This window comes from Vibrio pacinii DSM 19139, assembly GCF_000711795.1.
Classification (GTDB): domain Bacteria; phylum Pseudomonadota; class Gammaproteobacteria; order Enterobacterales; family Vibrionaceae; genus Vibrio; species Vibrio pacinii.
Genome location: NZ_JONH01000011.1, coordinates 57,672 through 115,342 on the forward strand (window position 1 = coordinate 57,672; position 57,671 = coordinate 115,342).

Below are 57,671 nucleotides of genomic sequence, written 5' to 3' on the forward strand. Positions count from 1 at the left end.
ATTATTCGTGAAACCGATCCTAATCATTTAGCGGCTTTGGATATCAGCTTTAACGATCCTCGCATTAAACCCCTGTTGTTTCGCTATCGTGCTCGCCACTACCCTTGGACATTGGATGAAGCAGAGCAACAACGCTGGGCGAACCACTGCCGTGACTACTTCGAAAGCCGTATTGAACAGTACATGCTGAATTTAGAAAACTTAGTTCACGAACATGAGAGTGACGCAAGTAAGATGGCTATTTTAAAATCCATCTACCAATATGTAGAAAAACGAGTATCCTAGATATTTCTTAGTACTAAGTCCTGCACCCTACTGCAAATCCTGACGACCGCAACGAAATCAATTATTAGGCGTTAGGTAATTGATAAATAAAAGCTTTGGCGCTAAATGTCAAAGCTTGTACCTGTTTAAATAACTGCTTATTTAACTTGGTAATAGACGTTGGACGATAATTTACTATGACCAAAACCGTGCTTCAGTACGCTGTTTCTATGGCGCTGATATTTTTATGCCTTGTTGCTGGCATCAATATTCAACACTTACTCGACACCGCTATCCCCGGCAGTATTATCGGTATGCTGATCTTATTTGGTCTGATGGCCAGTGGCTTAGTGCGACCTGACTGGGTAAGACCTAGCGCGACGCTATTTATTCGATATATGGTGCTGCTTTTTGTTCCTATCAGCGTAGGTTTGATGGAGCACTCTGATATGTTGTTAGCCAACGCTTGGCCAATTTTAGCCAGTGCCGTTGGTGGTACTTTGATTGTCTTGGTACTGTTGGGCTTAATGCTCGACCGGATATTGAAAGGAGGGCAGCAATAATGTGGCTACTTATTACTATTGTTGTCTTTTTTGCTTCACGTTGGTTATGCAAGCAATTCAAAAGCCCCTTCATGAATCCACTGTTGATTAGCCTTGGAGTCTTGATCCCAATACTGACCTATTTCAAGGTACCTTTTGAGACCTACTACTCGGACAACACTTGGATTAACTATCTACTGCAACCCGCTGTCGTGGCACTTGCTTTTCCCCTTTATGAACAACTCCCACAGATCCGTGCGAACTGGCGTATTATCATGTTGGCGTGTGGTGTTGGTAGTGTCATGTCGATGCTAAGCGCCAGTATGATTGCGGTCTATATGCAGGCTGATTTAAGCTTGATTGCCAGTTTACTCGGAAAATCGGTCACGACACCGATTGCAATGGAAGTCTCTAGCCACTTAGGTGGAGAACCTGCGATTGCGGCAATATTGGTGCTGATCGTCGGTCTATTTGGCGCGATCATGGCCTACCCAATCTACAACGTCTTAAATATTACTCACCCGATTGCCAGGGGATTAACCATGGGCACGGTCTCTCATGCTCTGGGAACCGCAACGTGCGCAGAGAAAGATCCTCAAGATGCCGCGTTCAGTTCTTTGGCGCTGGTGGTATGTGGTGTGATTACCTCAATACTTGCTCCATCTTTCTTCTCTTTAGCACTTTGGATTTCAGCTTAAGTCCGTTTGAGCCACCCTGCGTGGCTCGTTACGCTCAGTGATGTACTTTTGTAATCGTTATCATGTGTGAGCTCACTCTAATTATGCAACAAACACTCAAATTGCATTCATTGTTGTGATCTACATCTCTGCTTTAATCTTCTCGTTACATAAAATGAAATACCAGTATCGGGGTTTAAATCCAATTAAAGGTATAGACTCTAGATATCCATTATGCAGATTAAAGGATTCACTATGAGAAGCCGCATTGAACAGGCGCTATCTGAAGTGCCAAAAAACGTCGCTGATTTTCTATCACCTATTATTCTTGCTGACGATTTTGACGCGACCTTATCTTCAGAGCAATTTGAGCAACTACTGACAATATCTGGCTTAGAAGACGTTGATCTTCGTGTTGCATTATTGCCATTTGCGGCGGCTTATTCTTATGCCCCACTATCAAACTTTTATGTTGGCGCCATTGTTCGTGGCCTATCCGGCAAACTCTATTTTGGTGCCAATGTTGAATTTTTGGGCGTGCAGTTGGGTCAAACCGTGCATGCGGAACAATCAGCTATCAGCCACGCTTGGATGAAAGGCGAACAGGGTGTTAAAGACATCACGATTAACTTTAGCCCTTGTGGCCACTGCCGCCAATTCATGAACGAGCTATCGACCGCCGATCAGCTTGAAATACAACTGCCACAACGCGATGGTAAAAAGCTGCAAGCGTATTTACCTGAGTCATTTGGTCCGGCAGATCTCGGTATCAAATCCGCTCTGATGGCGCAGGTTGATCATGGTAAACACAGTGACGATCAAGACGAATTTATTCAGTTAGCGCTTGCTGCACTTAACCGTAGTCATGCGCCTTATACCCATAACTTAAGTGGCGTAGCGTTAAAAATGCGCGATGGCAAAGTATATCAAGGCGCATACGCTGAAAACGCCGCGTTCAACCCAAGTTTACCTCCGCTACAAGTGGCCTTAATTCAACTTTTTCTTGATCGTCAAACCCTTGAGGATATCGAGTCAGCGGCACTAGTAGAAGTTGCCGAAGGTACCATCAGCCACTTGGCAACCACCCAATCAACATTGGAAGCCCTTAATCCCGATATTCCAATGTCATACCTAGAAATTTAAGCGATCAGTTTTAACATCGAAGGCGCTCAAACGAGCGCCTTTGTCATATCATAAACAACATTCGTTTGTACCCAAAAAAACCAATTACAGCAAAAAGCAAACGTTTGCTTTTTGGTTGATATTCAGTATCATTCTCTTCAGTTTCTATTCCTTTAAGATGATAGGGTTAAAAATGTTTGGTACAGCAACAGCAAGTCAAGCTACACGTGTTTTACTATTGGGCTCGGGTGAATTGGGTAAAGAGGTCGCGATTGAGTGTCAACGTCTTGGCCTTGAAGTGATTGCTTGTGATCGTTATGAAAACGCCCCCGCTATGCAAGTTGCTCACCGTAGCTACACTCTTGATATGCTTGATGGTGACGCTCTGCAAGCCATCATTGATAATGAGCAACCAGACTATGTCGTGCCTGAAATCGAAGCCATCGCCACTGATAAACTGGTTGAACTGGAGGCGAAAGGTGTCAACATCGTCCCAACTGCGAAAGCGACCAAACTGACGATGAACCGTGAAGGCATTCGTCGCCTCGCGGCTGAAGAGCTCGGCCTTAATACATCGGCATATCGCTTTGCTGACAACTACCCAGAGTTTCGCGCCGCTGTCGAAACCGTAGGTATGCCTTGTGTGTGTAAACCCGTGATGAGTTCGTCAGGCAAAGGGCAAAGCGTAATCAAATGCACCGACGACATTGAAAAAGCATGGAATTATGCCCAACAAGGTGGCCGTACTGGTGCCGGACGCGTTATTGTTGAAGGCTTTATTGATTTTGACTACGAAATTACCCTACTGACTGTACGTGCCGTTGATGGCGTTCATTACTGTGCGCCGATTGGCCATCGTCAAGAAGATGGCGACTATCGTGAATCTTGGCAGCCACAAGTGATGTCTGATATCGCGCTCAGAGCCGCTCAAGATGCCGCAGGTAAAGTGGTTAATGCTTTGGGTGGATACGGAATTTTTGGCGTTGAGCTGTTTGTCAAAGGTGACAGCGTGATCTTTAATGAGGTCTCTCCGCGCCCACACGATACTGGCTTGGTTACTTTACTTTCTCAAGACAGTTCAGAGTTTGCGCTTCATGTTCGCGCGTTTACTGGTCTACCGATTTCGGCCATTACTCAGTATGGACCATCTGCATCAGCGGTTATTCTTGGCCAAGGTACTTCAAACAACATACAATTTGACGGCCTCGATAAAGCCCTAGCGGCGCCACAAACCCAGTTGCGTTTATTTGCCAAACCTGACATTGATGGTCGCCGCCGTTTAGGTGTCGCAATCACTCGCCGAGACACTGTTGAACAAGCCGTTGAAGATGCTGTCACTAGCGCCGCTCAGATTAAAATCATCTATTAATTGACCCAAAGACACGAAAAAGGCTTGGTTCGAGACCAAGCCTTTTTCTATCTATTCCACTTTGACCAACGACGACTAGTTACTTTCTAACAAATAGACTTCTTCAGCAAATCGAGACAGACCTTTGTTGGCAATTTTAGGGTGAGTTTCATTCGCCTCATCACGATAAAGCTTGGTTATTTTAAATTCAGGATACAATGCGTGAATTTCTTGCTCTGCCACTGAGAACGGTGGCCCTGCCATTTCGTGTTGCGGATAATCTAAACTAACCAGCAAAATACGCCCGCCAGGATTCAGTAATGACTTGATTCTATTGGCATAATCAACTCGCATCTCGGGTGGCAGCGCCACCAACGATGCTCGATCATAAACAATATCGACTGGTTTTATTGGCGCGGTAAACAAGTCTCCGGTGTAAATCGATAGTTCATCGAATTGAAACAGCTCATGCTGACCATTAATCGGCACCACCATCGGAGTATAAAAATGCTCTGCAAAAAAAGCTCGAACGGCAATATTACTCAGCTCGACACCTTGAACGTCGCCATGCTTGGCGGCAAGCCAAACTAAATCCTCCGATTTACCACATAAAGGGACAAAGACTTTATCCTGATAGTCCGGTTTTGTATTGGACCAATACTCTACCAATAAGGGATTGACATCGTCTAAATGAAAACCAAGTTGGTTCGCTGCCCACTTGTTGTGCCAAAATTCTGGGTCTCTCATCTTTTTTCTCGGTTACTGGCTTTAATCACACCTAGCCTAGCGGAATCTCATGCGTCTGGGTATCCCCGATTGCTTTTCTGTTATTCAGATTACGTTCATATAAATACGATATATTCAGTAACACATTGCTGTTGAACCTAAATTTTGGCCGTAACTCTAATTGAATGATAACAAAATGAGATAAGGCTCAAAGTTTTTAATCAAGGTTCAAAGTGAGGATTGGTAAAGCGAAATAAAAGCCCCATTTATTAATCAGAGATAAGTAGCGCAAGCGGTAGACCTTTGTTTGGCCCCTTTTAGCCCAGCCTACATATCTAAGGAGAGTGCATGAGTCTATTCTTGCGTACCACGGCGTTAATGCTTTTGATGCTCAGCCGAGCCCCTGCATTTGCCGCTATTCCGACGGCTCCCGATGAGCAACAAAATCATCCGACTAACCAAAACCAAGTCTGCTCACAAGCGTTCAAACATAACTTGAGCGGCCTGTATGGCATCCAGTCTATGCCTACCTTGCCTCTTCAGCCTTATAGTGATTTTGACATCCTTTATAGCAAAGCCCACCAGGCTCAAGCCGAACTAGAAACCTTGTGTAAAAGTACTGCTCTCTTGACTGATACCACCGCCTATTTTGCTGGCATCAAAGCTTCTCAGCGCGCCAAAGACAAGATTGCCCATGAATTGAACGGTCAAGTGGAACGCATCACTGACCTTGCTCGTGCCACGATTGTCGCTGATGATATCGAAAGTCTGATGTCTGTTTACGAAGTATTAAACCGCGAAACCACGGTAGTTAAAGCGAAAAACCGTTTTAAAAAACCCGCAGCCTCTGGCTATCGCGATTTAAATCTCCTAGTCAAATTACCTAAAACTGGTTTAATTGCAGAAATCCAACTCCACCTCAAAGCTATTGCTGATGTTAAAAGCGGCCCTGAACACGACATTTATGAGAACGTACAAAAAATTGAGCGCCAAGCCGCACGTGAAAACCGTGAATTGAATGACTTTGAAGTTGCACAAATTCGCTCAATGCGCCGTGAATCTGAAGCCCTGTACCAAAATGCTTGGCAGCCTTATATCACAACGCATCTCTCTGCCGCATAACGATTTTCTGTGCATACCTAAGCCTAGGTAGCTGGTTTTAATGAGCGGTCATTAATCTTTCAAACTATATTTATATCAAAAGGATAATCAAATAGTTTGGAGGATATAATGACCATCGACTGGCGCACAGCGATCTGCCTACTGGCTATCTTGCTGACCTATCAAACGAATGCCAATACCAACGACGGCTATGGACCATTGCAAAGCTATACTCAATCCCCTTTTCATACCAATAGCCTTTCTCCACAGTTGCGCTCTGGTTTTTCGATGCCTGTTGACCACAGTGAAGTTTACGCATCAGGTGTCGTGTCGAGTATCTGGGCAGTCACGGAGCAATATGAACTCGATTATTATCAAAATCAGCTCGCGATTGGAGGCAAATGGCAGTGGAACGAGCGCTGGCAGGTAGACCTTAATTACCGTTGGAATTACGCGGGCAATAACCATCTCGATCGATTAACAATTGCTTTTCATGATTGGGTTGGACTCGAACAAAACGGCCGGACGGAAGTTAACAATGATCGCTTCGTGATCAATATGCCCGAGTACGGAATTGAATTAGAAGGCTTTCGCAGCGAAACCCTAAGCCATGCCTTGACGGGTTACCTGCAATATCAAATTATGACTCATAGCAATCATGGGGTCTCGATAGGGGCTTCGCTTTACTACAATGACACAAACCACGGTATTTTCAGCTCATCGGACTTTGAACAAGCGTTGCAGATTAATTATGGTTATCAGCGCGAAAAACATGGCTTCGATACCAGTGTTGCCATCACTTTTCGCAACACACCAACGGTTTTTAAACAGATACCATATCGCAACAGCAACTGGTCTTTAGGCGCAAGTTACCGCTATCAATGGTTACCTAATCACGCCTTGATTGGCCAGTTTGCCGTTCATCAGGGAATCACCACTGACGAGAGTGAATTCTCTAAGCCATCAACCGAGTTCACTTTTGGCTATCGCTATCGATTAAAAAATTCAGCGGTTGAGATAACCGCGGTCGAAAACATGTTTAACGCCGACAATAGTACCGATATCGCATTCGGCGTCACATTTCGTTATCGTTTTGGTGCTGGTGAGTCTTAAATAAGCAAGGTTTAACCTCATTATCCTCAGCATCACGGTGAAGCGAAAACAACAGCCACTGATCGCCGTAGATACTTAATCAAAGGCTAACTTCTGCTAGGCAATGTATTAAACGTAAAAGGTTGTGACGTAGTCTCACGATTAAATCAGATTGCTTGCATTATCACGGTAAATGTATAACCATTTGTATAGTCAATTTAATATACGATAAGAAAATGAGCCAGTCGCCCCTATATCTGCAGATCAAACGCTATATTGCCGACCAAATCGACAGTGGCCTTTGGCCCGTCGGCCATCGAATTACCACCGAAATCGAGCTGACTAAACAGTTTAATGTCAGTCGTATGACCGTCAATAAGGCAATCCGCGATCTGGTAACAGAAGGACGGCTATTACGTAGGCCAAGATTGGGGACGTTTGTCTGTGCCCCAGATGATAAAGCAGAGTCACCGCTGCTCGATATTCGTAATATCGCTAAAGAAGTCGAACAACGCGGAAAGACTTACAGCAGTAAAGTCATCAAGCAAATTGCACTCACTGCCGATGATGCGGTGGCAATGAAGCTTGGCGTCATGCTTGGAAGCCATGTTTTTTATAGTGAGATAATACACTTTGAAGACAAACTTCCTATCCAGCTGGAAATGCGCTGGGTCAATGCCCATTACGCTCCAAATTATTTGGAGCAAGACTTCTCTCAAATGACACCCAATCAATATCTATCCGAGAACTGCCCATTAAGTGCAATTGAGCACACTGTCGAAGCAATAGTCGCTGGCGATGCTGTGCGCGTCGCTCTTAGGTTAGCCGTTAGTGAGCCGTGCCTATTACTCAATCGCCGCACATGGAGTGACGATAAACTCGTTAGTACTGCACTGCTTTATCATCCTGGTACACGTTACAAGTTAAGCTCTAAAGTACTGCTAAGTTGATACCCAGCAGAATAAACTAAAGTTAAAAAAGCGGTTCCACCACAGATACTACTCACTGATCACATTTTTGCAACATTACACTTGTACAAATTCTATCTCTGAAAGCATAATTGTATATACATTTAATTATGAGTAACAGTGATGAGTTCTATCAATGATCTAGTATTAACCAACGCATCTATGGTCACTATGGCGCCAGGTGCAAATGGTTACACGGTATCAGCACCGTGCAATATTGGCATTAAGCAAGGTCGTATTGATACTCTTAGCCAGGCTCCCATCAAGGCGCATTCCAGTTTTAACTGCCAAGGCAAATTGGTGACCCCCGGTTTTATTGATAGTCACACGCATCTGATTTTTGCTGGTAGCCGTGCCGATGAATTTGAGCAACGTCTCAACGGTGTCCCTTACCAACAAATTGCCCAACAAGGTGGCGGCATTCTTTCAACCGTCAGAGCCACTCGTGATGCCAGCGAAGCGCAATTAACCGAGCTTGCTCTACCTCGTCTTGATGGTCTAATCCGCACAGGCGTTACCTCCGTTGAAGTTAAATCGGGATATGGCCTAACCCTTGATGATGAAATAAAGATGTTGCGCGCCGCCAAAGCGCTTGAAGCCCATCGAAAAATTCGCGTCACTACGACACTATTAGCCGCACATGCTTTACCCCCTGAGTTTACAGGTCGCGGCGATGCTTACATTGACTACGTCTGTCAGACGATCATTCCATTGGTTGCCGAGGAAAAGCTCGCGACCAGTGTTGATGTTTTTTGTGAGTCGATCGGGTTTAACCTTAAGCAAACCGAAAAGGTGTTCCAAGCGGCGATAGAACATGGTTTAAAAGTCAAAGGTCACACCGAACAACTGTCAAACTTAGGTGGCAGCGCATTAACGGCGCAATACTCGGGGTTATCAGTTGATCACATCGAATATCTTGATCAATCTGGCGTCGAAGCATTAGCAAACTCGAGTACCGTGGCTACATTGCTTCCGGGTGCATTTTACTTCCTCAAAGAGAAGCAACAACCACCGATAGAACTGCTGCGCCAGTACCAAGTACCTATGGCGATCGCAACCGATTTGAATCCAGGCACCTCGCCGTTTGCCGATTTAACCATGATGATGAATATGGGGTGTACTCTGTTCGGTCTGACCCCGGAAGAGGCACTTCGCGGCGTTACCTGTCATGCTGCTCAGGCTTTAGGTTATGGTAACTCTCGTGGTCAAATTCAGCCTAAATTTGATGCTGATTTGGCGATTTGGGAAGTCTCACATCCGGCTGAATTCAGCTATTTCCAAGGTGCGCCACGATTATCGGCGCGCTTAGTTGCAGGAGAGTTAGATTATGTCTAAGCCAGTCAAGACTCACCAAGATTTCCATTGGCAAGGGCGCCACGACGCTGAAGATGGTGCCCATGGCAAACGCGTGCATCATGTAGTCAAGAAAATGCAAGTGGAGCAGATTCCATCACACAGCAACGCCGTAAGCCTACTTGGTTTTTGCAGTGATGCTGGCGTCGCGCGCAATAAAGGTCGTATTGGGGCCAAGCACGCACCTGACTTAATCCGCCGCGCTCTGGCCAATATGGCTTGGCATCAACCACACTCACTGATCGATCTGGGTAATGTTATTTGTGACGATGATTTGCTCGAACAAAGTCAAACCGAGTGTGCTGAGGTTATTGCCCTTGCGCTAAAATCGACGCCTGTGATTACGCTTGGTGGCGGGCATGAAGTGGCTTGGGCATCGTTCTTAGGCTTAGCCAAATACTTTGAGTCACTCAATGTCGCCAAGCCACCTAAAATCGGCATCATCAATTTTGATGCGCATTTTGATTTACGCGCATTTGAAAGCCAACAAGCCGAAGTGAAACCCAGCTCTGGTACACCGTTCAATCAAATTCAACACTACTGTGCACAGCGCCAATGGCCTTTCCATTACGCCTGTCTAGGGGTAAGCCGAGCGAGTAATACTGAAGCCCTTTTCACTCGAGCCGACGAACTGGGCGTTTGGTATATCGAAGACAAAGATCTTGCTCATCACAACCATATTTATCATTTGACTCAATTGCAGCACTTTCTCGATAACTGTGACTACCTCTATCTCACCATCGACCTCGATGTGTTCCCAGCAGCCACAGCGCCGGGCGTCAGTGCTCCAGCCGCGCGAGGGGTCAGCATCGATATGATCACACCGTTTATGGAGCGAATTTTACATTACAAACACAAATTAGTGATCGCCGACATCGCCGAATACAACCCTACTTACGATGTCGACAGTCAAACCGCCCGCCTTGCTGCAAGGTTGTGTTGGGATATCGCCAACGCTTTTTCAGAACAATAACACCTAGGCCAGAAACAACGAGGAACAAGAGTAACCTCTACCCCTCGTTTAGCCTAGATACCGTCAATCACAAGGAGTATTACCATGACACAGCGCCAAGTTGAAGAGATGCGCCTCGATACAAGTCGAACCATTCGTGCCCCTCACGGCACAGCATTGAGAGCGAAATCTTGGCTGACAGAAGCCCCTCTGCGAATGCTGATGAACAATCTAGACCCAGATGTGGCTGAACATCCGCATGCACTGGTTGTCTATGGTGGTATCGGCCGCGCGGCGCGTAACTGGGAATGTTACGACAAAATTGTTGAGGTACTTGAACGTCTTGAAGATGACCAAACCCTAGTGGTGCAATCAGGTAAACCTGTGGGCGTCTTCCCAACGCATAAAAACGCTCCTCGTGTACTGATCGCTAACTCTAACCTTGTGCCACACTGGGCAAACTGGGAGCACTTTAATGAGCTCGATAAGCAAGGTCTGATGATGTACGGCCAAATGACTGCGGGTAGTTGGATTTACATCGGCTCACAAGGCATTGTGCAAGGTACCTATGAAACCTTCGTCTCCGTTGCCAAGAAGCATTTTGATGGCAATGCCAACGGTCGTTGGGTGCTTACTGGCGGACTTGGTGGTATGGGTGGCGCGCAACCACTCGCAGCAACAATGGCGGGTTTTTCGATGATCGCTGTTGAGTGTGACGAGTCACGTATCGATTACCGTCTCAGAACTGGTTACGTCGATAAAAAAGCCACCAGCCTCGATGAAGCGCTATCAATGGTTTACGAATCAGACACTCCAATATCGGTTGGTTTGCTTGGCAATGCTGGTGATGTGTTCCCAGAACTGGTTGAACGAAATATCACGCCAGATGTAGTGACAGACCAAACCTCAGCGCACGATCCACTCAATGGTTACCTACCAATTGGCTGGTCAATGCAACATGCGGCGCAATTACGCTTAACAGACGAAGCGGCGGTAGTTAATGCGGCCAAAGAGTCAATGGCGATTCAGGTTCGCGCCATGTTAGAGCTACAAGCTCGCGGCGCGGCAACACTGGATTACGGCAATAATATTCGTCAAATGGCTCTAGAAAAGGGCGTGGAAAATGCTTTCGACTTCCCAGGCTTTGTTCCCGCTTATATCCGCCCACTATTTTGTGAAGGCATTGGGCCGTTTCGCTGGGCAGCACTGTCAGGCGATCCTGAAGACATTTACAAAACAGACCAAAAAGTTAAAGAGTTGATCCCAGATAACCCGCACTTGCACAACTGGCTCGACATGGCGCGCGAGCGGATTCAATTCCAAGGCCTGCCTGCACGTATCTGTTGGGTTGGGCTCAAAGATCGTGAGCGTTTAGGTCAAGCCTTTAACGAGATGGTCAAAAATGGTGAATTGAAAGCACCCATTGTGATCGGTCGTGACCACTTAGACTCTGGCTCCGTTGCTAGCCCTAACCGAGAAACAGAAGGTATGATGGATGGTTCTGATGCCGTATCAGATTGGCCACTGCTTAACGCCCTATTAAACACTGCTGGCGGTGCCACTTGGGTTTCATTGCACCACGGCGGCGGCGTTGGTATGGGCTTTTCACAACACTCAGGAATGGTCATTTGTTGTGATGGTAGTGACGATGCGTCAGAGCGTATTGCTCGCGTATTACACAATGACCCAGCCACTGGTGTTATGCGTCATGCTGATGCGGGCTACGATATTGCAAAACGCTGCGCCGCCGAACAAGGCCTAGACTTACCGATGTTAAACGAAGAACTGCGCAAGCTTAAATAAGGATTATTTAGATGTTAAACCTCACTCTTAAGCCAGGCCAATTGAGCCTACCGGTATTGCGTCAGATTAGTCGCTCACCGCTCAAGCTCTCTCTTGATCCTAGCGCGATACCTGCGATTGATGAGAGCACTCAAGTTGTTGAACAAGTCATTGCCGAAGATCGCACTGTGTACGGCATCAATACAGGCTTTGGCCTACTGGCGAATACACGAATTGCACCTGAAGATCTTGAAACGCTGCAAAGAAGCATCGTGCTTTCTCATGCAGCCGGTATCGGTAAGTTTATGTCCGATGAAACCGTGCGTTTAATGATGGTACTTAAAATCAATAGCTTATCACGCGGCTATTCTGGTATTCGTCTAAAAGTCATTCAAGCGCTGATCGATCTGGTCAACGCGCAAGTTTACCCGTGTGTGCCACAAAAAGGCTCAGTAGGCGCATCAGGCGACTTAGCCCCACTGGCACATATGAGCACTGTTCTGTTAGGTGAAGGCCAAGCGCGTCACAATGGCGAGATAATCTCTGGCCAAGAGGCACTCAAAATCGCGGGACTAGAACCCATCACTCTCGCGCCAAAAGAAGGCTTAGCACTACTCAACGGCACACAAGCCTCAACGGCGTTTGCGCTTGAAGGTCTGTTTGCCGCAGAAGATCTCTTTGCCTCTGCCACGGTGTGTGGCGCAATGTCTGTAGAGGCCGCACTCGGCAGTCGCCGTCCATTCGATCCACGGATTCACCGCGTGCGCGGTCATCGTGGTCAAATGGATGCAGCAACGGCTTATCGCCACCTGCTCGATACCAGCAGCGAAATCGGCGACTCACACACTGGCTGTGAAAAAGTACAAGATCCATACTCGCTACGTTGTCAGCCTCAGGTAATGGGCGCATGTTTGCAGCAAATTCGTAACTCTGCAGAAATCCTGCAAGTTGAAGCCAACTCGGTATCAGACAACCCATTGGTATTTGCTGAAGATGGTGACATCATCTCTGGGGGCAACTTCCACGCTGAACCAGTGGCAATGGCGGCGGATAATTTAGCGTTAGCCATTGCTGAAATCGGCAGCTTATCTGAGCGTCGTATGGCGCTGCTGATTGATAGCGCACTGTCGAAACTGCCTCCTTTCCTTGTTGACAACGGTGGCGTTAACTCAGGCTTTATGATTGCCCAAGTCACCTCGGCGGCGCTTGCCAGTGAAAACAAAACCTTGGCCCACCCAGCGTCAGTAGATAGTTTGCCAACCTCGGCCAATCAAGAAGACCATGTATCTATGGCAACATTTGCTGGTCGCCGTTTGCGTTATATGGCAGAAAATACCCGTGGAATTTTGGCCGTGGAATACTTGTCCGCCGCGCAAGGTATAGATTTTCGCGCACCGAACAAGTCATCGCAACGCATTGAAGAGGCTAAGCAGATTCTGCGTGAAAAAGTCACGTTCTACGACAAGGATCGATATTTTGCGCCTGATATCGAAGCGGCCAACTCACTGCTAGAGCTTGCCGTTCATAACCATTTGATGCCAGAAGCGCTACTGCCTAGTGTTGTTGTGGATTAGTAACAAGCAATAATTGATGTCTAAGAAAGTGTTAACGCCGCTCGCTTATAAGTGAGCGGCGTTAATTTTTTTTAATACGATGTCTATATAACCTATCCAAATATTATTTATAGCCTATATCACTTCATTAAAAAATTTATTAATAAAACCTAAATTAACAAAGATTAATTTTACCTTCATTAATTTAGTCTTAACTTATTTAGTCATTGCCTATCTATTAACCCTCATCGTTATTATTTAACTTAACAACACATCAACACCTCATAATTAACATAAAATCCAGTGGGAAATATAAATATCGATAAATATTAAATAGTGATCTTGGTTTAATATTTATTTAAATATCATTATACAAAACTGAATTTAAATTAGTGTAATTACTCTATTTTTAAGTCTGTAGTTTGTAAGGTGATAACTATCCCCTCTTCCATTCTTGATTGAATGTAATCTCAACGTTCCCCACACCTTAATAATAGTAAAACACTTATATAACAACAACTAATATTTCATTAGCTTTATCAAGCATAGAAAAATGAGCTTTAAAAAACCGTCTAGAATAGTGATAAATCTAGCAACTAGATCATTAATCAAACAAATACATGCATCGATATCAAGTTTCTTAGAGCGAGAATAATTATAAAAACTGAACCATAATCACGTTATGTGTATTGATTTAAGAATATTAATTCAAAAATATTGCTTATAAACTTCTTCACAAAAATATAATTATCATGTTAGAAAATATTACAAACACAATGATTAACAAGATAAATTAATCCTGAATAGCATTTATGACTTATTAGGGAAAACAAAAAATCAGTACAAAACTAACAAATACATACATTGTTGAATAAAAAATAACCATTATTAAGGAACTCAACATGCCAAATAAATCTACAGTCATTCTTAGGGCACTGACTCTGTTACCTTCACTGCTTGCTGGTCACGCTTTTTCTGATATTCAGTTGTTGGGTAGTGAAAGTGAAATCTCACAGTTAGTCGCAGAGCACTATCAGCAACCAGTGCGTGTCTATGACGGAATCTTAACAGCAAGAGATGCGCTGTACATCAATGTAGGCTCAGCATCTAGCCAAGACATTGACATCGCGAAGTCGCACGTCGTTAAAGGAGAAATAGTCATCGTCGACCTTAGGCTGCTCGCAAGCGACGAAGACAAAATAGAGCAAAGCCAAAAAATAACCGGACTTGGAAGCGATGCACCTGTTGTTATCACTGGCATTTATCAAGGAGATAACATCATTAATTCAATCGTTGCCGATGTTCGAAACGAAAACGGCGACTCAATCACGAATTCAGCAGCTGAGCTGGAAAGCCTCAATCAATCATTGGTTCACGCTCTTGATCGCCTAAATTTTGGAGGTGAGTAATATGAAAACGTCTACCATTTTTACCCTTTCGCTACTCGCTGTTTCTGTCAATGCTATCGCCGAAGATTATGTGCCGATCGTTGAAAAAGTCTATTATATCACCAGCTCGAAACTAACATGTAATCTATACAAGAGTGCTGACTTTGAGACTAAGCGGGACTGGTGTGATGCAGGCGCGTCAGTAGACATTCGTGTCAATGTAACACAGATGCGCTCAGTACAATCTTCGACATCACAAGGTTTCACCGCTGATGCAAAAATCGTTCGTTTTACTGTCGATGCAAACAAACCGGGCACAGGTTTTCACTTAGTTGACACTCTCCAACAGGGTCATAGCTGGTTCCAAAGCTGGGCTAACCGTCGTACTTATATTGGTCCTTTTGCTAGCAGTTATGACTTGTGGGTCAAGCCTGTCTCTGGTTATATACCCAAAAAAGTCAGCGACTTTCCCCATAACGAAAACAAAAACTACCAGCATCGCGATACACACGGCTACTCAATTGGCATCAATGGCTCAGTTGGGGCGGAAGTTGGTAAAGATGGCCCTAAAGCCAGTGCAGAAGTGAGTGGCTCATTTAGCTACAAAAATGAAAAAACATTAGTCTTTGATACCAAAGACTATCGCGTTAATAACCGCTCCTCATTAAGCGACTTTCAAGTTTCCTTTGAGCGTGAATTTGATCAGTGTGATGAATTGCGCCGCCAAGAATTAGGCTGTTATTTCACGTCAGCACACTGGGGTAGTGGCTGGGTATTTGATAAATCAAAGTTCAACCCTATTTCATACGCTAACTTCAAGCCAAACTACGATGTCATCTACGAAGCACCTGTTTCTCAAGCAGATACAACGGATTTCGAAATCGGTGCTAAGTTTGTCGCCAAAGCTCGTTATGGAGAAGTATTACCCTCCGCATTTTTTTCAGCCTATGGGCCTAAGGCTTGGGCATCTACTGGATGGTCAATTCCTCGCAGAGTTCGCATAGATTGGAGTCACCCTTTGTTTGAAGCTGAAGCTCATGTCACTTTACAATCACTAAGCAACAATGACTTATGCTTGGATGTATACGGCAGCAAAACGGAAGAAGGCAGTCCAGTGGATGGTTGGAGTTGCCACGGTGACTGGAATCAGATTTGGGGTCTAGATAATAATGAACGTTATCGCAGTCGCATCGCACCAGATCGTTGCCTAACAGTGTCCTCAAATAGAACGATAACCGTGGAATCCTGTAGCTCGAACCTTGCTCAGAAATGGTTCTGGGAAGGCGATAAACTTATCAGCCGCTATGTAGATGGAACGAATCAACGTTACGTTCTAAATATTATAGATGGCCGTAATGTTGGGGTCACCCCAGAGGCGGAAGCCACTCAAGCAAGGTGGAAACCAACTCTGCAACAAATCAAACTGTAAGTTTGGTCAATTCTATACGGAAGGCAAGACCTTCCGTTTTCATATCCAACGTCTTACCCGCTGTTTGTAATCAATATATTGCGCACCAAAAATGGCTTCAAGCGCCCGTTCTTCTGGGAGGATTTGAAAGCGGTTCATATAGAGGATAAAGCTAAAGCTAAAGACGATTGAAAGTAGGTTTTGTTGCCAGTAGCCAAAACCAAACAACAACAGAAATAGACCGAGATACATCGGGTTGCGTGTGTACGCAAAAATACCGCTTTCGACCATAGCTGAAGCACCGTCTACTTTGACTGGATTCACCGTGGTTTGCGCACGACGAAACTGATATACCCCTGCAATGCCAATCACGCCTGAAACGATAAAGCACAGTAAAAAAACCATACCATTCAATGGCAAGTTAAGGTGGAACACCAAAAACTCTCGATTGATAAAGTTCATCGCAACGATAAACAGAACAAACAGTGCCACTGGCGGTATTTTTGTTTCAAGCTTGCCCATTTAACGACCTTAGTTGCCATAGTATTACTAAAAAATAGCTCAACCGAATCGGTTGAGCTATTTAAATTAGAGTATTTGCAATAGCGCCTGAAGAGGGTGTTTAGTTTTAACCTCTTCAAAACGTTTCACTTGGCTGCGACACGAATACCCCGTGATTAAGCAACGCTCTTTGTCCAAGGGTTCAAGTTTAGGCTTCCAACTGAGTCCGTAGATGTCTTTCGACATTTGCAGTTTATCGACTTCGTGACCAAATGTGCCCGCCATTCCACAACAACCAACCGCAACCGTATTCAATCGCGCACCAAAGTGGCTAAAAATAGTGCCCCACTCTTTCTCGGCATTTGGCATTTTGGTCTTTTCAGTACAGTGGGCAAACAGATACCAAGGTTGCTCATCCGCACACTCGCGCACCTCATACTCATGCAGTTTTGGCTCTAACCATTCATGCACCGTCAATACTTGGAAATCGCCGCGCTTGCCACCAAGCACCTCTTGATACTCATCGCGGTAACAAAGCACTAATGCAGGATCTACCCCAACCAGCGGAATGCCTATATCAGCAACCTGCTGAAGAAACGCCGCGGTATTGGCAGCACTCGAGGCAAATTGCTGCAGGAAACCTTTGATGTGTTGCGCCTTACCATTAGGCTTAAATGGCAACAATACCGGCGTTTTACCCAGTTTGGTGATCAAAGCTGCAAAATCAGCGACCACCTGAGCATCATAGTAGCTAGTGAATGGGTCTTGAACAATCACCACATGATTGGCTTTGTCTTGCTTAGACAGTGCAGCCAGCTGCTGTAAATCAAACTTTTTGAGCCCAGAGACCTGCTGTTTAAGCGTAGGAACCGACAACAACGGCGAGTCGACATAACCTACGGTTTTCGCCGTTAGATCTTGCACCCATTGCTGCTTTAACGCTCCGTTAACCAGTTTTGGTGCTTTAGCAAGTACTGGCAACATGGTTTCAATATTGGCGACCAAATAGTCTTTAACTGGTCGTTGATAACGCGAGTAGTAAAGGTTGAGAAAGCGCGAGCGGAAACTTGGCACATCAACCTTAATCGGACATTGGCTCGCACACGCTTTACAGGCTAAACAGCCATTCATCGCTTCATACACTTCGTGCGAGAAATCATACTCATGACGTTTATTGATAGTATTGCGCACACGATCAATCATCGACTTAATCGAACTACTGTTCTCAAGCGCCTGTTTTTCTAGATCAAGAACATCAATCCCTTGCTCCGTCAACTGGCGTAACCATTCACGTACTAACCCTGCTCGACCTTTCGGTGAGTGGCGACGGTCAGCAGTCACTTTCATCGAAGGACACATTGGCGATGAGGTGTCGTAGTTAAAGCACAAGCCGTTACCATTACATTCCATCGCCTGTTTGAAACTATCACGCACCTCAACATCAATCTGACGATCAAAGTAACCACGTTTGGTGTCTGTCACTTTAACCAACTCTTCATTGCTATTGAGTGGTGTACAGATTTTACCCGGGTTCATTTTATTGTGCGGATCGAAAGCGGCTTTGACCCGGCGTAGTTCAGTAAAGAGCTCTTGACCAAAAAACTCTGGCCCATACTCAGAACGATAGCCTTTACCATGCTCACCCCACATCAAGCCGCCATATTTGGCAACCAGCTTCACCACTTCATCAGAGATTTGATGCATCAATGCTTCTTGTTGTGGATCGCACAAATCGAGAGCCGGACGCACATGCAGTACCCCTGCATCCACGTGACCAAACATACCGTAATTAAGTGACTTCGCATCAAGCAGCTCTCGGAATTCAGCAATAAAATCTGCTAAATTTTCTGGTGGCACACAAGTGTCTTCGGCGAACGCGACAGGTTTAGCACGCCCTTTCGCCGCGCCAAGTAAACCAACTGCTTTTTTGCGCATATTATAAATACGGCCAATGCTTGCCAATTCACTGCAAACTTGATAGCCGATGATACCGGCCTGATTGTCAGCCAGCATCACATCAAGACGCTGGCATAAATCGCTGACTTGCTGATTCACCTCTTGCTCATCTTGGCCGGCAAATTCAACCATATTGATGCCTTGCATCTCTTTGCCAGGAACATCAGTTAACAAGTCGCTTACGGTGTGCCAAACGATATCTTGTTTAGCAAGATTGAGTACTTTCGAATCAATTGTTTCCACTGACAAAGCTTGCGCTTCAACCATTAATGGTGCGTTGCGCAACGCTGAATCAAAACTGTTGTATTTGATGTTAACCAAAGTTCGCGCTTTAGGAATCGGCGTTAAGTTAAGTGTAGCTTCTGTAATGAAGGCTAACGATCCTTCAGCGCCGCACAGCACGCGGGTCAAATCAAAACGATCACTTTCACTATTCAGAGCGTTTTTTAAGTCATAGCCTGTCAAAAAGCGGTTCAACGGCGGAAATTTTTGCTCAATTTGAGCGCGCTTTTCACGACACACTTGCTCGGTGGTATGGTAGGCATCAAACGCATACTCGCCTTCGGTTGGCATGCCATGGGAAAGATCCGACTCTAAACAAGAACCATCGGCAAACACCGCTTGCAGAGACAACACATGGTCAGAGGTTTTTCCGTACTTCAGTGACCCTTGTCCTGACGCATCCGTGTTAATCATGCCACCCAGTGTCGCGCGGTTACTGGTTGATAGGTCAGGCGAAAAAAAATAGCCAAAAGGACGCACCGCATCATTAAGTTGGTCTTTGATGATGCCCGTTTGCACACGAACCCAACCTTGTTCTTGGTTGATTTCTAATACCTTATTCATGTGACGAGACAAATCAACCACGATACCTTTGGTCAGTGACTGACCGTTAGTTCCGGTACCACCGCCACGTGGTGAAAAGGTTACACGCTCATAGTGAGACTGCGTCGAGAGCTTACCGATTAACGCCACATCGCGAGTCGATTTCGGATGTACCACTGCTTGTGGAAGCTGTTGATAGACACTATTGTCAGTGGCAACGGCCAGTCGGCTAGAATATTGGCTTTCAATATCACCACTAAAGCCGGCATTTTTGAGTTCTTCCAGAAAGGTAAGAACGATCGGATCAACATCCGATTGAGAATGTAGTCTTGGTAACATTTGCTTCCTGCCCCTACGACGCTGATCCTATCAGCACTGGGTTCGTGTGGTTTAAACTATTATTTGAATCAAGTCACTGTACAACATTTAAAAGGGTGATCAAAACAGAAATGTAATGTCACAATGGCAATACTCGCATTTTTTTCCCACACTTATAACTATCTCTATTGTTTGTAAGTATCTCTATGAGCGAATCACCAATGAAAAGAAATAAAGTAGTCACCACAGAAGATATTCTTTTAAAGTTATGCCAGTCTGTTTCTGGTGTGCTCACTTCGGCCACCAGTTCGAACGTTACTTACTCTGCTATGGTGCAGAAAATTACTAAAACCAGCCTTAAGCCGGACTTCGGCTGTTTTGTGCTGTTCGATGGTGGGTTTTCGGGTCTTGTTGTCATTAACTTCACTTCAAAAGCCGCATTAGAGGTATACACCAATTACATGCGTAATATGGGTATGCCTGAAGATGAACTTGCGGTATCGCATACCTCAGACGAAGTTGCTGACGTGTTGGGTGAACTGATGAACCAACTGGTGGGTCACTTTACCAACCAAATACGCAAAGATCTGCAAACGCATATCACCCAGAACCAACCCAAAATGCTCTCTTTGAATAAACAGGTCAATTTGTCAGTTGATACCAATTTAGACCGCCCGCAAGCACGTCGCGTAACCTTCTCTACTGAGAAAGGCCATATCTTCTACCTTGAGCTTGCCATGGACAAAACTGAATTCATTCAACTTGAAGAGTTTGACATTGCCGAAGATGAGTGTCCTGATGATATCCTCGAGCAAGCTCAGCAAAAGATGAAGCAAAAACAAAAACCACCAGCGGCGAAACAAGATAACTCGGACGATCTTTTTGACGAGCTGGGTATTTAATCCTTAAAGTTCAACTATATCGATGCGATAAAGGCTAGCGTAACTTTCGTTAGCCTTTACTGTTTACTAAAAATACCGTTTAAAACACATATCCGATTTCCGTTTTTGCTCTGAAAACGGTAAAATGTGCGACTTTGTCAATTTAGTGAGATTTGATGCGGTCGATGGATAAACAAAAAGCCCTCAAAAAAATTGCGAAATGTCTAGAACTCGGTAATTCAGCCAACATTAACGAAGCGGCCAACGCGATTAAAATGGCCCATAGCTTAATGATTAAATATGGTCTGGATAAAGACGATATCGAGTTCATTAAGATGGGAAAAACCCAGTCGACTCACTTACTCCCTGCCAACGTGAGCTCCACTCTGCTGCGCATTATTCGTGGTATTAATACTAAGTTTGGCGTTGAGGCCGTATTGCTCAACCATAAAGGGCTTAAACGCGTTGAATATATCGGTGAAGCAGATCGCGCCATCTTTGCCGCGTTTGCCTTTGACATTATTTACCGTGAAATGAACGAACAAACTGGTCGGTTCCGTAATAGTTTTGCTGGCACTGGCACACCAACGACTGAAGTTACTCGCCGAGTTAATTCATTTCTCTCGGGTTGGGTTGAAGGTGCTATCGAAAAACTACCGATTATTAGCCCTGACGACGAATCCGCCAAAAAAATCGACGATTATATCGATAAAGAATTTCAGAACATCGATCGTGAAACCTTTAAGCAACAGCTTAGAGAGGCGATGAAAAACCTCACTGACGATTATGAAGTTGGTTTTAAAAAAGGGCGTACGGTTTCAGTTAACCGCCCTATTAATGGTGCACAAGCGCCAAAAATGCTGAGATAGTACAAACTTTATTCATCAAACGTTAATCTATTGTCAATTAATCTATTCATCAATTGACAATAGATATAGCATCCGCTTTATTCAGGGAACACATTGATCAAACTCGGTATTGGTCAAACTAAAATGCTACATGGAGATGTTAACGTGAAAAAAATTACGCTTGCACTAGCAGTCGCTATCGCCCTTTCTGGTTGTCAGGCAACACAACGCCAAAACGCGACAACAGGTGAGACAGAAACCAATTCTGCCGCTCAAGGAGCTTTACTGGGTGCCATTGCAGGCGCGGCAGTAGGCCTTGCAACAGGTGATGATGCAAAAGAGCGTCGTCAACATGCATTGATCGGTGCTGCGGGTGGTGCAGCTGTCGGTGGCGGTGTTGGCTACTACTTTGACCAACAAGAAGCGGCTCTGCGTAAAGAACTCCTCGATTCAGGCGTTCAAGTAGAGCGCGTCGGCGAAAACCAATTGCTGCTTCGGCTTGAGAACGGCATCGGTTTCCAAACTAACTCTTACCAACTAGACACTAGCATTCATAAAACATTGCGCGGTGTATCGCGTATCTTGGTCGAATACCCAGACACAAGCTTAGTGATTGATGGTCACACCGACAGCACAGGCAGCGATACGACCAACCAAATTCTATCTGAGCGCCGTGCTGAGTCGGTACGCGCATACTTAGTGTCACAAGGTGTCGCCACAGGCCGTGCCGTTGCGCGTGGTAATGGCGAACGTTACCCACTTTGCAGCAATAGCACTGCGGATGGTCGAGCATGTAACCGTCGTGTCGAAATTCAAATTTTGCCGCTTAAATAGTTAAGTGTAAAAAAGATAATCTCTAAATGGCTTCTTCGGAAGCCATTTTTTTACACCTTATACCTATTTTACTGGGCGAGTTGATATACTAAACAGATAATTTATCTTTTTAGCATCTGAGGTTACATTGCGACGACTTCCCTACCTGCTGTTAACCCTCTCATTATCGAGTGCTGCTCAAACCTTGGAGGAACTGCAGCAAAGTGCCCAAAACAACAATGTTCATGCACAACTAGAGCTGGCCGAGAAGTATGATCGCGGACAAGGTGTCGCACAATCCGATAGCGATGCATTTTATTGGTATCAACAAGCCGCGCGCAATGGCAGTCAAACGGCTGCACTAAACCTTGGTCAGTCTTATCTTGATGGTACTGGCACAAACCGAGATATGGAAAGTGCGATTTTTTGGCTGACTAAAGCGGCGATGCTAGGCAATGACCAAGCGCCAGCGCTACTTGGTCAAGTTTATGAACAACTGACTCAACAAACCAATCACTTAGATTTCGCCGAGCTGTGGTATCAAGAAGCGGCAAAAAATAATCCTCAAGCTGAAGATGATTACGCGCGCGTACTTGAGCAGCAATTTAATGACCGCCGCGCACAACAAGTCGCCACTTTAGACCAATTGGAAGTGGCCTTCGACGCTGAGCAAATAGAGCTGAGCCCGAACGCCAAGTCGGTGTCAAACAGCCAACAAAGCGAAAATACCACGTTATACGCGTTGCTCTCGCTACTGCTACTTGGTGCTATTGCCGTCGTCAGCTTGTTGCGAAGCAACCACAAACTCAAACAAACCGTCCATGTGAGTGATAATGACCAGCAGCGCCAACAGCTAAAAATGGAACGCGATTTAAAACGAAAAGACCAAACTCTGGCTCAACAAAAGCGTCAACTTGAAACCCTATATCGCCACATTAAGAAACTCCAGACTGCAGGCAGTTCAGCCACGTCAACAGCGCCTAGCAAAGACAATCCGCTTCACATCGCATGCGCGGTATTTGGTTTTCATCCGGCACAGATCCCCGACGAAAAACTGATAAAAGTGCGCTATAAGCAGCTCAGCAAAATTTATCATCCTGACTTGAAAGGCAGTGAAGACGAGATGAAGCGTTTGAACCAAGCTTTAAAAATCATCCTAAAAAACGTTAACAAATAGTTACAAATTCGCATTTCCCTTGTATTAACTTTCCGGCACAGTCGAAATTAAAAGGCAGCGCAATCGATCACTCTCCCATTACCGATAACAAACAATTAACTTAATAAGCGGTGGCATGGCATAATACGTCGCGAAATGAACACCTAATCAATAAAGGTGGGGAGAGTTCTATGTTTAAGATTGAAGGTATGTGCGACTGGTGTAAAAAACCTAGTATGCTGACCAAACACAATTATGTGGACGGTAAAAGTCACCACTCTTGCCAAGAGTGTAATGATCTCGCGACACTGGATGTGCGCCAATTTAACATTGCTGAGTTACAACACAGAGAGCGCCAAATCAGCGCATCACGCTAACTCGCACTGTTGATGAAACAAAGACGAACAAAGCCACCTCGAATCGGTGGCTTTTTGCTTTTTTGACACAAGCTATCATTCACTGGCGTCAGGCTGTTGCTCTGGCACTGCTTTGGCAAAAGCAGGCAACTCACTAAGTGACACGGTAACGCGACAAATGGTCGGATACGCTGTTAATTCGATATTAAAGCGCCTAGCATTGTAAACCTGAGGCACTAGGCAGACATCCGCTAAAGAGACATCATCGCCAACACAATAATGTCCGTGCGTGGTTTGCAGTCGTTTTTCAAGCGCTTCAAACCCCAACTCAACCCAATGTGAATACCATTGAGACTTGTCGTGGTCAGACACCTCCAATGTTCCCGCTAAATACTGCAACACGCGTAAATTATTGAGAGGATGGATATCAACTGCAATATCCTGCGCCAACGCCTTAACCAGATAACGGCGCGCGGGGTCAGTTGGCGTTAACAATGCCTGAGGATAGGTCTCATCAAGATAATCGATGATTGCCAGTGATTGATTAAGCGATAGTTTGCCATCGACTAACACTGGCACCAATTGATTCGGGTTGAGCTGCTTAAACGCGCCGCTGTGTTGCTCGCCACCATTTTTAACTAAATGGACACTGCGCTGCTCATAACTTAAACCTTTAAGGTTGAGCGCGATTCTGACTCGGTAGGCAGCCGATGAGCGCCAATAGCCATAGAGAATCCGCTCACTCATACTTCACAACCTGTTGATCGATAGCACCAAAAATGGAGTGCCCATGGCGATCTTTCATTTCCATTTTAATCCGGTCTCCAAACTTCATAAACGCGGTTGAAGGTGAACCATCACGGATGGTTTCTATCATGCGCACTTCGGCAATGCATGAATAACCAACGCCCCCTTCGGATATCGCCGTACCATACTCGGTGCCCTGTTTGTTCGACACCGTTCCTGAGCCGATAATCGCCCCCGCACAAAGGGGTCGCGTCTTCGCTGCATGAGCGATGAGCTGCGCAAAATCAAACGTCATATCGATACCAGCATTCGGGCAACCAAACGGACGTTCATTGTAATAGCTCAGTAGCGGCAGATGCACTTTCGCACCATGCCAATCTTGCCCTAGTTCATCAGGTGTCACGGCAACTGGCGAGAATACCGACGACGGTTTGGATTGAAAGAAGCCAAACCCTTTACCAAGTTCATTCGGAATAAGGCCACGCAGCGAAACATCGTTAACGAGCATAAGTAAACGAATGGATTTAGCCGCATCTTGCGCCGACACTCCCATAGGAACATCATCGGTAATCACCGCGACTTCACCTTCGAAATCGATCCCCCACTCTTCACTCGCCACAGGTATATCATCGTAAGGCCCTATAAATGCGTCCGAGCCACCTTGATACATCAGCGGATCTTCCCAAAAACTTGGCGGCATCTCAGCACCACGCGCTTTGCGTACTAACTCGACATGATTAACATAAGCCGAACCGTCAGCCCACTGGTAAGCACGCGGCAGTGGCGATTCACACGACGAAGGGGTAAACGTCATTTCATGGAGCAATTCACCATTGTTGAGCGCGACATAGATTTCACTCAATTGCGCTTCAACATGTTGCCAATGGTCCAAGGCGTATTGCATGGTTTGCGCGATGTCTGGCACCGCGACACACTTGGTTAAATCTTTACTGACGACGACCAACAAGCCATCGCGACTATTATTTTTTAGGGTGGCTAACTTCATACTCATTCCCTTGGTTATTTTGCTTGCCAGCTATACACATAGTGTTTGTTTTCAACTTGTTTGGCTTGCTCGCTAAACTGAAGAGCATGGCGAGTGTCGATCATCACCGCCACTTCATCAGTGAACTTTTTCTTGTATTCCTGACCTGCTTTGAACGCTTTGGGGTGCGGCCCATGCGTGAAGCCAGCAGGATGGAAGGTCACCATTCCGGCTTCAATATTGTCACGGCTAAAGAAGTCTCCTGCGTGGTAAAACAGCACTTCATCGTAATCATCGTTGTTATGATAAAACGGGACTTTTAACGCGCCCGGATCACTTTCAATCGGCCGCGGGACAAATGTGCAGATCACAAACCCTTGACCAACGAAGGTAGTATGCGCCGATGGTGGTAAATGATAGCGATGCGACATCAGCGGTCTAATATCACGCCAGTTCACACGCACAACCGACAAATCACCATGCCAACCAATCGCATCCAGAGGATTGAAAGGGTACGTCACCACACTGACTTGCTCATGACGTTTGATGTGAACTTGGGTCGATTGTTCACTGTATTGATCTTTAAACGCTTGATCGATTGAGGGCACATCAAGCACGGCAGGATCAAAAATGGCGTGATTGCCGACCATGCCTTTTTCGGGCAAGGTGTACGCCGCATCGGTGTTCTCGATCATCAGTACGAACATTGGCTGTTGAGGCTCAAGGCGCCAGTTGGTCGAACGAGGAATCATCACATAGTCCCCTTCAACCACCTCTAGGTGACCATAATCGCAAAAAAGATCGGCTTTGCCTTGATGGATAAACAGCAGTTCATCACCATCAGCATTACGCACCAAGTGATCCATCGCAGTGTCGAGCTTCCACACGCGAACTTTACAGTTTGTGTTATGCAGCAGATGAGGAACTGCCCAAGGCGAACTCTGCACTGACTGCTCGACCTGATTAAAGTTAAACGCGCGCGGTTTTAATTCGCCCTGCCATTCACTCCACCCTGTTGGCGCATGTTGATGGTGAAAGTGGGACGCCGGGCCAAAAAAGCCACTGCGCCCTGCTTCTCGTTCATAAATCGCTTGTTGCGGGAAGTCAGCATGCGCCTGCTTGGAGCACACTCCCTCCCGATGAGGGAATGTAATCCACTTATGCATTATCGAGTACTCCACGGCGAATTTGATCTTCTTCAATCGATTCAAATAGCGCTTTAAAATTGCCTTCACCGAAACCTTCATTGCCTTTGCGCTGAATGATTTCAAAGAACACCGGACCAATCACGGTTTGAGTGAAAATCTGCAATAAGATGCCATCTTTCATCGGGGCACCATCAATTAAGATTTGCAGATCACGCAACTTATCTACATTTTCGCTATGCCCTTCGACGCGACTGTTGATCTTCTCGTAATAGGTGTCAGGTGTTGGCATAAATGCCATTCCACGCTCTCGCAAAGTTTGCACTGTTTTGTAGATATCATTAGTACTCAATGCGATATGTTGTATACCTTCGCCGTTGTATTCACGAATGAACTCTTCGATTTGCGACTTATCATCGGAAGACTCGTTGATTGGGATGCGTATTTTGCCGCATGGCGCTGTCATTGCGCGGCTAACGAGGCCAGTAAGTTTGCCTTCGATGTCGAAGTAACGAATTTCTTTAAAGTTACCAATACGTTCATAAAACCCAGACCACACACTCATGTTGCCCTGGCAAACGTTGTGGGTAAGATGATCGATCTCAAGCAAGCCAACATCCATGCTCGCTAAACGCTGTTGTGCGTCAGGATAGAAACGGAAATCAACATCATAGATGCTGCCGTCTTGATAGCGGTCGACAAAGTAAAGCAAACTTTCACCGATACCGTAAATAGCAGGAATGCTCAATTCCATTGGACCAACTTCGGTCACATACGGTTCACCGCCATGCGCTATCGCGTGATGCATCGCAGCCGCCGAGTCAGCGACACGAAATGCCATACCACACACTGATGGACCGTGAATTTTAGCAAACTCATGCGCTTGACTGTGTGGTTGTGCATTGACAATAAAGTTCACATCCCCCTGTCGATATAACCAGGCCTCTTTTGAACGATGCTTAGCAACTTCAGCGAACCCCAGAGAGCCAAATAACTGTTTAAGATCTTGGATTCCTTTCTCATCAGAGGCCGTATATTCGACAAACTCAAATCCATCGGTACCTAATGGGTTATACACTTCGTTCATTTTTATTCCCTTATGATTGAAATCACTGCCGTGTCCACTCCTCATAATTTGGCTCAAGCGGGTGAAAAAATGAACCTATCACGTTTAATTTACTGTTAAATAAATGTTATTTTAAAGTGTAAAACACAAGCAACAATCGGTTAAATATCGCTAAATATCAAAACTTTAAACAACACCATTCGAGTAACGATTTTTTTACAATTACATCGACTTGGTCGTTTACGCTGTTTTATTTACTTTAGCTCAACTTACATCCTGCCCATTTCGTCACTCTTTGCTTGATTGAAAGCGCTGTCATTGCCCCAATCAATCACTCCACGAGCCAATATTGACCTTTGCTATCGCTTGTTAAAAACAGCGCCAAAAGCAACAATAGATTGATATAGCGCATGCTCTCCAGTACCGCAGATCGCTATGTTATTGGCCTCTGTTCCTGAATGAGGTAGAACAATGACAACCATTAATCGCCAACGCCTGATGAATCACTTCTTTGAGTTAGTCAAAATTGACAGTGAATCTCGCAACGAAAAACGTATTGGTGAAGCTTTGGCTGAGCAGTTAGGTGAACTTGGCTTTGACGTCCACAAATTGCCTGTACCTGAAGCGATTTCCAACGGTTTTAATATCTACGCACGCCTAGAGGGTGAGCGACCTGATAGTGTCGTTTTCAGCTGTCATATGGATACGGTAACTCCGGGCATTGGCATTGAACCTGTCATTGAAGATGGGATTATTCGCTCTAAGGGTAATACCATTCTTGGCGGCGACGATAAATCTGGTATTGCGGCCATCATCGAAGCTGTGCGCGCGATCCAAGAGCAAAATCTTAATCACAAAACGATAGAAATCGCTTTTACCGTTCACGAAGAAGGTGGGCTGTTTGGTTCACAGCATTTTGATATGTCTTATATCCAATCAGACAAAGCCATCGTACTCGATAGTGGCGGTCCGATTGGTACGATAATCAATGCAGCGCCGGGACAACAAAAGATTGTCGCTAACTATATCGGCCGCCCTGCCCATGCAGGTCTGGCTCCTGAAGAAGGTATCAGTGCCATTCAGGTGGCAGCTGACGCTATTTCACAAATGAAATTGTTACGTATCGATGAAGAAACCACGGCTAATATTGGTATTGTTCAAGGCGGTAATGCGACCAATATTGTAATGCCAGAACTTAAAGTGGTCGCAGAAGCGCGCTCTCTCAATGATGATAAGCTAAGTATGCAAGTCAAGCATATGGTGGAAACGTTCCAAGCTGCAGTTATCAAACATGGCGCCGAGGTCAATATTGACTCGAGCCGCGCTTATAACGCTTTTGTCATTGCCGATGATCATCCACACATCGAAACAATTAAAGCGTCCTTCGAAGCCATAGGTGCCACCCCGTTCACCAAAGGCACTGGCGGCGGTAGTGACGCCAATAACTTCAATGCCAAAGGGCTAACCACGGTCAACATTTCAACTGGAATGGCAAAAGTTCATACTACTGAAGAGTTTATTGCTATCGATGACATGGTGAAAATCACCCAATTCGTTGAGCATTACCTGACTCATTAAGCCATAAGCTGACTGTTGCAATCATAAAGCCGCCTAACTACTGAGGCGGCTTTTGTTTATCCATCCTTGTAAGCCTTACTCTTTCGTCAGTTTAACTCGTCGGTCTTGGCGCGCCTCTTCTTTCATCATTGAAACAAACTCTTCAAACTTCAGTGGCCGAGAAAAGAGGTAGCCTTGATACTGATCACACACCTCTTCGCGCAATACATCCAGTTGTTGTTGATGCTCGACGCCTTCAGCAACTAACTTGATACCCAAACTGCGACCCATTTGTATGATTGTCCGTAGCAAGACACGATCCGAATGGCTAGAGGCACAATGATCGATAAAACACTTGTCGATTTTAATCACATCAACCGGTAACTGCTTCAAATACTTAAGGCTTGAGTACTCAACTCCAAAATCGTCAATAGCAATCGACACCCCTATCGCACGCAGCTGACGACAAATATCCGTGATGTGCTGTGGGTCGCTCATTAACGTCGATTCGGTGATCTCCATCTGCAGTAAATGTGAAGGAAGTTGTGTTTCTTTGAGCGCTTTACACACGACTTCAAACAGATCGGAGTGAGCAAATTGCACCGTAGAAACATTCACGGCAACACATACGGCTAACCCTTGATCACTAAACTGTTTGGCCTGACGACACGCTTCATAAATGATCCAGTGACCAACCGGAACAATTTGCGTGGTTTTCTCTGCGATAGGAATGAACTCGGCTGGCGAAATCGGCCCAAGTTGAGGGTGGTTCCAACGCAAAAGCGCTTCAGCCCCCACCACTTTCGTACTCTGGACTGACACTTTCGGCTGATATAACAGCACGAACTGCTTACTGATCAATGCCGATTTAATCTCTGTCTCAATCTGATGCTGACGAATGATTTCACTAAGCAACTCATCATCAAACCAACACACCGCGCCCGCCCCTTCCGATCGAGCTTTGAACAAGGCAAAGTCGGCGTTTTTAGCCCATACCTCATGGTTACCGAGTGCATCTTTCGCTAGGGCAACCCCAAGACAGTAAGCTAAACGATGTGAGGTATTATCAACTTGGAACATAAGACGATCATAACGAGTTAACTCATCGACAACCTCATCTAACTTGTGCGCCAATTCGTGGCTCTCAAGTAAAATCACAAACTCATCCCCGCCAAAGCGGTACACTCTGCCACTGTCCGCAACAATGTTTTTCACGTGCTGAGCAAACGCCACTAGCAGATCGTCGCCGTAACGATAGCCAAGTCGGTCATTGACACTCTTAAACCCCTCAAGACCAACCTGAATCAAAGCGAAGTTGGCAGCGCTATCGGCGTTAACTCGCTCAATATCTTCGATGAAGGCATTCATGTTAGGTAACTTGGTTAAGTAGTCCGTTTGGCTATCTGTTTTAAACTTATCGGCTTGCTGACGTGTTTTAACATAAAAGTAAGTCATTAACGTGGCGAATACCGTAATGACAGTGACTTCTATTGAGGTCGATACAAACCATTCAAAGTCAGACACTGGCAGTTGATAAAGGGAAACGTTAATCAGAGCTGCGCACACAGCAATGGGCCACAACGAACCTGGGAAAAGGACGATATAACATAACGGTAAAAAGAATAGACACTCTCTGACTACGCTAAGCTGGAAGGGTTGAATCAATCCGCCCAACATAAACAGTGCAACAGCGGCAAATGCGAAGACATGTTTCAAAGATACGTTTGGAGTGTACAAAGCAAACAGTAAAAAAAACGGGAAGGCGTAATAGGCCATTTGCCACGGATGAGGTTGAGATAAGAGCGCATACGCCATTAGACCTACCACCACTAAATAGGCGATATAGGCTATCAATTGCATTCCTTCAGATACTTTAAACAGTTGCATGTCCTGCCTTGATCAACTGTGCATTACTATAAACAGTAGCGTAATTTGAGACAGTGTCTGGCTGAAAAGCAGAATTCTGTGTTGCAAAAAAGCAAAACGCCTCAAAAGTGAGACGTTTTTTACTCAGATAAGGTCGCTTTTACTCAGCGACTCCTTTCACAAACCGAGCTCTTCCGAAAGTGCATCGATCTGTTTTAAATCGAGTTGGTGAACACGGATCATCTGTTCTACTTGGCTCAAGCGTGAAGATGCTTCGTCTTGCTTATCACATGCATCTGATTTGGCATCCCAAGATGTCCCCTCTAGAAAAAGGTCACATTCTTTTTTTAGTTGGATAATTTTCGGAGCCAAGGACTCACGCTCTTGCTCTAAGGCTTCTAGCTCTTGTTTTACCTTTAGCTCTTGTTGAAACAATTCTCGTGAACGCTCAAGCAGAGTAACCTGCATATCAGCTTGTCGATTTAAACGAGTATTCTGTGAATTTACCGAAGTCAGCTGTTGTTTTTGTTGATTCACCTGTTCGTCCAGTGACAGGTTTTCTTTTTCTAACTCAGTCAACTGCTGCTGAAGATTATCAACCTCGACTTTGTGTTTCTGCTGTTGATCGATGATCGCTTGCTGCAGTTTTTGCTCCACTTCGTTATCGACTTGAGCCACTTTCTGTTCAACTTTGGCGACCAGCTGCTGCTTATCTTTAACCAGAGACTGGTATTGCTCTTCAAGCGTCAAGTAGGTCGATTGCCACTTTTGAGCCGTTAAGGTAGAACCGAGTAGCCCACCCAGAGCAAGACCAAGAACACCAGCAATGACGATATAAAGCAGCGTTTTGTTATCGCGCTCCTCTATTACCACCACATTTTCATCGTCTTGGTTGTCTGTCTGTTGGTTCACTTAAACACTCCTGAGGGTTAACGTATCAGTTCGGTGATCATCAATGTTGCGGCATAAATTAAAAAGCCTGAGATGAGTGTAATCACGACATATTTTTGTAATTTTTCACTGGTGCGATACCGGATTAACACAAATGCTATTGCAGCTAGAAATACTATTGCAAGCAACCTGGTCATAAACTCTCCTTAGCTCGGCTCACTGTTTCTACTTTATACCATTTTTACGCAAAAATAGTCAGGGTAGCGTAGTTTTACCCTTGGTGATGATTAAATTAATTGGTTCAAAAGGTGACATACCGTCAGGTTGATTTTATCCATGGCTAAAAAACCAGCGCATCACACCAAGCTGCTAGCATTTTGTTTGGCTGTGATAACAATATCATGTATAAAGAGCGGCTAAATCATAGTGAGGCCAAGTCATGAAACCATTTAAAACAGACAATAAAAAACGTCGTATTCAAAAGAAACTCTTCGTAGGCGAATTTGCTATGTTGGGCTTTGAAGTTAGCTGCGAAACAAACATCAACGACTTTGAGCGTTACGATGTATTTGTCGATGATTTCATTGATTATATCGACAGCCTAGACCTTTGCTTCGGCGGCGGCGGCCTAGAAGTGTTTGAAGGCTTTTTGTGTGCGAAAGAGCGTTATGTCGACGTCACTGAAGAACAAAAAGCGCAAGTAATTGCATGGCTAGAAGCGCGCGCAGAAGTAAAAACAGCAAACGCCAGCGAACTGATGGACGCCAATTACTTCTAACCAGTTGTGGCAAAGTTACCTCTAGAATAGCGCCTAAATGGCGCTATTTTTTTGATCATCAAAAATCATGACTGAGTTCAAACTTTTTGTTGAAAACATAATAAAAAGTGATAAAGTTCACTGGTCAATACGTTGTAGCGCTATTGACCAACTTTTGCTCACATTTCGAGCAATTGTTCCGATGAAGACAGCAGGAGAGTGGTTATTAACCAAATGTTAACATTTGATCAGAATAACCTACCGAAGAAGTAAATCTTTCAGGTGCTACCTAGGTAGCGTGGACTGTTGTTGGAGGAACCTCTGGAGAGAACCGTTTAATCGGTCGCCGAAGGAGCAAGCTTTACGCCCGTAAAGTGAAACTCTCAGGCAAAAGGACAGAGGAGTGGAAAGATCTAATCCGCTAGTTGGCTTAGCCTGTCTATCGCTTTTCAGAGATCCCGATCTCTGCGCTTTCCCTCTTCTCCTTAAATTTAGTTTTATCAATTAAGGGGAAATCATGGATAACCTATACACTTTACTTATTACCATCGACAATTTTGTCTGGGGCCCACCACTACTGATTTTATTAGTCGGAACCGGTGTTTACTTCACTTTTCGTTTAGGCTTACTTCAGTTTAGACACCTTCCTACTGCCCTTAAGATGGTCTTTAGTAAAGACGATTCCAATAAACAAGGTGACGTATCAAGCTTTGCTGCGCTCTGTACTGCTCTATCAGCAACGATAGGAACGGGAAATATCGTCGGTGTGGCGACTGCCATTAAACTCGGCGGCCCTGGCGCCCTATTTTGGATGTGGCTAGCGGCTTTGTTCGGCATGGCAACCAAATATGCTGAGTGCTTACTGGCAGTCAAATACCGCAAAGTAGACGACAAAGGTCAGATGATCGGTGGCCCGATGTACTACCTTCAGTATGGTGTTGGTTCTAAAGCACTGGCGGTGATGTTTGCAGTCTTTGCCTTGGGGGTTGCCTGCTTTGGTATTGGTACTTTCCCGCAAGTTAACGCTATCCTTGATGCAAGCGAGATTTCATTTGGACTATCACGTGAGATCTCAGCGACGGTGCTTACTCTTCTCGTGGCATTTGTCACCTTAGGTGGTATCCAATCCATCGCAAAGGTGGCGGGCAAAGTTGTCCCGACCATGGCACTGTTTTACGTGCTGGCCTGTTTAAGTGTCATCATCATGAATGCCGATAAACTGTTTGATGCGGTTGAGTTGGTGCTAGTTTCAGCCTTCACTTCGACAGCTGCAACTGGCGGCTTCTTGGGGGCAAGCATCATGCTCGCGATTCAATCGGGTATTGCGCGCGGCGTATTCTCCAATGAATCTGGTCTAGGCAGCGCGCCAATGGCAGCAGCCGCAGCAAAAACAGACTCTTGTGTTAAGCAAGGCCTTATCTCAATGACGGGGACTTTCTTTGATACCATTATCATCTGTACTATGACTGGCCTTGCTCTGATCCTAACAGGCGCCTGGCAGAGTGAGTTTGCAGGTGCGGCAATGACGACGCATGCTTTTGCCGTGGGCTTAAATTCAGACACCATTGGCCCAACGCTAGTTTCCATCGGGTTAATGTTCTTTGCGTTCACAACTATTTTAGGCTGGAACTACTATGGCGAACGTTGCGTCGTGTACTTATTAGGCACCAAAGCGGTGTTACCTTACAAATTGATTTATGTTTGCTTAGTCGCATCTGGCGCATTCCTTCACTTAGATATGATTTGGGTCATTGCCGATATCGTCAACGGATTAATGGCGATTCCAAACTTGATCGGTTTGATTGCCCTTCGTCATGTTGTAATAGAGGAAACCAAATGCTTCTTTTCATCGGTGTCATCATCAAAGAATATTGAGCCAGTGAAAGTGTAAGATGCACATTGAATTCCATCACGCTCTCATACGCTATGGTTCCAATGACGATGGTTCATTAAACACAGCAGTATGACAGTTTATTCGATAGCGAGTCTTTGATATTTTACAGCCCTAGGCCAGCTTGGCTTAGGGCTGTTGTCTATAATAAGCTGACGCATATATTTAAATTTTATCTCTTATCTCTTATCAGAATACAGCCAACTCAGACCACATGACTATACATCTATCATGGCTCCTAATTAATCACAGCAATTATAATATTGGAGCAAACACTAAAACTATGCCTAATTATGGTTGACTACAGCACTTACTATCCGCGAAACTAAACACATTGTTTAGTATAATTATAATTAGAGCAACGTCACATGATTACATATAACCCTATTAAGAGTACGCTTTCCAATCGACAGAACTCGGTTCTCGTTGGCTATAGAGAATCTCGTATACTCAATTTATTGATTAACCATTCTCCCAATCTTATAAAAAAGAAAACTTTGCTGTTACATGGATGGGAAAATGAAATGATTGGTGAAACATCATTAACTAAAAGTATCAGTATTATCAGGCGAGCATTTATCCGATTGGGAGTAAAAGAGTCACCGATTGTCACAGTGCCAAAAGTCGGTTATCGACTGATTGAAGGAACGGTTTATATAGAGCCATCTGATATCGCCGCCTCTTCTACCGTGACCTCATCCATTGCTCAATCAAAATGCCTTCTCTCCCACCCAACCTTTCTCTCACTTCGACACTATAGTGATTTCTTATGCTACTTGATTGCATTAACGCTGCTGATTGGTGCGACTTTTTTAGCGCAGAGCAAGTTTTATCGACACTATGAGGATATAGAGCATAACAATCGCTTAGTATCCAATGCCATTGGCTCACTTGAAGTTTACACGGAGCCCAATCTACCAATCTCAAGCGAGCTGAGATCACTATTGCAAGAAAACCAATGCCCATGTGTTGTTTATATTGAAGAAAACGAACAATATTCCTCGATTTCATGGCTAAATAAGCAGACAAAAAAATCTATCAATGTGTTTTACACTCAAGAAAAGTTTGCACAAGCGTCTAGCAGCATAAAACAATTCATCGCTAGTGAACAATTATGAAGCCTTATCTGGCTATTGTCGCTTCTAGCGCACTTTTCGCGGCCATCTGGTTTTGGCCGTATGGTTCAAAAGTACAAGATGTGCAGTACTACCACCGTGTGGTCGACATGATTCCTCGCGAACATATATTACGTAGCGACGGCCTGACACGTGTCAACAATAATAAAATTACTCAACTTACTTCTTTGCAAGATGAATCACTAGCCACTCCCATCATGCTTAGTTTTAAAGGAATTTCACTGCTTCAATCTGATTCCAGTTTTCTTGTAACTGGTACGGTCAACTTACTTTCTATTCAAGAACTCGAGCCAGCCCTCTATGACAAAATGCTCTCGCCTTATCTAGTCTTCAATGATGAACCAAAGCAATTCAACATCAAAATATTATATTCAAACCATGTCTTTATGATATTAAAGAACTCGAACAATGATAGGACGATGCTATATGCCAGACGGTAGATTAGTTTAACTAAAGGTGTCGAGTTCAGTCACTGAAAATTACACATAATTCAGTATGACAACGAGTCTGAAACTTCTGGCAAGAGCACATCGAAATTACTTAATTGGAGTACTAAACGCTTCTTGACAAGCTTTCCTAGTCTTCTTGAATCTAATCATTTATTCATACTTGCAAGGGTGTAACCATAGCTAATCAAATAACAGACAATCCTAATAAAACTTATACTAAATAAGACATTGATAAATGAGACATTATTAAAAACCTCTCTTTACATTTACTTGCGTGTATATGGAAGTACGATTTTTACATTAACATATAGTAATCACTTCATAAAATCCTCATTAATTTTTTCAATATATTAAAAACTAACTTTTTAATAGTACTCTATCTTTTATACCTAAAAGATTTTCGCATATGTAGATAATAGCGAACTAAAATCATATAAATATTTATAAAAACATTTGAAAAAAATTGACTAAAAAAAGAAATCAACAAAAAACTATTGAATTCATCTGAATTACTTCTGATAAAATTATTAACCAATTGAATTTTAAATAAAATAATCAACAAACCTTATCAAACGGCATTATTTTCATTTAATTTACAATTTTATTCTTTGCGTTTAGCCTAATTATATTCCAAGTCAAAATAGTCAACATTTATCCGAACCACTGAAATAAAAACATTAACGACCTAATTTGATAACAATACAAACCAAACAAAAAAAAGGAACGCCAATGTTCAATTTAAAACCGTATTTATTACTCATACTCTTTCTATTCACAAACTCGACTTTCGCTGCTATCAATAGTGACTATCAAGTCGAACTCGATTTATCAGCGGACCACAGCGAAAGCAACAACGTCCCGATGCCCTTTTTTGCTAACGGGAAAATGCAGTCGAAGTTGAACGTTACTGTCAGTTTTTCTGATGGCTACGGCAATCCGGTGAGCGTTAACGATGAAGAAGTAAGAAACTCGCTTTCATTTTACATAAAAAGTACCAATATCGAACTGACCAAAGACCAAGACTGCTCCTACCGTCGCGATTGTTGGGGGTACACCTACAGTGAAAATGATTACGTTCACCAAATGGGCACTAGTTACCAATACGCTAAGAGCCTACCAACTTCACGCCTCTTATCTACCCCGCAGAACCTGATCACGGCTTGGGTATACAGTACAGAAGTCGCCCAATACAGAGCCGTGTGCGCTCGAATACAATTTGACAACAACACAACTTATGACAGCTGTGCACATCCATACGATGAGAATGCTATCTATCAAGCGGTCCAACCGGTTGTATACACAGCGAATGATTTCGCTGAACTAGGTGAAGGCGAAAAAGTATGGGAAGAAGAAGACTACGATGATTTCTACTTTTCGTATGCCGAAGTTCGTAATTTCTATATTACCCCTATCGACCCATCTTTACGACTGGTTAAGGTTTCTACAGATAATTGGCAAGAGTCAAACCACGATAATGAATTTTTAAATGACCAATGGCTTGGTTGCTACAGTGATTGTCCAGAGGGGTTTAAGTCTGTCAAAGGCTTCCTATTTACACCAGGCCAGGAACGCACCGTAACTCACGAATATGTGTGGAACAGCGCCGCAGGTGAAAGCCGCACTGCAAAGTGGAGAGTCAACCAAAAGCTTCGCTCGGTCACCCTAAGCAAACTTCTCTATTCAACTCAGAATACCTCTCAAAACGACACTCAAAGTGAGTATCGCTTTATCGCATTTGACCAATATGGCAATAAAGCCCCCTTAAAACTGACTTATCCAGAAAGTGAGTTTACTGACGGTGGTCAACGTTGGGACTACACCCAATGGAACCTCGTTAGCCAATAACAATTGCTGGGAACACTAGTTTTAGCCCAGAAGAACCGGGCTAATTCCCTCTATTTAAAGGATAAAATATGTCTAATTGGACTTCAAATGCATTTAACTTTGACAGTTATTGCTTAGGTGGCGTCGATCAGAGAACGCGAAGCTATTCTTATCAAATATTACTGGGCTCGCTACTCGGCAATTGGTTAAAAGGGCCGAACTTAGATATTTCGATTCAGTTTTCACCCTACAGCAGCGAAAATCTCGGCTTTGGCCAAGGCTGGACGTTGAATCTTCCTCGCTATGATATCGAGCAAAAGCAGCTGTACCTTGCCAACGGGCAATCGTATCGCGCAGAATTAACCGCAAATTATCAGCTCAACATTCGTTATAAAAAGTTATTAGACTTCACGGTTTCAGCAAACACTAATGGTTACCAAATTACCTATCGTAATGGCCGCAAAGACATTCTAGACAGCAAGGGCTATATCAAAAAAATCATCCAAAACGATGGTCATGCGCTGAATTTTTTGTGGCTGAATATCGGCGACGGTAAACGCCTAAGTAAAGTGTGGGACGATAGAACCTCTCAAGCTTCACCGTTGCTACTGATCACTTACCCAAACACTTCTAGAGTCAATTTCTTTACCAATATGGGGACTATTCATGAAGCCTATTTCTCCCTTATCTTAAGTAATCAAGAGTTGGTTCAATGTCACCTACCTGAAGACGTGGGAAGTTATGACTTTGTTTATCAATCTATCGGCAGCTTTAACCTGATCAAAAATGTTACTCATCCATGCGGATTGGAAGAACAACTCATCTATGTCGCCGATGGGATTCGAGTCGATGCCAACAGCTACCTACCTGCCGTCACGCAACATAACGTACTTACGCGTAACTCACCTGTTATCACCACTCAATATGATAGCGTCGGAGGAGATGATCACAACTTCATGGGTTTTGGCGTATCGGGAGGAAGTTTAAGTGAAGGCATCGATAACCTATTAGAGAGAGGGGTTGCTTACACTTACCAAATTAGCAAAATAGAGAATGGTGAGATAAAGACTAAACAAACCTACAACCAGTTCCATTTGCTGATTGAAGAAGAACGCATTGTTAACCGTCAAACCGTCCATTGTAAAAAGCTCGGTTATCCTGCGCTCGATAACACATCGTTTGCCGATCAACCTGCTCAATACGCATTAATCGATACAGAGCAACAAACATGGCAAATGGATAATGACAGTCATACTCAGGTTCGATTCTGGATCTATGACAAGTATGGAAATATGCTGTTATTTACTGACGAAAACAACATCACCGAACAGTATCAATACTATGCGCCCGATGGTGAAACGGGTTGCCCTGCGTCCCCATCTGGCATGGCCAATTTTGTAAAATCTAGAATGCTGACTAATGGCACAGATACACGCCAAATTTCTTACCAGTACACCACGATTGCGGGAACAAACCAGCATGACAATGTCGTATTGATCTTCGAAGATGCCCACCAGCGCTATCAAAGTCATTATCACTATCATACCGAAAGTGACCAAATACACTCGTTGGGCCGACTGGCTTCAATCAAAAATGACATTCTTCATCCAAACGGTCGCTACTCAACAACCACGAACTACCAATATGTATTGAATAGCGAAACAATAGAAGAGCATCAACAATTAATCTGTCATGACGACAACCAAACTAACTTAGTCGTTGGCTATTACCTATACATTGGTGAACTGTCACATCACATCGACGCAGATGGCATCCGCAGTTCAATTCAATATGATTCTTTGCGCCGTATCACTCAAGAAAGCATTGAAGGCAGTGCTTCACGCAGTTATCAATACACGATTGACACTGGCGATGCGCGTCAGATCATGGTGCTGACAGATTGTAAAGGTAATCAATGCGAACAAAGCTGGGATGGCCAGGGTCGAGAGCTCAATGCCAAGATAGGCAACACGTTAGTCTGGCAGAAAGAGTACGATGAGCTAGGTCGAATTAAAAGCAAAAGTACCTTCGATACCCTTCCTGATATAAATGATCGCACAATATCCGTGACACAGACCGAAACCTATCAATATGATGATTGGGGACAAGTAAAGGCCACTGTACTTGCCAACGGATGTCGTCAGATTGAATTTAACAACCTCGCCAGTAGACAAAAAACACAAGGCATTGAAGGCCTGGAACTCACGGTCAGTACCTTGAACAACTGGGGGTTAGAAGAGCACAAACAACAAGGTAGCCAAAGCTGGCGTTATCAATACGACAAATGGGGGCGATTAGAGCAAGAAACGAACCCACTCAATCAATCCACTCACTACTCATATGACCACTTTGATCGCGTCATTAACATCAAGCAAGCTAATCAAGTGTCGCAACAAATTACATATGCTGCGCACACCGATCAATCACAAGTTGCAAAGGTCAAAATTGGCGAACAACTTGTCGGATGGCGCGACGTGGATGGTCTAGGCCGCCCTCTCTCGCTTTACCGTGGTTCAAGCCCTCTGCCCTCTCTAGAATGGACATATAGTGACAGCAGCAATATTCCAGAGTTTGAATCAAGCTTATCATCACCATTGAGAACCTTTACCAGAGATACTCAGTTAGGCGAACTAAGTAGCAAAGCCTGTGGTGGTCAAAGCTCCGAATATCGCTATGATAAAATCTCAGGACTGCCTACCGAAAGCTTTGATAACGCCGGCAGTAAAAGCAGTATTACTTATAGCCCAACGGGCTTACCAGAAACAGAGATCAACAATAATAATATTCGACAATACACCTACTCTCCGGGAGGCGTAATTTCATCTATCCAAACAGACGACGAACACCGTCAGTATCGTTACGATGAGCTCGGTCGATTAGTTAAACTCAGTACTGATGCTGCTACGCTCTCTTATCAATATGATCAGTTTGACCGTATCATCGTCGAGCAACTGGTCTCAGCAGGCCAAACTCAAATCACCGAAATTGATTGGGATAACTACAGCAGAGAAATCAATCGGGCTGTCGCGCTAAATGATCACTATATTTTTGAGCAATCGCAAACTTACAACGATCTTGGCTTGGTCGCCTCTCGCAGCAAAACATGCGCAACCTTCGGTGAGGTCACCGAAAACTACACCTACGATGAGCTAAACCAACTGACCAAAGTGACCTTTCTGGGTAATGGCCCGATGAGTGATTGGAGTCAACCCCTCACTTGTATTGAATGGGATTATGCCTTGTTAGGTAATATGCAAACTCAGCGTTGCCAAACCGCTGAAGCACAAGATCTCGCCACTTTCTACTATGAGTCTGATGATCCTTGCCAGTTAACACGTATTAGCCACACACACCCAACGCTCGCCCAATCAATTGACATCCATTACGATGCGAATGGCAATATGATTCAAGATGCCGAGGGAAGACTGCTTGAGTATGACAACTTTGACCGGTTGGCAAACGTCAACACAAATGGCATTGATTGGGGCTACGAGTACGACAGTAATGACCGCCTCGTGCATCAGCGATCGAGCAATGAATCTCGCGATTTTGAATACCTGTGGAACGACCTTTGCTCAATTAAACACAATGGACACGTCACAAACTACGTCTATCACGATGGCTTACCTAAATGGTCACAGCAAGGCAGCGCAGTTTCTCTGTTAGCCACCGATCAAAATGGCTCAGTAGTGGCAGACAACGCACCTGGGCAAACTGGTGCAGTGTACCGCTACTCTCCTTTCGGACAACGCGACCAAGCGGAGAATAACAATGAAGCATAACGAATCGATGTTAATTACTCCGTTAAACCGACGAGAGTTCTTAGTCAAGATAGGCCAAACGGCAGCAGTGGTTGGGGGTGTGTCTTTACTTCCTACCTCAGTTCGATTGGCGATGGCACAGTCAATGACCCGTTCACCTTATGGATTAGGATTTAATGGCGAATGGCTCGACCCTATTCTTGAAGGCTACCACTTAGGGCAAGGTTATCGTATCTATCAGCCGAAACTGATGCGTTTCAACGCGCCCGATAGCTTAGCGCCTTTTAACCAAGGTGGACATAACGCTTACGTTTACTGCCATAACGATCCTATTAACTTTACCGACCCCAGTGGTCATCTCAATATCAGTAAAATACTGTTCGGCGTTTTCGGCGTTGTCACTAGCATTATCGGTATCGCTTTAGCGGCACCAACTGGTGGTTCGAGCTTAGTATTGGCTGCCGGCATTATTGGTGGTCTTGCTGGCGCGACTGGTGGTGCTCTTCAAATAGCATCGGGAGTCATCGATGACGGCGACATATCACGCAAATTAGATATTGCCACGATTCCTTTCGATATCATTGGCATTGTTAGCGGCGGGTACTCAGCGTACAAATCGGTACAAAATCTTCGTTGGATTAAAGCAGGAGGCGCATTAGACGACGTCACTCAACCTGGTCTTGGCTCGCGGCTGTGGAATAAAATCAGTCCCTCTGGAGACTACAACTTAGAATGGGCGCGCAAAACTAACCCTGCGATGCGACTGGGTAACTCTGAAGGCCAAGTTATTGCAACAAAAATGATTCAGGGAGGAAAAACCATGACCTATACCCCTGCACCTATTCACGGCGGCTACACTAAAATTCTTCTTGGCCAGGTAAAAGTCAGTGCTCGAGGTTATACCATCTACCAAGGAATCATGACAGCGCGATCGATTGGTAGCCTTGGCTGGTCGAGCGTGAAGACAATTCCTGGACGATTGGATGATGAAAAATCTTCGACTGGCAATAGCGTGATGGAAGGAAGAAGCGCCAACCCCGCGGCCAAGAAAACGCAGATGTATGCATTGGAAGAAACGCGTCAACGAATCAAGTATGGCAATGATATTCAACGTGTGATTCGCCAGCTCCCTCTTTCATAACCAAACTAAACTGCCAGAGCGAAAACTCTGGCTGTTTGCAATCAATGCTCAATACAGAAAGTTATTCCTCAATCAGCAACTTCACGCCTAAACCCACCAACACAACACCCGTGGTAGCTTCCATACGCTTCATAAAGGTTGAACTTTGCAATAAGTTCTTGGCTGAGTTAAGCACCCCGGCTAAACCGCACTGCCACACCATCGCAATGACAAAGTGAATACTGGCCATTAAGCATGACTGTAAAAAAGCTGAGCCTTCTGGATTGATAAACTGTGGTAAAAATGCAAGATAAAACACGGCCGTTTTCGGATTAAGTACATTCGACAGAAAACCTTCGCGTAGTGAACGCGTTAAGTTCAATTGACGTTGCTGGGCTTGCGTATTAACCGTACCAAGTTCGCCCTTCCAAACACTCTTGAGTGTTGTTGCGCCAAGCCAAATCAAGTACGCCGCACCCACCATTTTTACTGCATTAAATAGTTCAGCCGATTGCGCTAAGATGGCCGAAATACCAATCGCAGAAAAAGTGGCATGGACAAATAACCCCAAGCAAATGCCCAAACTGGTTGTTGAACCATCGGCAAAACCACCGCGCGATGAATTGCGTAATACCAACGCAGTATCTAACCCCGGAGTTAACGTTAAAATAGTAATGGCGATCAAAAACGCTTCAAAATTTTCTATCACAGCAGCTTACTTCCCTGATTTGTTTTCACTCTTTATTGTCATACTTAGCTTAACGGGTCAATCATTTAATTACCGACACTATTATCTAACCTATTAATTAAGGGAATTAATATCGCGATTGAGCGGCTTGGTGTTACCGCAATAGGTTGATAGACTCAAGGTTTTATATAGTCACGGAAGGCGAACGATGAGCGCATTCAATCAATTAAAAGCACATGCACAAAAAATCTCTCACTTTAATCACCTAGCAGCAATTTGTGGCTGGGACCAAGCCGCGGTTATGCCAGCGGGCGGAAACCAAGCGCGCAGTGAAGCGATGGCAGAGCTGTCAGTGCACCTTCACTCATTACAAACTCAACCTCAACTCGAAGAGTGGTTTGCGCAAGCTGACAATGAGAACCTTGATGGCACTGAACAAGCCACCCTGCGAGAGCTCAAACGTCAGTGGCAACAAGCCAACTTGCTCCCCGAGTCACTAGTGCAAGCAAAATCTCTGGCGGGATCAAAATGTGAACACGCGTGGCGAACCCAACGCGGTGACAACGATTGGCAAGGCTTTGAGAAAAACTGGGCAGAGGTGGTTAAATTATCGCAAGAAGAGGCTCAAATCCGCGCAGAGGCCAATGGGCTAGCACCCTACGACGCCATGCTTGATATCTATGAACCTGGTACCAGTTCAGCGTCCCTCGACAACATTTTTGGTCAAGTGAAAACTTGGTTGCCGGAATTGATTGACCAAGTGATCGATAAACAAGCGTCAGAGCCATTCATGACGCCGCAAGGAACATTCAACACCGAGAAACAAAAAGCCCTTGGTCTAGAGGTCATGAAACTTCTTCAGTTCGATTTTAATCATGGTCGATTGGATGAGAGTGTTCACCCTTTTTGTGGCGGCGTTCCTACCGATGTGCGTATCACCACGCGTTACGACCAAAGTGAGTTTGTTCAGTCATTAATGGGCATCGTTCATGAAACTGGACATGCACGCTATGAACAAGGGCTACCAAAGTCGTTGGCGGGCCTGCCTTCTGGTGAAGCTCGTTCGATGGGGATCCACGAATCACAGTCACTATTTTTTGAGATGCAAGTTGGCCGCAGCGAACCTTTTATCGCCCACCTATCTCAACTGGCAAGCAAACACTTTACCGATCATGACTCGGCGCTGTTTTCTCAGCAAAACTTCCAAAAGCTTTATACTCGAGTAAAGAAAGATTTTATCCGTGTCGATGCTGATGAGCTTACCTACCCGGCTCATGTCATTTTACGCTACGAAATCGAGCGTGATTTGATCAATGGTCATATCAAGCACACTGACGTTCCTGAATTATGGGACCAGAAAATGCAGCAATACCTTGGCTTATCAACCGAAGGCAACTTCAAAAATGGCTGCATGCAAGACATTCACTGGACGGACGGCGCGTTTGGTTACTTCCCAAGTTACACCTTGGGCGCAATGTATGCGGCTCAATTTATGGCGTCAATGAAGCAAACCGTCGATGTGGATAGCGCTATTCAAAGTGGCGACTTAACCCCAATCTTCACTTGGTTGTCAGACAACATTTGGTGCAAAGGAAGTTTACTAACTACCGACGAATTGGTGAAATCGGCAACTGGGGAAACACTTAATGCGCAGCATTTTCAAGATCATTTGAAAAACCGCTACTTGTAATCAAACACTAGCGAAAAGTGACGACGTTCTTGTCAGACAAAAAAGGTCACATAAATATGTGACCTTCTGATAACGTTTGGAGCGCAAAAGTAACGATTTGCGCTCTTGGTACTGATGAGATTACGCCAACAGATCAACCAACGCTTTGCCTACGCCGTGAGCACTGGCTGGGTTTTGACCAGTAATAACTCGCTCATCGACAATGACAAGTTCTTGCCAAGGCTGAACCTTAGTGTATTGAGCCGCGCTGCGAGCCAGAGACTCTTCCAACAGGAAAGGAATATCGTTGATGGTACCGAAATCCACTTCTTCTTCGCGGGTGAATCCTGTCACTGACTTTGACGCAAGTAGCTTGTCGCCAGTGCTCAACGTAATCGGTAACAGAGCGCTTGGGCCATGGCATACCGACGCAATCACACCGCCATTTTCATAATGATTGGCCGAAATTTGCGCAAACTCTTCATTAGTCGCAAGATCAGACAACAAACCGAAACCACCTGGATAGAAAATAGCATCGTACCCTTCACCATTCACTTGAGAAACCGGAATGGTATTATTGATGCGGTTTAGGAAGCCTTCATCTGCAAGAATATCGGCATTGACCGTGTCCCCTTCCATATCGGTTCCATACAATGGCGCTTTGCCACCTTGGATCGAAGCAATGTCATAGTCGTAACCTGCGGTAATCAGTTCATTTAGAACATGGGTCAGTTCAGGAGCGAAGGTACCGTTCGCTTGATCCGTGTTACCGAGCGTTGCATGGTTGGTCACAACTACAAGTATTTTCTTCATAATTTATTCCTTTGGTCGGGTGTTATTTGACTCTAACCATACTAATTAAAAACCAAACGAGTGATAATACCCTTCATTAGCAAAACATTATTTCTATATAGCAAAGATAAAAATATGGACAGTTTTGAAGGTATCAATGAATTTGTTGCTGTTGCCGAGACTCATGGCTTCTCCGCGGCAGCAAAGCAGCTTGGCTGCAGCACAAGTCACGTGAGTCGACAAGTGACAAGATTAGAAGAAAGAGTAGGTACGCAATTGCTGGCTCGCTCTACCCGTATGGTCAACCTCACCGAAGCCGGGCACAATTACTATCAACAGTGTAAAGAGTTGATCATGGCGCTAAAGCAAGCCAATGAGCAGCTAACTTCTCAACAGACTCAGCTCAGTGGCACCTTACGTGTCAGTGCCGCAGGAGCGTTTGCCGAGAATCATGTTGCCCCTGCACTCATGACATTTGCCAAAGAGCACCCAAACTTAACCATAGAAATGAGTTTTAACACGCGAATGGTTAACTTCATCGAAGACGGTTTTGATTTCGCCATTCGCTATGGTCAGCTCAACGATTCTGGTCTGATCGCAAGAAAATTAATCGAACGCCCCATGGCCGCGGTTGCATGCCAACACTATCTCGATCAATTTGGTACACCAACTCATCCAGAACACCTAAAACATCACAGCTGCATCATCGCCAATAATGATATTTGGGTGTTTGACAAAGACCAAAAGCCGCTCAGTGGTGTGAAAGTATATGGCAGGTGGCGCAGCAATAATGCCAACGCGGTTGTACAAGCGTGTAAAGAAGGCTTGGGTATCGCTTACATGCCCAAAAGCACTTTTATCGAGGAGCTTAAAACAGGGGAATTAGTTCCGGTACTTAAACCTTATTGGGGGAAAGGGTCTAGCAGTTGGATCGTGTATCAAAATCGAAGGTTTCTACCACAAAGAGCAAAACTCGCGATTGAGTTCTTATTAAATTACTTCGCCAATTGGCAAGAGTAAATGAGCTTATCGACCATACTAAACTTACCTCCCCCTAGAGTTCAGTTTTTACTGACAAAAGGTTTGAATATAGAGTGCTTCAACCTTCGCGCGCGCCCATGGAGTGCGACGTAAAAACTTCAATGAAGACTTAACTGATGGGTTGTTATAAAAGCAATTCACCTTTATTTCTGTATCTAATCCTTTCCAACCGTAGTGCTCTTGTAAGCGCACTAGTATTTGTTCTAGTGTTAGTCCGTGCAAAGGGTTATTGGGTTGCTGTTGGCTCATATGAGTCTCTTCTTAACGTCACCGAGTTATTGATAATCGGCAGTGTAACAGAACCAAGATAGTGAATTTATAGTTTTGTTTGCACCGATTAAAGAAAATGGCTCAGTCAAACGTCAAGCTCTAATAACTGACACGATTTCTGCCTAAGTTTTTCGAACAATACATCGCATCGTCTGCACGGGTTAAAATACTTTTAATTGCCACATCACTTGCCAGCACTTCTGTTGCGCCAATGCTGATGGTCAATGCCACTTGATACCCATCGATATCAAACGATGCATTCTCTAAGCATCGTCTGAGCTTTTCGGCCACCAAAACTGAGGTCGCTAAGTCGGTATCATATAAAATGACGGCAAACTCTTCACCGCCAATCCGGCCAAAACAATCACTATTTTTAAGCTGATTATTGAGCAGTTGGGCGACCGAGCGAATCGCTTCATCACCAACACTGTGCCCCATTGAATCATTGACGCGTTTGAAATGATCGATATCGAGCATCAGCAAAGAGAACTGGCGTTGATCTCGATGAAAATCCTCTATCGCCTTTAATAAGGATTCGGTGAAAGAGCGCCGATTGGCAATACCCGTTAGATCATCTTTCTCGGATAATTCTTTAAGACGCATTTCTAACCAGTGTCTCTGAGTGATATTTCTCGCCGTCCAAACCACGGTTCGTTCGCCATTTTCAATGAAATCGAGCGGTTTGATGAGCCCCTCAAACCATAACTCTTGTGAAATCACAACATGATCAGGTAATTCAATCATATTTTGGCTATCAAATTTATAACGAACAACTTTAGTCTGATTAGTATCTAAGACAGTGGTGATATAAGAGTGGAATTGCTTCGCCATCTCTGGCGGTGAAACATCGTAAAGCGAGCGACCTATAAAGGGTTTACAATCAAAACCTGTCGCACACTCTTCACCACCATAGACGTCAATGTATAACCCTGACTGTGAAAAAATAAATACATAATCAGGCAATGAATCTAAGACGGTAAAATAACGATCCTTCAAGTCCATTCGATGGCCTTTTTACTTCAACGTGGTGTCAGCATAGCGTGAAACAATTGTGCAACATCAGACGTAGCTCAAAAAAATAAACCTATGCATGGTATTTATTGATAATAGTCTAAACATAGAGATAATCGCTGATCGAACAAGAAACTGATCGAATAAAAAGATCATCTAACATAAGTGGATTATTTTGAACACTACTCGATAAACTAACGATTGAATGACAGTTGTTCAGCGATGGAGTCGACCTCCTCTCGCCATATTTGGCACCACTACCGCGGATGCTATCGCCGCAAATGGTCACTATTTGGAAGGATTGATTACTACCGGATACTGGCTCTCACAGCGACGTTATCTGTCACACGGTAACAACGTGGCCCGTGGCCGATCAATGAGCAATCTGCGATAAGGTAGCGTTATCTGACTAGATTGAGGATGGAACGAAATGTTGGGTCGCGACAATCTTCAATCAACTCATACAAAGCCATCTCAAGACTGGTCGACATGACTCCTTGCTGTTCAAGTTTACGAATAGCCAATTGTTTGTTGCTTAATGTGCGTGAAGAGACACAATCTGTAACTAACTCAACCTGATAGCCGAGCTTATGCAGACCAAGCGCTGTTTGATAAACACAAATATGCGCTTCAATACCGCACACTAACCACGTATCAACATCAGCGCGTTCGACCGCTTCGATGAACCTTGGTTGTTTGCAACCGCTGAAGGTGAATTTGGTTATTGGTTGTTCCTCGACCAAACGGCAACCAAGTTCGTCAACGGTTGCGCCAAGCTTTTCTGGGTTTTGTTCCAACCACACAATAGGCAGCGTTAGTATCTGCGCGGCTTGCGCCAATGCTACACAGTTGTCTATCACCTCATTGCTGTCGGCGACCAAACGAGCTAACTTGCCTTGCACATCTACAATCACTAAACCCGTTTTCGCTCTGTGTAACATCGCTTTGTTCTCCCTATTGATCGCCATAACAATGTAGTAAAAGCCGCTGAACTAAATGACGACGCTTCTTTGGTCCATCAACTTACCAAATCCACCCGCCATTAAACTGGTGATCTGCTCTGCATCAAGGTTCAATTCAACATTAATCACACTGGGTGACGCTGGCTGCATATACTCACCTTGGCGAATGACAAAGTGAGCCTTATTCATTTTAACTACATCATAGAGATAGCACGCTAATGGCCCAGCCGCCATTCCTGTTGCCGATTCTTCTTCAATAGCAAAACGTGGCGCAAACATTCGCGTCGTTGCATCCACTTGCTGCGGGGTGTCGATGGTAAACACGTACACACCGATTAAGTCCAATTTGTCGCTGATCGCCGTAATTTTTGCAAAATCTGGCACAATACTCGCCAAAGTGTTAACACTATCGACCGCTATGATGACAAAACTGTTGCCAGTATTAACTAGCGTCACTGGCATATCCTTAGCCAGTTGACTGGGCGACAAATTCAATGCCTCTAGTACCTCATTTTCAGTCACTCCACACTGGTGCCAATCACGCGCATCACTATAGCTAGGCGCCAGTTGTTCCATGTAGGCCGCCCCCTCCTTAATCACAACCTTACGCGGACCATCGATAGTCTCCTTACTGGTTTCGCCTTCGCCCACAACGCCTGTTTCTGCTAGGTAAGAAAAAGCGGCGATAGTGGCGTGACCACAATGGGCGATACGTCGATTTGGGGTAAAGAAATCCAATTTTAACCCTTCAGTTTGTGATGAGGACACAAACGCCGTTTCAGACAATCCGACCTTATTAGCAATCGACATCATTTGCTGCTCAGAATAGCCATCCGCATTGAGCACCACTCCGGCCGGATTGCCGCCTTTGCCATTAGCAACAAAGCCGTTAACGATATTTACATTGACTGTTTGATGAGTTGAGTTCATTTATTTACTTCCTAGTATCGATTGAATATTTGTTAAATATAATGATACAAGGCTATTATAGACACTCATCTAAACATGAGATTAATTCATGAATAACGACCAAGAAAAACTCACTCACCGCCTAACACAAGCCGCGCCTATGTTGGCTGTTATTGCCCAACAGGCAAGTTTTACTAAAGCCGCAGAGATACTTGGCGTTCAACAATCTGCAGTGAGTCATCGCGTTCGCTCACTTGAAAAGGCGTTAGGTTTAAGCTTATTCGAAAGAACCACTCGTCAACTCAAACCAACGCCAGCTGGAGACATTGTATGTCAAGCTGCCATTCAAGCTGTCTCTTTGTGGCCACAGGCACTTAAGCAATTAGAGCAGTTAAACGTAAGCCAACAAGTTCGTCTTAGTGTTTCTTCATCACTCGCGATGAAGTGGTTGATCCCTTTGCTCGCTCATAGAAATGATGATGTCGATGTCGCGCTGACAGTACAAGATGATCACGCTGATTTCGCCAGTGGCGCAGTTGATGCAGCAATTCGATATGGTTCGGGGCCTTATCCTGGCTTGCACGCGGTGCGTTTATGTCACTCACAGTTACAACCTGTCGCGAAGCCGAACCTAACCGCAAGTATCAAGCACATAGAAGATTTGGCTGACATTGCGCTTGAACTACTAGAAGATCGCCGGGGCAAAGACGACGGCACGGGATTTAATTGGCGTGAGTACTTTATGCAACTTGGCATTGCCTACTCGACCAAACAACATCGTTACCAGTTTGATCGCGCCGACCTTATGCTGCAGGGCGCGATTAATGGCATGGGCATAGGACTAGGACGAACCTTGTTAATCGAACAAGATCTTAAGGCAGGTTTTATTGAGGCCGTTGGCCCGCCAGTGAAATTACAAACTGGCTATTGGTTGGTATGCCCAGCAAGCTTTGCTCAAACAGATCGTTATCGTGATCTGCTGCGTTGGTTAAAAGCGCAAGTCAAAGCCACCTTAACGCCACAGCAGTCGATTTAGACATTGTAGAAATATTACTTAGCAGTAATAACGAGATGGTTAACAAATTACCCAAGAGCACCAACGGAGCGCTTAAGGCGCCATTAAAATGCAAAAAATAGGTGGTTAGCGTAATGCCTCGGCACTTTCGACGACCACAGCGCCCTTTTGCTCTAGTTCGGCGACAACGGCTTGAGTATTGTCAGCAAACACTGCTCGAGTCGATGCAAGGTTAAGCACGACGTTAAAACCCGCATCAAGCAACTGCTCAACCGATTTTTTAACACAGAAATCGAGCGCAAGCCCACCAACAATGACGGTCTCAATCTGGTGAGCACGCAAGAACTCAATCCCACCGGTCGAAAGCGTATCAGCCTGATCATGATAAAACGCACCATAAGGGTGAGCGTCAGGATCTATGCCTTTATTGAGTTGAAAGTCATAGTCACGAATCGCAGGTAGACCCGGAAGTAGCTCAACGCCCGGCGTACCGACCACGCAGTGAGGGTTCCACTTAATATCCACTTCTGGCAGACCAACAGGCTGCAACATTTGATCAGGCGATGTGGCCTCCCAAGCCGCGCCCGGCGGGTGCATATCGCGTGAAACTAATTTTAAACTGGCCATGGTGTGGTTACGTTTTAGTTGTTCAACGATCTCTAACGCACCTTGTACAGGCAGTTCATTGGGGCACAACTCACTAAACCCTTTCTGTGGGTCAACATCAATAGAAGCGGTTTTGCTTTGGTCAAGAACTATGGTTGGTATTGGCATTATCTACTCCTTTGCTGTTAACGCAGACAAGTCTGAAAGTAACTCACACGTTTTTCGGCCAAACGGTAAACCTGTGCAGGCTTTCCCCCTTTGCCTTTGTTGGTTGAAGCAAGTTTGTTGGCACTGACAATCACGCCGGTCTCAATCAGACGACGCTTGACGGTCATGCGATTTACTTCAACGCCAAATTTTGCGTAAGCCGCAATAATATCGGAGACGAGAAACTCAGGCTCAAGCGCAAAAAGCGCCACCGAAGTATATTCAATCGCAGCTCTGAGCTTTGTCCATGCCAATTTAATTAACTCTGCATGGTCGAAGGCAAGCTCAACCTGATCACAAAGTATCTGTTTAAGTTCAAACCAACGCAGCTGTTGCTGGCACAGACCACAGTTGTCGATTTGATCGATGTTGGCGCGATTGCGTAAGGCATAGTGAGCGATGGACACACTCCAACCGTCTGGATCGCGTTTGGGGTTGCCGTCAACCATTGGTTCACTGATGTAATTAGGATAGGTGTGAATTTTTTGACGACAAATCCGTCTGCGTGCGGCATCAAAATCTTGGTCGGCGGGTTGTCCACCTTGGTTCACAAAATCATGCTCGAACACAAACCCACCCGGGATCGACCACATACCACAATGCGGCCTTTGCGGGTTGCTGCGCTTAATGAGCAAAACTTCCAGACCTTGCTCTGCGAGTCGAAGACAAATCATGTCGATCGTGACGATCATTTATTGCTCTCTTCTTCCTAACGTGTGACCTACTTTATCATTGCCTTAGCCAAGGTCAAATAGAAAGTAACCATTTGTGATTAACCTTATCATTAATCTAGGAGTCACTGTATTACACACTGTAATCACTAGAGTTAATAGTAAGTATAACGCTTAAGCGAAACATTGTTTTTACACATCTAGTTAGTAACATAGTTTGACAAACTAAATAGCATTACTTAAAGTTTGACCTATTGATCGCCTGTAAATGTAATAGGACTGGCTTGATGACTGCCGTGCTTTTTAATGACCGAATTATCCAAAGCGCACTTGATCTGGATGTGTATAAGATCAATATGATGTTTGGCGCGTTTAAGCTTTATCCGCGTACGCAGGTTCGTTACGAGCTAATCGTAAGGTCAAACGAATGCTTGGCGGCATTAGCCGAACAAGTCGAGGCTGAGATTACCCAACTTGAAGAATGCCGTTTTAGTGACCATGATATTCACTACTTAAACCAACAAGCCGATTACCTTGATGCGGATTTCTTGAATTACTTAGCTGAGTTTCGCTTTAAACCTAGTGAGCAAGTGACAGTGACCACCACAGAGAGTGGCCAGTTACGTGTTTCTATCCAAGGCCTTTGGCATCAAACCATTCTTTACGAAACCATGGTGATGAGCATCATTTCTGAAGTGCGCAGTCGCCGCTTTTGGGCTGATATTTCATATTCTCATTTTGCCGATGTGCTTGAACGTAAAATCACTCATTTAACATCACAGTTAGCTCAGCGTGGGATCGGCCACTTTCAGTTTTCTGAAATGGGTAGCCGACGCCGATTCAGTGCTCAGGTGCAGCGTGAAGTGGTCAACTACCTACGCCATAATGTGCCCGACCTACTCTCTGGCACCAGTAACGATCACCTAGCGCGGGAGTTTAACTTAACGCCGATTGGTACTGTGGCGCACGAATGGTTTATGGCCCACCAGCAACTGGTTAACATTCGCGACTCACAAAAGGCCGCGCTTGATCATTGGCAAACACTATTTGATGGCAAACTAGGTATCGCCTTGACCGACACCATCGGTATTGAAGCCTTTCTAAAGGATTTTACTTTCGAACGAGCCGCGGCTTATGCTGGCGTGCGTCACGATTCAGGCTGCCCATTCACTTGGGGTGACAAAATCATCGCCCATTATCAGTCGCTCGGTATTGATCCAACCTCTAAGGTACTCATTTTTACTGATGGCCTTAATTTTGACCGAGCGCTAGATATTGCAGAATACTTTGCAGGTAAAGCTAAGGTAAGCTTCGGTATCGGAACCTTTCTCGCCAATGATATGGGCGACTGGACGGTTGATGGCGTGACGTATCAACCGCTCTCTATGGTAGTGAAAATGACGCGCTGCAGTGATGGCCCGGTGGCAAAAATAAGTGATGAGCCAGAAAAGGCGATGTGTGAAGATGAAGCGTTTCTGACCCAGCTCAAACAGCAGTTTGGTTTGCTACCCAGTTTCGACATCGCGAGCTAACAGTCACCCCCCGACTAGAACTCAACATCCAGAGTACTCCACGCAAACTTGTCGCTCAGCCGTTTTAGCTCGGCAATGTCCGCCTCAGTTTGCGCAAGGAGCCATTGCTTGATCTCATTCGCTACAGGCGAGTGATTACGTTGATAGCAATAGTAATGCCAATCGCTGTGCTGAAGAGCAATGTCTTTAGGGCATTTGAGAAACTGGCGTTTAAGCTCAGGTAAGACTAAAAGCAGATCGGTAACCGTCACTCCCTGTCCCGACAGACAAGCACTAAGGGCAAGATCTAGACTAAAAAACACCGTATCTCGACCTTTGTTCTGCCCCTCTAGTGCAGCGTTCGCCAACCATAACTTCCAGTCTTGATGATCCAATGTGGCATGCAAATGAGGCAAAGCCAAAACGTCTTGAATGCGTAGATCTCGCTTTGAAAGCAGCTCAGCATAGACTGGCGCCATATATTCAGCGCGCAAAAACGTGACTCCCGGTTTATGTAAATAGCGCTCATGCTGACGTGTATTGATGATCAACAAGTCACAATCCTCTTGCTCCAGGACCGGGGCTTCCTCAATCGAAGGAATAATGACGATTTCATGTTCGGGATATTTCTCGTTTAAAAACGCGACATGGGAGATCAAAACTCGGGTGGCGTAACTTAACGCACTTTTGATCACAATGCGTTTTTTGGCGGGCGCTTTCCACTGGGCAATTAATGCATCTAGGTTATGGAAGTGCTGCCGTAACACCTCGAACAGATCGCGGCCTTGATCAGTGAGCTCAATCGCTCGATGCTTGCGAATTAAAAGCACAACATTGAACTCTTGTTCGAGCTGCTTAATCTGACGGCTCACCGCACTTTGCGTGACATTTAACTCATCAGCCGCTTTAGTAAAACTCATCAATCGCGCCACAGCCTCAAAGACTTTTAAGCTGTTGTGTGAGTAAGGTAGATTTGAATAAGGCCTCACACCTATCTCCTATAACTTGAACTCATGCCAATGTGGCATAAATGTCATTTGAACACCAGAGAGAGAAACCTTACCTTTATGTGATAATGATCACGAGGCAAACAATGAAGAAAATTCTCTCACTCGCCGTTCCGTTAATTATCTCGCAGATGATCTCAATGGCGTTGGTTCTAACCGACGTTTGGATGATGTCACGCCTGAGTGTGTCAGCCCTTGCAGCAGGTGGTTTGGGTGCCTCTATCTACTCTTTTGTTTTTATCATCGCGGGTAGCAGCGTCGGCTGCGTCGCTAACTTAGTCGCCATCGCCTATGGTCAGCGTGTAGCGCGCCCCGAGTTCGGCAATCAACAAATTCGCCTTGCGATTAAAGGCGCCGTTTTGCTGTCCTTTATCCTGAGTGTGATTCTAAGCCTCTGCTTTGCTTTTGTGCCACAGTTGCTGGCTGCGACAAAACAACCGAGCGAACTGGTTGCACCTGCGATGGAGTATGTCAACGCTTTGAAATGGGCCATGTTGCCTTCTCTATTGCTGTTAGTATTGCGAGGATTGACCAGCGCTTTTGGCAATGTTCGCTCCATCATGGTGATGTCACTTCTGACTGTCACGCTTAATGTTCCGATTAGCTACGTACTCGCATTTAGCCTAGATTTAGGTCTGACTGGGCTTGGCGCTGGCACCGCATTGGCAGCGTTGATCGTCACCATTGGTTACGGCGCATGGGTGTTTAAACGTCCGGAATATCTCTCTTTTGCCCCTTGGCACAACCGCGAGGAGTATTCTTGGTCTTTATTGACGCCACTGCTCGCGATGGGACTGCCTATTGCAATGGCAGCGCTACTTGAACATGGTTTGATTTATGGCGGAACATTGATGGCGGGAACGATCAGTATTGCTGCGCTCGCGCTGCATCAGATTTTACTGCAATGTTTAAGCTTTACTTGGAATATTAATTTCGGTTTCTCACAAGCGGCGGCTATTTTGGTCGGGCAAGATTTTGGGGCCGAAAACTATCAGGGAATTAAGCAAACCGCACTTCGCAGCTTCGGTATTACCACACTGCTGAGTGTTGTTCTTGCTGGTGGTTTTATCTTATGGCCAGAGGTGATCGCACACTTTTTCAACCTCGATAGTGAACTCAGTACACTGCTCAATCTCGTTCTGTGGGTTGTTGCTCTGTCATTTATTGTTGATGCTTGGCAGTTGCTAGCGATTAACCTATTACGTGGAATGAAGATTGTAATGAGACCAACACTATTAACCGCCATCGGTTATTGGTTGTTTGGTTTGCCTGCCGCTTGGCTACTGATGCCCGGCTACCAACTCACAGGCATCTGGGCTGGAATTGGGATTGGTCTCGGCGTTACGGGAGTCTTGCTGTTAGTGCAGTTATTGATAGCTATCCGTAAGCAGCGCAGTGGCAATTTGGTCAGTGTGGCATCACACTGACTGCGCGCGACTTCTAAAATGGACTTTAGCCGGCAGAACCCGCGTTTCCGATCGACGATCCGGTGTTTGTATTAACGCTCGGCTGGTCTCAAACAGCGTCTGGGCAATAAGCTGACAGTCCTGCTCGACCGAGTGAATGTGGAACGGTAGACAATCTAAAATATCGTAGTTGTCAAAGGTTGCGAGGCGAATGTCCGCTTGCAGCATGTTGTGCTCCGTGAGATAACGCAATACCCCTTCAAGCAGTGAATAAGACGCAGTGAAAATCGCTTGGGGCGGTCTGGCTAATTCTTGGAACGCCTGAGCCAGCATTTGATAGCCCGATTGCGGCTGATAATCTTGGCTAAAGACATGAGCCGCTTTAAACTCTAAACCCGCGCCTTTCAATCCAGCTTGGTAACCAGTGAAACGATCAATACTCGGTGACAACTCAAGTTGCCCACCAATATAAATACACTCGTCGACGCCCTGAACAAGCTTTTCCACCACCTGTTGAGTTGCGGCGGCAGCGTCTGTTGTCACACTGGATAATGTCGTTCCTTTTATCACTCGGTCAAACAGAATCACTGGCGTATTTTGCCCGATTTGCTCTAAATAGCTTGGATCTGTCATCGAACTGGCAACCAATAGTAGATCGACTTGTCTCGCGATTAAGCTCTGGATCGCCGCCATTTCGGTCTCAAGATCGTCATCCGATGAAGCAATTAACAGTTGATAGCCCGCCGCGCGACAATAAGTCTCAAGGTGTTTCGCAATGGTC

General features: G+C 45.0%; 51 protein-coding genes and 1 riboswitch (2 of these 52 cut by a window edge). Of the genes, 32 read left to right on the forward strand and 19 right to left on the reverse strand.

Annotated elements, in window-relative coordinates:
• The 5 genes from sbcB to purT all read left to right on the forward strand — a co-directional run.
• Positions 1 to 285, forward strand: partial view of an exodeoxyribonuclease I gene (gene sbcB, locus BS19_RS07345; RefSeq protein WP_038174355.1) — the 3' end only. It extends 1,140 nt beyond the left edge of the window; the window shows 285 of its 1,425 coding nt (coding positions 1,141-1,425); its start codon lies off the left edge, out of view; the stop codon is at positions 283 to 285.
• A gap of 176 nt (positions 286 to 461) precedes the next feature.
• Positions 462 to 827 carry a CidA/LrgA family protein gene (locus tag BS19_RS07350; protein WP_038174357.1) on the forward strand — a complete coding sequence of 122 codons (366 nt, stop codon included), beginning with the start codon at positions 462 to 464 and terminating at the stop codon, positions 825 to 827.
• Complete coding sequence (locus BS19_RS07355; RefSeq protein ID WP_038174359.1) at positions 827 to 1,504, forward strand: CidB/LrgB family autolysis modulator; 678 nt, start codon at positions 827 to 829, stop codon at positions 1,502 to 1,504. Before BS19_RS07350 ends, BS19_RS07355 begins: the two co-directional genes overlap by 1 nt.
• A gap of 234 nt (positions 1,505 to 1,738) precedes the next feature.
• Positions 1,739 to 2,626: a cytidine deaminase gene (cdd, locus tag BS19_RS07360; RefSeq protein WP_038174360.1), complete on the forward strand. Its 888-nt coding sequence runs from the start codon at positions 1,739 to 1,741 to the stop codon at positions 2,624 to 2,626.
• 172 nt (positions 2,627 to 2,798) lie between these two features.
• A complete protein-coding gene (gene purT / locus BS19_RS07365) occupies positions 2,799 to 3,974 on the forward strand; it encodes a formate-dependent phosphoribosylglycinamide formyltransferase (protein WP_038174558.1) in 1,176 nt (391 codons plus the stop codon).
• A gap of 75 nt (positions 3,975 to 4,049) precedes the next feature.
• On the opposite strand, the gene BS19_RS07370 is transcribed toward purT, so the two are convergent.
• A complete protein-coding gene (locus BS19_RS07370; protein ID WP_038174361.1) occupies positions 4,050 to 4,700 on the reverse strand; it encodes a thiopurine S-methyltransferase in 651 nt (216 codons plus the stop codon).
• A 327-nt stretch (positions 4,701 to 5,027) separates the two neighbouring features.
• Between BS19_RS07370 and BS19_RS07375 the strand changes: the two genes are divergently transcribed.
• From BS19_RS07375 to BS19_RS07415, 9 genes are all read left to right on the forward strand, one after another.
• Positions 5,028 to 5,801, forward strand: coding sequence for a nucleotidyltransferase family protein (locus tag BS19_RS07375; RefSeq protein WP_038174362.1), 774 nt, complete (start codon positions 5,028 to 5,030; stop codon positions 5,799 to 5,801).
• A 108-nt stretch (positions 5,802 to 5,909) separates the two neighbouring features.
• A complete protein-coding gene (locus tag BS19_RS07380) occupies positions 5,910 to 6,893 on the forward strand; it encodes a DUF3187 family protein (RefSeq protein WP_084185946.1) in 984 nt (327 codons plus the stop codon).
• A gap of 215 nt (positions 6,894 to 7,108) precedes the next feature.
• Positions 7,109 to 7,822 carry a histidine utilization transcriptional repressor HutC gene (gene hutC, locus BS19_RS07385; protein ID WP_038174364.1) on the forward strand — a complete coding sequence of 238 codons (714 nt, stop codon included), beginning with the start codon at positions 7,109 to 7,111 and terminating at the stop codon, positions 7,820 to 7,822.
• A gap of 141 nt (positions 7,823 to 7,963) precedes the next feature.
• Positions 7,964 to 9,175 carry an imidazolonepropionase gene (gene hutI / locus BS19_RS07390; protein WP_038174365.1) on the forward strand — a complete coding sequence of 404 codons (1,212 nt, stop codon included), beginning with the start codon at positions 7,964 to 7,966 and terminating at the stop codon, positions 9,173 to 9,175.
• Positions 9,168 to 10,166: a formimidoylglutamase gene (gene hutG / locus BS19_RS07395; protein ID WP_038174366.1), complete on the forward strand. Its 999-nt coding sequence runs from the start codon at positions 9,168 to 9,170 to the stop codon at positions 10,164 to 10,166. Before hutI ends, hutG begins: the two co-directional genes overlap by 8 nt.
• 84 nt (positions 10,167 to 10,250) lie before the next feature.
• Positions 10,251 to 11,948: a urocanate hydratase gene (hutU, locus tag BS19_RS07400; protein WP_038174368.1), complete on the forward strand. Its 1,698-nt coding sequence runs from the start codon at positions 10,251 to 10,253 to the stop codon at positions 11,946 to 11,948.
• Positions 11,949 to 11,959: 11 nt separating this feature from the next.
• Entirely contained in the window at positions 11,960 to 13,501 is a 1,542-nt protein-coding gene (gene hutH / locus BS19_RS07405) for a histidine ammonia-lyase (protein ID WP_038174369.1), read from the forward strand.
• Between the two features lie 881 nt (positions 13,502 to 14,382).
• On the forward strand, positions 14,383 to 14,889 hold the full coding sequence (locus tag BS19_RS07410; RefSeq protein ID WP_038174370.1) for a hypothetical protein: 507 nt from the start codon (positions 14,383 to 14,385) through the stop codon (positions 14,887 to 14,889).
• 1 nt (position 14,890) lies between these two features.
• Entirely contained in the window at positions 14,891 to 16,297 is a 1,407-nt protein-coding gene (locus tag BS19_RS07415) for a leukocidin family pore-forming toxin (protein WP_038174371.1), read from the forward strand.
• Positions 16,298 to 16,336: 39 nt separating this feature from the next.
• Here BS19_RS07415 and BS19_RS07420 read toward each other — a convergent pair whose 3' ends face one another.
• Complete coding sequence (locus BS19_RS07420; RefSeq protein ID WP_038174372.1) at positions 16,337 to 16,798, reverse strand: methyltransferase family protein; 462 nt, start codon at positions 16,796 to 16,798, stop codon at positions 16,337 to 16,339.
• Positions 16,799 to 16,864: 66 nt separating this feature from the next.
• Positions 16,865 to 19,897, reverse strand: a complete 3,033-nt coding sequence (gene ydiJ / locus BS19_RS07425; protein WP_038174374.1) for a D-2-hydroxyglutarate dehydrogenase YdiJ — start codon at positions 19,895 to 19,897, stop codon at positions 16,865 to 16,867.
• A 200-nt stretch (positions 19,898 to 20,097) separates the two neighbouring features.
• On the opposite strand from ydiJ, the gene BS19_RS07430 reads away from it, so the two are divergent.
• The 5 genes from BS19_RS07430 (at position 20,098) to BS19_RS07450 (ending at position 23,951) form a co-directional block, all read left to right on the forward strand.
• On the forward strand, positions 20,098 to 20,778 hold the full coding sequence (locus BS19_RS07430; RefSeq protein WP_038174375.1) for a DUF3334 family protein: 681 nt from the start codon (positions 20,098 to 20,100) through the stop codon (positions 20,776 to 20,778).
• 164 nt (positions 20,779 to 20,942) lie between these two features.
• On the forward strand, positions 20,943 to 21,626 hold the full coding sequence (locus tag BS19_RS07435; RefSeq protein WP_038174376.1) for a DUF2786 domain-containing protein: 684 nt from the start codon (positions 20,943 to 20,945) through the stop codon (positions 21,624 to 21,626).
• Between the two features lie 144 nt (positions 21,627 to 21,770).
• A complete protein-coding gene (locus BS19_RS07440; protein ID WP_038174560.1) occupies positions 21,771 to 22,439 on the forward strand; it encodes a YiaD family glycine zipper/OmpA-like lipoprotein in 669 nt (222 codons plus the stop codon).
• 127 nt (positions 22,440 to 22,566) lie between these two features.
• Entirely contained in the window at positions 22,567 to 23,595 is a 1,029-nt protein-coding gene (locus tag BS19_RS07445) for a J domain-containing protein (RefSeq protein WP_038174378.1), read from the forward strand.
• A 170-nt stretch (positions 23,596 to 23,765) separates the two neighbouring features.
• Positions 23,766 to 23,951, forward strand: coding sequence for a hypothetical protein (locus BS19_RS07450; protein WP_038174379.1), 186 nt, complete (start codon positions 23,766 to 23,768; stop codon positions 23,949 to 23,951).
• Positions 23,952 to 24,026: 75 nt separating this feature from the next.
• Here BS19_RS07450 and maiA read toward each other — a convergent pair whose 3' ends face one another.
• Genes maiA through hppD form a run of 4 tightly spaced genes read right to left on the reverse strand, consistent with a single transcriptional unit; the run spans position 24,027 to position 27,894 of the window.
• On the reverse strand, positions 24,027 to 24,677 hold the full coding sequence (maiA, locus tag BS19_RS07455) for a maleylacetoacetate isomerase (RefSeq protein WP_038174380.1): 651 nt from the start codon (positions 24,675 to 24,677) through the stop codon (positions 24,027 to 24,029).
• Positions 24,670 to 25,683 (reverse strand): fumarylacetoacetate hydrolase family protein, encoded by a 1,014-nt coding sequence (locus BS19_RS07460; protein ID WP_038174381.1) that lies wholly within the window; start codon positions 25,681 to 25,683, stop codon positions 24,670 to 24,672. Before BS19_RS07460 ends, maiA begins: the two co-directional genes overlap by 8 nt.
• 14 nt (positions 25,684 to 25,697) lie before the next feature.
• Complete coding sequence (locus BS19_RS07465; protein WP_038174382.1) at positions 25,698 to 26,828, reverse strand: homogentisate 1,2-dioxygenase; 1,131 nt, start codon at positions 26,826 to 26,828, stop codon at positions 25,698 to 25,700.
• Positions 26,821 to 27,894, reverse strand: a complete 1,074-nt coding sequence (hppD, locus tag BS19_RS07470) for a 4-hydroxyphenylpyruvate dioxygenase (RefSeq protein ID WP_038174383.1) — start codon at positions 27,892 to 27,894, stop codon at positions 26,821 to 26,823. The genes BS19_RS07465 and hppD overlap by 8 nt, the downstream gene beginning before the upstream one ends.
• Before the next feature lie 450 nt (positions 27,895 to 28,344).
• On the opposite strand from hppD, the gene BS19_RS07475 reads away from it, so the two are divergent.
• Complete coding sequence (locus BS19_RS07475) at positions 28,345 to 29,451, forward strand: M20/M25/M40 family metallo-hydrolase (protein ID WP_038174385.1); 1,107 nt, start codon at positions 28,345 to 28,347, stop codon at positions 29,449 to 29,451.
• Between the two features lie 75 nt (positions 29,452 to 29,526).
• On the opposite strand, the gene BS19_RS07480 is transcribed toward BS19_RS07475, so the two are convergent.
• Complete coding sequence (locus tag BS19_RS07480) at positions 29,527 to 31,317, reverse strand: putative bifunctional diguanylate cyclase/phosphodiesterase (RefSeq protein ID WP_038174386.1); 1,791 nt, start codon at positions 31,315 to 31,317, stop codon at positions 29,527 to 29,529.
• A 156-nt stretch (positions 31,318 to 31,473) separates the two neighbouring features.
• Complete coding sequence (locus tag BS19_RS07485) at positions 31,474 to 32,208, reverse strand: chromosome partitioning protein ParA (RefSeq protein WP_038174388.1); 735 nt, start codon at positions 32,206 to 32,208, stop codon at positions 31,474 to 31,476.
• A 418-nt stretch (positions 32,209 to 32,626) separates the two neighbouring features.
• Between BS19_RS07485 and BS19_RS07495 the strand changes: the two genes are divergently transcribed.
• The 7 genes from BS19_RS07495 (at position 32,627) to BS19_RS07525 (ending at position 43,146) form a co-directional block, all read left to right on the forward strand.
• Positions 32,627 to 32,965 (forward strand): YggL 50S ribosome-binding family protein, encoded by a 339-nt coding sequence (locus tag BS19_RS07495; RefSeq protein WP_038174391.1) that lies wholly within the window; start codon positions 32,627 to 32,629, stop codon positions 32,963 to 32,965.
• Between the two features lie 290 nt (positions 32,966 to 33,255).
• Positions 33,256 to 33,353: riboswitch (glycine riboswitch) on the forward strand.
• A 108-nt stretch (positions 33,354 to 33,461) separates the two neighbouring features.
• Entirely contained in the window at positions 33,462 to 34,835 is a 1,374-nt protein-coding gene (locus tag BS19_RS07500; RefSeq protein ID WP_038174392.1) for an alanine/glycine:cation symporter family protein, read from the forward strand.
• Between the two features lie 368 nt (positions 34,836 to 35,203).
• A complete protein-coding gene (locus BS19_RS07505; protein WP_038174393.1) occupies positions 35,204 to 35,953 on the forward strand; it encodes a winged helix-turn-helix domain-containing protein in 750 nt (249 codons plus the stop codon).
• Entirely contained in the window at positions 35,950 to 36,411 is a 462-nt protein-coding gene (locus BS19_RS07510; protein ID WP_038174394.1) for a hypothetical protein, read from the forward strand. The genes BS19_RS07505 and BS19_RS07510 overlap by 4 nt, the downstream gene beginning before the upstream one ends.
• A gap of 738 nt (positions 36,412 to 37,149) precedes the next feature.
• Positions 37,150 to 38,265 carry a hypothetical protein gene (locus BS19_RS07515; RefSeq protein WP_038174395.1) on the forward strand — a complete coding sequence of 372 codons (1,116 nt, stop codon included), beginning with the start codon at positions 37,150 to 37,152 and terminating at the stop codon, positions 38,263 to 38,265.
• Positions 38,266 to 38,333: 68 nt separating this feature from the next.
• Positions 38,334 to 42,026, forward strand: a complete 3,693-nt coding sequence (locus tag BS19_RS07520) for an RHS repeat domain-containing protein (protein WP_038174396.1) — start codon at positions 38,334 to 38,336, stop codon at positions 42,024 to 42,026.
• Positions 42,016 to 43,146: an RHS repeat-associated core domain-containing protein gene (locus tag BS19_RS07525; protein ID WP_038174397.1), complete on the forward strand. Its 1,131-nt coding sequence runs from the start codon at positions 42,016 to 42,018 to the stop codon at positions 43,144 to 43,146. Before BS19_RS07520 ends, BS19_RS07525 begins: the two co-directional genes overlap by 11 nt.
• Positions 43,147 to 43,207: 61 nt before the next feature.
• Here BS19_RS07525 and BS19_RS07530 read toward each other — a convergent pair whose 3' ends face one another.
• The gene (locus BS19_RS07530; RefSeq protein WP_038174399.1) at positions 43,208 to 43,834 is read right to left on the reverse strand and encodes a LysE family translocator; all 627 of its coding nucleotides are present in this window, start codon (positions 43,832 to 43,834) and stop codon (positions 43,208 to 43,210) included.
• A 187-nt stretch (positions 43,835 to 44,021) separates the two neighbouring features.
• On the opposite strand from BS19_RS07530, the gene BS19_RS07535 reads away from it, so the two are divergent.
• Complete coding sequence (locus BS19_RS07535; RefSeq protein WP_038174401.1) at positions 44,022 to 45,503, forward strand: carboxypeptidase M32; 1,482 nt, start codon at positions 44,022 to 44,024, stop codon at positions 45,501 to 45,503.
• A gap of 120 nt (positions 45,504 to 45,623) precedes the next feature.
• On the opposite strand, the gene BS19_RS07540 is transcribed toward BS19_RS07535, so the two are convergent.
• On the reverse strand, positions 45,624 to 46,295 hold the full coding sequence (locus tag BS19_RS07540) for a type 1 glutamine amidotransferase domain-containing protein (protein WP_038174402.1): 672 nt from the start codon (positions 46,293 to 46,295) through the stop codon (positions 45,624 to 45,626).
• Positions 46,296 to 46,409: 114 nt separating this feature from the next.
• Between BS19_RS07540 and BS19_RS07545 the strand changes: the two genes are divergently transcribed.
• Positions 46,410 to 47,294 (forward strand): LysR family transcriptional regulator, encoded by an 885-nt coding sequence (locus BS19_RS07545; RefSeq protein ID WP_038174403.1) that lies wholly within the window; start codon positions 46,410 to 46,412, stop codon positions 47,292 to 47,294.
• 48 nt (positions 47,295 to 47,342) lie between these two features.
• On the opposite strand, the gene BS19_RS07550 is transcribed toward BS19_RS07545, so the two are convergent.
• The 4 genes from BS19_RS07550 to BS19_RS07565 form a co-directional block, all read right to left on the reverse strand.
• A complete protein-coding gene (locus BS19_RS07550; protein WP_038174404.1) occupies positions 47,343 to 47,564 on the reverse strand; it encodes a VF530 family protein in 222 nt (73 codons plus the stop codon).
• Between the two features lie 120 nt (positions 47,565 to 47,684).
• Positions 47,685 to 48,587, reverse strand: coding sequence for a sensor domain-containing diguanylate cyclase (locus tag BS19_RS07555; RefSeq protein ID WP_038174405.1), 903 nt, complete (start codon positions 48,585 to 48,587; stop codon positions 47,685 to 47,687).
• A 410-nt stretch (positions 48,588 to 48,997) separates the two neighbouring features.
• The gene (locus BS19_RS07560; RefSeq protein ID WP_038174406.1) at positions 48,998 to 49,537 is read right to left on the reverse strand and encodes a hydrolase; all 540 of its coding nucleotides are present in this window, start codon (positions 49,535 to 49,537) and stop codon (positions 48,998 to 49,000) included.
• A gap of 51 nt (positions 49,538 to 49,588) precedes the next feature.
• Positions 49,589 to 50,488 carry a PhzF family phenazine biosynthesis protein gene (locus tag BS19_RS07565; RefSeq protein ID WP_038174407.1) on the reverse strand — a complete coding sequence of 300 codons (900 nt, stop codon included), beginning with the start codon at positions 50,486 to 50,488 and terminating at the stop codon, positions 49,589 to 49,591.
• 88 nt (positions 50,489 to 50,576) lie between these two features.
• Between BS19_RS07565 and BS19_RS07570 the strand changes: the two genes are divergently transcribed.
• On the forward strand, positions 50,577 to 51,503 hold the full coding sequence (locus BS19_RS07570) for a LysR substrate-binding domain-containing protein (protein ID WP_038174408.1): 927 nt from the start codon (positions 50,577 to 50,579) through the stop codon (positions 51,501 to 51,503).
• Between the two features lie 105 nt (positions 51,504 to 51,608).
• Here the strand turns inward: BS19_RS07570 and BS19_RS07575 are convergent, their stop codons facing one another.
• Both BS19_RS07575 and BS19_RS07580 read right to left on the reverse strand, forming a co-directional pair.
• Positions 51,609 to 52,256, reverse strand: a complete 648-nt coding sequence (locus tag BS19_RS07575) for an isochorismatase family protein (RefSeq protein ID WP_038174410.1) — start codon at positions 52,254 to 52,256, stop codon at positions 51,609 to 51,611.
• Between the two features lie 17 nt (positions 52,257 to 52,273).
• On the reverse strand, positions 52,274 to 52,987 hold the full coding sequence (locus BS19_RS07580) for an NUDIX hydrolase (protein WP_038174411.1): 714 nt from the start codon (positions 52,985 to 52,987) through the stop codon (positions 52,274 to 52,276).
• A 266-nt stretch (positions 52,988 to 53,253) separates the two neighbouring features.
• On the opposite strand from BS19_RS07580, the gene pncB reads away from it, so the two are divergent.
• The gene (gene pncB / locus BS19_RS07585; protein WP_038174412.1) at positions 53,254 to 54,498 is read left to right on the forward strand and encodes a nicotinate phosphoribosyltransferase; all 1,245 of its coding nucleotides are present in this window, start codon (positions 53,254 to 53,256) and stop codon (positions 54,496 to 54,498) included.
• A 14-nt stretch (positions 54,499 to 54,512) separates the two neighbouring features.
• Here pncB and BS19_RS07590 read toward each other — a convergent pair whose 3' ends face one another.
• Entirely contained in the window at positions 54,513 to 55,466 is a 954-nt protein-coding gene (locus tag BS19_RS07590) for a LysR family transcriptional regulator (RefSeq protein WP_084185947.1), read from the reverse strand.
• Between the two features lie 104 nt (positions 55,467 to 55,570).
• Between BS19_RS07590 and BS19_RS07595 the strand changes: the two genes are divergently transcribed.
• Positions 55,571 to 56,911, forward strand: coding sequence for an MATE family efflux transporter (locus BS19_RS07595; protein WP_038174413.1), 1,341 nt, complete (start codon positions 55,571 to 55,573; stop codon positions 56,909 to 56,911).
• On the opposite strand, the gene BS19_RS07600 is transcribed toward BS19_RS07595, so the two are convergent.
• Positions 56,903 to 57,671 carry the 3' portion of a substrate-binding domain-containing protein gene (locus tag BS19_RS07600; RefSeq protein ID WP_038174414.1) on the reverse strand. It continues 245 nt past the right edge of the window, so 769 of the gene's 1,014 nt are visible here — the last part of the coding sequence; its start codon lies beyond the right edge, outside the window; it ends in the stop codon at positions 56,903 to 56,905. The genes BS19_RS07595 and BS19_RS07600 overlap by 9 nt on opposite strands.

What these genes read in the sequence shown, in the direction of transcription:
- BS19_RS07525 (WP_038174397.1), top strand. Translation starts at nt 42,016, where the DNA reads ATGAAGCATAACGAATCGATGTTAATTACTCCGTTAAACCGACGAGAG.
- BS19_RS07370 (WP_038174361.1), bottom strand. Translation starts at nt 4,700, where the DNA reads ATGAGAGACCCAGAATTTTGGCACAACAAGTGGGCAGCGAACCAACTT.
- hutI (WP_038174365.1), top strand. Translation starts at nt 7,964, where the DNA reads ATGAGTTCTATCAATGATCTAGTATTAACCAACGCATCTATGGTCACT.
- BS19_RS07415 (WP_038174371.1), top strand. Translation starts at nt 14,891, where the DNA reads ATGAAAACGTCTACCATTTTTACCCTTTCGCTACTCGCTGTTTCTGTC.
- BS19_RS07465 (WP_038174382.1), bottom strand. Translation starts at nt 26,828, where the DNA reads ATGCATAAGTGGATTACATTCCCTCATCGGGAGGGAGTGTGCTCCAAG.
- BS19_RS07355 (WP_038174359.1), top strand. Translation starts at nt 827, where the DNA reads ATGTGGCTACTTATTACTATTGTTGTCTTTTTTGCTTCACGTTGGTTA.
- ydiJ (WP_038174374.1), bottom strand. Translation starts at nt 19,897, where the DNA reads ATGTTACCAAGACTACATTCTCAATCGGATGTTGATCCGATCGTTCTT.
- BS19_RS07410 (WP_038174370.1), top strand. Translation starts at nt 14,383, where the DNA reads ATGCCAAATAAATCTACAGTCATTCTTAGGGCACTGACTCTGTTACCT.
- pncB (WP_038174412.1), top strand. Translation starts at nt 53,254, where the DNA reads ATGACTGCCGTGCTTTTTAATGACCGAATTATCCAAAGCGCACTTGAT.
- BS19_RS07535 (WP_038174401.1), top strand. Translation starts at nt 44,022, where the DNA reads ATGAGCGCATTCAATCAATTAAAAGCACATGCACAAAAAATCTCTCAC.
- BS19_RS07435 (WP_038174376.1), top strand. Translation starts at nt 20,943, where the DNA reads ATGGATAAACAAAAAGCCCTCAAAAAAATTGCGAAATGTCTAGAACTC.
- BS19_RS07375 (WP_038174362.1), top strand. Translation starts at nt 5,028, where the DNA reads ATGAGTCTATTCTTGCGTACCACGGCGTTAATGCTTTTGATGCTCAGC.
- BS19_RS07495 (WP_038174391.1), top strand. Translation starts at nt 32,627, where the DNA reads ATGAAACCATTTAAAACAGACAATAAAAAACGTCGTATTCAAAAGAAA.
- BS19_RS07430 (WP_038174375.1), top strand. Translation starts at nt 20,098, where the DNA reads ATGAAAAGAAATAAAGTAGTCACCACAGAAGATATTCTTTTAAAGTTA.
- BS19_RS07555 (WP_038174405.1), bottom strand. Translation starts at nt 48,587, where the DNA reads ATGGACTTGAAGGATCGTTATTTTACCGTCTTAGATTCATTGCCTGAT.
- BS19_RS07595 (WP_038174413.1), top strand. Translation starts at nt 55,571, where the DNA reads ATGAAGAAAATTCTCTCACTCGCCGTTCCGTTAATTATCTCGCAGATG.
- BS19_RS07545 (WP_038174403.1), top strand. Translation starts at nt 46,410, where the DNA reads ATGGACAGTTTTGAAGGTATCAATGAATTTGTTGCTGTTGCCGAGACT.
- hppD (WP_038174383.1), bottom strand. Translation starts at nt 27,894, where the DNA reads ATGAACGAAGTGTATAACCCATTAGGTACCGATGGATTTGAGTTTGTC.
- BS19_RS07350 (WP_038174357.1), top strand. Translation starts at nt 462, where the DNA reads ATGACCAAAACCGTGCTTCAGTACGCTGTTTCTATGGCGCTGATATTT.
- BS19_RS07540 (WP_038174402.1), bottom strand. Translation starts at nt 46,295, where the DNA reads ATGAAGAAAATACTTGTAGTTGTGACCAACCATGCAACGCTCGGTAAC.
- BS19_RS07475 (WP_038174385.1), top strand. Translation starts at nt 28,345, where the DNA reads ATGACAACCATTAATCGCCAACGCCTGATGAATCACTTCTTTGAGTTA.
- hutG (WP_038174366.1), top strand. Translation starts at nt 9,168, where the DNA reads ATGTCTAAGCCAGTCAAGACTCACCAAGATTTCCATTGGCAAGGGCGC.
- hutU (WP_038174368.1), top strand. Translation starts at nt 10,251, where the DNA reads ATGACACAGCGCCAAGTTGAAGAGATGCGCCTCGATACAAGTCGAACC.
- hutH (WP_038174369.1), top strand. Translation starts at nt 11,960, where the DNA reads ATGTTAAACCTCACTCTTAAGCCAGGCCAATTGAGCCTACCGGTATTG.
- BS19_RS07420 (WP_038174372.1), bottom strand. Translation starts at nt 16,798, where the DNA reads ATGGGCAAGCTTGAAACAAAAATACCGCCAGTGGCACTGTTTGTTCTG.
- cdd (WP_038174360.1), top strand. Translation starts at nt 1,739, where the DNA reads ATGAGAAGCCGCATTGAACAGGCGCTATCTGAAGTGCCAAAAAACGTC.
- BS19_RS07570 (WP_038174408.1), top strand. Translation starts at nt 50,577, where the DNA reads ATGAATAACGACCAAGAAAAACTCACTCACCGCCTAACACAAGCCGCG.
- BS19_RS07450 (WP_038174379.1), top strand. Translation starts at nt 23,766, where the DNA reads ATGTTTAAGATTGAAGGTATGTGCGACTGGTGTAAAAAACCTAGTATG.
- BS19_RS07500 (WP_038174392.1), top strand. Translation starts at nt 33,462, where the DNA reads ATGGATAACCTATACACTTTACTTATTACCATCGACAATTTTGTCTGG.
- BS19_RS07550 (WP_038174404.1), bottom strand. Translation starts at nt 47,564, where the DNA reads ATGAGCCAACAGCAACCCAATAACCCTTTGCACGGACTAACACTAGAA.
- BS19_RS07520 (WP_038174396.1), top strand. Translation starts at nt 38,334, where the DNA reads ATGTCTAATTGGACTTCAAATGCATTTAACTTTGACAGTTATTGCTTA.
- BS19_RS07565 (WP_038174407.1), bottom strand. Translation starts at nt 50,488, where the DNA reads ATGAACTCAACTCATCAAACAGTCAATGTAAATATCGTTAACGGCTTT.
- BS19_RS07580 (WP_038174411.1), bottom strand. Translation starts at nt 52,987, where the DNA reads ATGATCGTCACGATCGACATGATTTGTCTTCGACTCGCAGAGCAAGGT.
- BS19_RS07480 (WP_038174386.1), bottom strand. Translation starts at nt 31,317, where the DNA reads ATGCAACTGTTTAAAGTATCTGAAGGAATGCAATTGATAGCCTATATC.
- BS19_RS07505 (WP_038174393.1), top strand. Translation starts at nt 35,204, where the DNA reads ATGATTACATATAACCCTATTAAGAGTACGCTTTCCAATCGACAGAAC.
- purT (WP_038174558.1), top strand. Translation starts at nt 2,799, where the DNA reads ATGTTTGGTACAGCAACAGCAAGTCAAGCTACACGTGTTTTACTATTG.
- BS19_RS07560 (WP_038174406.1), bottom strand. Translation starts at nt 49,537, where the DNA reads ATGTTACACAGAGCGAAAACGGGTTTAGTGATTGTAGATGTGCAAGGC.
- maiA (WP_038174380.1), bottom strand. Translation starts at nt 24,677, where the DNA reads ATGAGTGAGCGGATTCTCTATGGCTATTGGCGCTCATCGGCTGCCTAC.
- BS19_RS07460 (WP_038174381.1), bottom strand. Translation starts at nt 25,683, where the DNA reads ATGAAGTTAGCCACCCTAAAAAATAATAGTCGCGATGGCTTGTTGGTC.
- BS19_RS07380 (WP_084185946.1), top strand. Translation starts at nt 5,910, where the DNA reads ATGACCATCGACTGGCGCACAGCGATCTGCCTACTGGCTATCTTGCTG.
- hutC (WP_038174364.1), top strand. Translation starts at nt 7,109, where the DNA reads ATGAGCCAGTCGCCCCTATATCTGCAGATCAAACGCTATATTGCCGAC.
- BS19_RS07510 (WP_038174394.1), top strand. Translation starts at nt 35,950, where the DNA reads ATGAAGCCTTATCTGGCTATTGTCGCTTCTAGCGCACTTTTCGCGGCC.
- BS19_RS07575 (WP_038174410.1), bottom strand. Translation starts at nt 52,256, where the DNA reads ATGCCAATACCAACCATAGTTCTTGACCAAAGCAAAACCGCTTCTATT.
- BS19_RS07515 (WP_038174395.1), top strand. Translation starts at nt 37,150, where the DNA reads ATGTTCAATTTAAAACCGTATTTATTACTCATACTCTTTCTATTCACA.